This window comes from Bacillus sp. JJ634 (assembly GCF_036962285.1).
In the GTDB taxonomy this organism is placed as follows: domain Bacteria; phylum Bacillota; class Bacilli; order Bacillales; family DSM-1321; genus Peribacillus; species Peribacillus asahii_A.
Genome location: NZ_JBALMU010000109.1, coordinates 1 through 54277, shown reverse-complemented (window position 1 = coordinate 54277; position 54277 = coordinate 1). Strand labels below are relative to the sequence as shown.

Sequence of the window (54277 nt, the reverse complement as noted above, 5' to 3'; positions counted from 1 at the left end):
GGACGTCGCCAAGCAAAATAGAAGAGGAGAAGACCAGCAAACTTGCTGGTCTTTTTTTATGCCGTTATAAAATGAAAATCTTGTTGATAAATTAATGAATTTCATCGATAAAGTGGGATTTTGGATAGATAAATGCTGGTATAAACCAACTTATTTATTTCTATTGAATTGATTCCAAAATTTTTTTCCTGCTAAGAAAACAGCTGAAACTGCCACAAAAAGGAGGAAAAATAGGATGAACCCTAAAATCCCTATAATTGCATCTTGAAACTCCATATGTCCCCTATTTGTTAACGCTTGTTGGATTTCAATGGCGAAGACTAGAACAACCATAAACGTAAACGTATAAAGAAAAGAGAGAATTGTAATACCAAAACGCATTTTAGCTAGGATTCTTGATAATACAAGTACAAAAAGAAAAATCATGATTCCGATTATCCCCATAACCCAAAAATGTAAATCTTTATCTGTCAAGCCGAGATTTAATGTATGATTGACGAATATTTGAATGAAATCATGAAGGTTATTTACAATATCCACTAGCATTTGAATAATTTCTTTCAATTATATTCCCCCTTAATTGTTTGATTATAGCAATTAGTGATATTCATTTGATAATTATAAGCATTTTACATATACTAAATACAATTTGCATATAGGATAAAGTAAAATAGGGACAGGAAAGGATTGTGTTTTATGAGTCAGAAAAGCAAGGAGAAGTTTGAGGTACAAGAGGGCGAAACAATTGATGCCTGTTTGGATCGCATGAAGGCAGCTGGATATTATCCAGTACGGCGTTGTGAGGAGCCGATATTTGAAGAGCAAATAAAGGACGGTAAGGTTCATTATGAGCCAATTAAAAGGAAAATTGTTTTTGAAGCAAAATTAATCCAGTAAAACACGAACATTAATGGAATGGTAATAAAATATTATTCGATATTAGCTTGACATCAAAATGCTGTGACGGTAAGATGATGATAGTTAAATAATATTTATGTATCTCATATAATCAAGGGAATAAGGCCCAAAAGTTTCTACCCAATGACCGTAAATCATTGGACTATGAGTAAAGTAGCTGACCACAGCTGAAACAGCTCAGTCTTTTTGTCTGTTTCAGAATATTGATTGTAATCGGACAGACTGCTTTCTCTTTGGAGAAAGTCTGTCCGTTTTTTATTTTCTAAAGATTTTGGAGGGGAATTTATGAAGCCAGTAGTCGGTGTCATAATGGGAAGTACTTCAGATTGGGAAACGATGAAACACGCATGCGATATATTAGAGCAACTTGAGATTCCTTATGAAAAACAAGTCGTTTCTGCACATCGGACACCGGATTTGCTATTTGAATATGCCGAAGGTGCTAAAGAAAAAGGCTTGAAGGTTATTATTGCAGGTGCAGGTGGAGCAGCTCATCTTCCAGGGATGACAGCAGCGAAGACGATTGTGCCGGTTATTGGTGTGCCTGTTCAATCGAAAGCGCTAAATGGCATGGATTCTTTGTTATCAATTGTTCAGATGCCAGGCGGCGTGCCAGTAGCTACAGTAGCGATCGGAAAGGCTGGAGCGACCAATGCTGGTTTACTTGCGGCTCAGATTCTTGGTACGACGGATGCAACTATTGCTGATAGATTAGAAGGTTTGCGAAACGAATCAAAGGAAAAGGTGTTAGCGAGCAGTGAACAGCTTAAATAATCGAGTAATTTTACCAGGGCAGACAATCGGAATTATTGGCGGCGGGCAACTTGGCAGAATGATGGCGTTGTCGGCTAAAGCATCAGGATTTAAAATTGCTGTGCTTGAACCAGCTGCAGATGGTCCATGTGCTCAAGTCGCTGATATTGAAATAAATGGGGCGTACGATGATATTGCCTCGTTGAAGAAGCTGGCGGATGTTAGTGATGTGATTACGTATGAATTTGAAAATATTAGCTTTGAAGCATTAGATTGGTTGAAGGATCATGCGTATCTTCCACAAGGTTCACAATTGTTGAAGTTAACGCAAGATCGGTTAACGGAAAAGAAAGCTATTGCCGATGCAGGAGCAATGGTGGCTCCTTATCGCGAAGTTCAAACGATATCAGATATTCATCAATATATAGAAGAATTAGGTTATCCAAGTGTATTAAAAACGACACGCGGAGGCTATGACGGAAAAGGACAGCTTGTTATTAGAGAAGAAGCTGATATTCCTCAGGCTGAACCATTATTAAAAAGTGGTGTGTGCGTGCTAGAAGCTTGGATTCCTTTTACGAAAGAGATTTCTGTCATTGTGACGCGAAATGCATTTGGTGATTGTCAACAGTTCCCCGTTGCTGAAAATATTCATGTGGACAATATTCTACATAAAAGTATTGTTCCAGCGCGCATTAGTGAAATGGCTGAGCAACGTGCGATTGAGCAGGCATCTAAGCTTGCTGAAGCATTTGAATTAGTAGGTACGCTAGCAGTGGAAATGTTTTTGACAGAAGATGATAATATTATTATTAATGAATTAGCACCACGACCACATAATTCTGGGCATTATACAATGGAGGCTTGTGAAACGTCGCAGTTTGAACAACATGTTCGTGCGGTTTGCAACTGGCCATTAGGAAATACAGAATTATTAAAGCCGGTAGTGATGGTTAATATTTTAGGTGAACACCTTGAGCCACTCTTGCAAGAAATTCCAACGCGTAAAGATTGGAAAATTCATTTGTACGGTAAAGCGGAAGCTAAGATTAAGCGAAAAATGGGGCATGTGAATATTTTGCGCCCAACGGTTGAGGAAGCTTTGCACGAAAGTAATCAGAGTGGGATATGGAAGTAATTAGTTGAAACGGAGGATGAAATAATGATTGAACGTTATACTCGCCCAGAAATGGGAGCAATTTGGACGGAAGAAAACCGCTTTAAGGCGTGGTTAGAAGTAGAAATTTTGGCGTGTGAAGCTTGGTCTGAACTTGGTGTTATTCCAAAAGAAGATGTGAAACTTCTTCGTGAAAACGCAACATTTGATATTGATCGCATTAATGAAATTGAAAAAGAAACTCGTCATGACGTGGTGGCATTTACACGTGCGGTATCGGAGACAGTTGGAGAAGAGCGTAAATGGGTTCATTATGGCCTAACGTCAACAGATGTTGTCGATACAGCTCTTTCTTATTTAATTAGACAAGCGAACGATATTCTATCGAAAGACTTAAATAATTTTGTTGAAATCTTAAAAAATAAAGCAAAAGAACATAAATATACTGTTATGATGGGACGTACGCACGGTGTGCATGCTGAACCAACTACATTTGGCCTAAAGCTTGGTCTTTGGTATGAAGAAATGAAACGTAATGTAGAACGTTTTGAAGCAGCTAGAAAGACAATTGAGTTCGGGAAAATGTCTGGAGCTGTTGGAACATACGCAAACATTGATCCATTCGTTGAGCAGTATGTATGTGAGAAATTAGGCTTACAAGCAGCACCAATTTCTACACAAACGTTACAACGTGATCGTCATGCGCACTATATGAGCACATTAGCCCTTATTGCAACATCAATTGAAAAATTTGCAACAGAAGTTCGCGGATTACAAAAAAGTGAAACACGTGAAGTAGAAGAGTTCTTCGCAAAAGGTCAAAAAGGATCTTCTGCTATGCCGCATAAACGTAATCCAATCGGTTCTGAAAATATGACAGGTATGGCACGTGTTATTCGTGGATATATGATGACAGCTTACGAAAATGTGTCATTATGGCATGAACGTGACATCTCTCATTCATCTGCAGAGCGCGTTATTTTACCAGATGCAACGATTGCTTTGAACTACATGTTAAATCGTTTTAGCAACATTGTTAAAAACTTAACAGTTTATCCGGAAAATATGAAACGCAATATGGACCGTACACTAGGTCTCATTTTCTCTCAGCGAGTACTACTTGCTTTAATTGATAAAGGACTTGTTCGTGAAGAAGCTTACGATACTGTACAACCAAAAGCGATGCAAGCGTGGGAATTACAAGTTCCGTTCCGCAGCTTAATCGAAAAAGATGATAAAATTACGAGCTTATTGACAAAAGAAGAACTAGATGATTGTTTCGATCCAACATATCATCTGAAAAATGTCGATGTAATTTTTGACCGTTTAGGATTGTAAGAAACAAACAAGCGTTTAATCGAAAATGAATTAAACGCTTGTTATCACGAAAATACTTAATTGTATTATTCCTAATATTCAATATGGAGGACAGACAGATGGAGAAACGAGAATTGCTTTATGAAGGAAAAGCTAAACGAATTTATGCAACGGATAATAATGAGGTTGTATGGGTGGAGTTTAAGGACTCGGCAACAGCTTTTAATGGAGAAAAGAAATCAGAAATCGAAGGTAAAGGGGCTTTAAATAATCAAATTACAAGTTTATTATTTGCGAAGCTAAAGGAAGAAAATATTCCTTCTCACTTTATTGAAAAGATTTCTGAACGAGAACAGCTTGTAAAAAAGGTTGAGATTATTCCGCTTGAAGTAGTCATTCGTAATACAGCTGCTGGTAGTTTTTCTAAACGCTTAGGTGTTGAAGAAGGTACACCATTAAAAAAACCGTTAGTGGAGTTTTATTATAAAGACGATTCACTTGGTGATCCTCTGTTAACTGAAGACCATATTGAAGAGCTAGAGATTGCAAGTCGTGAAGAAATTGCGATTTTAAAAGAAAAAGGACTAGAAGTAGATCGAGTTCTATCCGTATTTTTCGAAGAATTGGGAATAAAATTAATTGACTTTAAATTAGAGTTTGGGAAAACATCAGATGGCGCGATTTTATTGGCGGATGAAATTTCTCCAGATAATTGCCGCTTTTGGGATGCTAAAACAAACGAGAAAATGGATAAAGACGTATTCCGTCGAGATTTAGGAAATTTAACAGACGCATATAAGAAAATTTTAGCTAAGCTGGAGGGTATTCAACATGTATAAGGTTAAAGTATATATCACACTAAGAGAAAGCGTACTAGATCCTCAAGGAGCGGCTGTTCAACAATCGCTTCATACATTAACGTACAATGAAGTAAGCGATGTACGTATCGGGAAATACATCGAGCTAACAATTGATAAAACAGAACGTGATTTAGATCAATTGGTTAAAGAAATGTGTGAAAAGTTATTAGCGAATACGGTTATTGAAGACTATCGTTATGAAGTTGAGGAGGTTGTCGCTCAATGAAGTTTGCCGTAATTGTTTTCCCAGGCTCAAATTGTGATGTTGATATGTTCCATGCAATTAAAGATGCTCTTGGAGAAGAAGTAGAATATGTTTGGCATTCAGCCGACAATCTTGATGAATACGACGGCATTCTTCTACCAGGTGGTTTCTCGTATGGGGATTACTTGCGTTGTGGAGCGATTGCTCGTTTCTCTAACGTCATGGCGGAAGTAGTAAAGGCAGCAGAGGCTGGCAAACCAGTTCTTGGCGTTTGTAACGGATTCCAAATCTTACTTGAGGCAGGATTGCTTCCAGGTGCGATGCGTCGCAATGACGGTTTAAAATTCATTTGCCGTAATGTAGAACTTCAAGTAGCGAACAATGAAACAATGTTTACAACAAGCTACGAGGCGAATGAAACCATTACTGTGCCAATTGCACATGGTGAAGGAAATTACTACTGTGACGAAGCAACACTTGCTGAATTAAAAGAAAATAAACAAATCGTCTTTACGTATGCGGGTACAAACCCGAACGGAAGTCTTGAAGATATTGCAGGTATTACAAATAAACAAGGGAATGTACTTGGCATGATGCCACACCCTGAACGTGCCGTTGATGAGTTGCTTGGCAGCACAGACGGCTTAAAGATTTTTCAATCCATCGTAAAAAACTGGAGGGAAACACATGTTGTTACAGCTTGAACCAAATCCGGAGATGATTAAATCCGAACGCATCTACGCAGAAATGGGACTTTCCGATTCGGAATTTGCCATGGTGGAGAAAATCTTAGGCAGACTGCCAAACTACACGGAAACAGGATTGTTTTCAGTTATGTGGTCAGAGCATTGTTCTTATAAAAACTCCAAGCCTATTTTAAAGAAGTTCCCAATTACAGGGGAAAAAGTGCTTCAAGGACCTGGTGAAGGTGCAGGAATCGTCGATATCGGCGATAACCAAGCAGTTGTTTTCAAAATTGAAAGCCACAACCACCCATCAGCTATTGAACCATATCAAGGAGCTGCAACAGGAGTCGGCGGAATCATTCGTGACGTTTTCTCAATGGGTGCACGTCCAATTGCGATGCTAAACTCATTACGTTTCGGTGAATTAGATAATGATCGTGTAAAGTATTTATTTAAAGAAGTAGTAGCTGGAATTGCAGGCTATGGAAACTGTATCGGAATTCCGACAGTCGGCGGTGAAGTTCAATTTGATCCATCATATGAAGGAAATCCGCTTGTTAATGCAATGTGTGTGGGCTTAATTAACCATGAAGATATTAAAAAAGGTCAAGCACACGGCGTTGGTAATACGGTTATGTATGTAGGAGCGAAAACAGGTCGTGACGGTATTCACGGTGCTACATTTGCTTCTGAAGAACTTTCAGAGGATTCAGATGAGAAGCGTCCAGCGGTTCAAGTTGGGGACCCATTCATGGAGAAACTACTTCTTGAAGCATGTCTTGAATTGATTCAATCAGATGCCTTAGTTGGAATTCAAGATATGGGTGCAGCGGGCTTAACAAGTTCATCTGCTGAAATGGCAAGTAAAGCAGGTTCTGGGATTACGATGAATCTTGATCTTGTTCCACAACGTGAAACAGGCATGACAGCATACGAAATGATGCTTTCTGAATCACAAGAGCGTATGTTAATTGTTGTGAAAAAAGGTCGCGAACAAGAAATCGTCGATCTATTTACGAAATATGATTTAGAAGCGGTATCTGTTGGGGAAGTAACAGATGATAAAAACTTAACGCTATATCACCAAGGCCAAATTGTTGCACAAGTACCAGTTGATGCATTAGCCGAAGATGCGCCAGTTTATCATAAACCATCAAGCGAACCACAACGATTCCGTGACTTCCAAGCGATGGAACCAAAAGTACCAGCTGTTACGGATTATAAAGAAACGTTACTTGCTCTTTTACAACAACCAACGATTGCAAGCAAAGAGTGGGTATATGATCAATATGATTATATGGTTCGTACAAATACGGTTATTGCACCAGGTTCTGACGCAGCAGTTGTACGTGTACGCGGCACAAATAAAGCATTAGCGATGACAACAGATTGTAACTCTCGCTATTTATACTTAGATCCGGAAACAGGTGGGAAAATTGCGGTAGCGGAAGCAGCGCGTAACATTATTTGTTCTGGTGCTGAGCCACTTGCAATTACAGACTGCTTAAACTTTGGTAATCCAGAGAAACCAGAAATTTTCTGGCAATTAGAAAAAGCAGCAGACGGCATGAGCGATGCTTGCCGTACATTAAGCACGCCTGTTATCGGTGGAAACGTTTCATTATATAACGAAACAAATGGTGAAGCTGTGTACCCGACTCCAGTTGTTGGGATGGTTGGTCTTGTGAAAGATGTAAAACATATTACTACACAGTCTTTCAAAAATGAAGGTGACTTCATCTATGTAGTAGGCGAAGCGAAGCCTGAATTTGGAGGAAGTGAGCTTCAAAAATTGACTGAAGGTGAAATTTTCGGTCGCGCACCAGAAATCGATTTAGCTGTAGAACAAGCACGTCAGCAACAAATTTTAGCAGCTATTCAAGCAGGACTAATCAAGTCAGCTCATGATGTTGCTGAAGGTGGTTTGGCTATAGCTCTTTCTGAATCATTATTTGGTGAAAAAGCGCTTGGTGCATCAGTTACTGTGACTGGTGAAGCAGTAACAGCTCTTTTCAGTGAAACACAATCACGTTTCTTAATATCTGTAAGTCCTGAAAACCAAGCTGCATTTGAAGCAGCTGTGAAAGATGCAGTACAAATCGGTACGGTAACAAATGATGCAACATTACGTATTTCTGCAGAAGAAACAACACTAGTAGAAGCGAATGTACAAGAATTACAAACAGCTTGGAAAGGAGCTATCCCATGCTTGCTGAAATAAAAGGCTTAAACGAAGAGTGTGGTGTTGTCGGGATTTGGGGACATCCAGATGCAGCTCAATTAGCTTATTACGGGCTTCATAGCTTGCAGCATCGTGGTCAAGAGGGAGCGGGAATCGTCACAACAGACGGTTCTACGCTTTCGATTTCAAAAGGCGAGGGACTTGTTACAGAGATTTTTACAGCGGAGAAAATGAAAGAACTATCTGGCTCTGGTAAAGCAGCGATTGGTCATGTAAGGTATGCAACGGCAGGCGGCGGCGGCTATCAGAATGTCCAACCGTTCTTATTCCAATCGATTACAGGCGGGTTGGCACTTGCTCATAACGGAAACTTAGTGAATGCAACTCAATTGAAAGCACAGTTAGAGGGTCAAGGCAGTATCTTTCAAACAACTTCCGATACAGAAGTATTGGCACATTTAATTAAGCGCTCAGGTTTTCCTACTTTGAAGGAATCAGTGAAGAATAGCCTAAGTTTAATAAAAGGTGCGTATGCCTTCATTATTTTAACGGAAACAGAAATGATTTTAGCATTGGATCCGCACGGTCTTCGTCCACTTTCACTTGGGAAAATTGGCGATGCGTATATTGCAGCGTCTGAAACATGTGCGCTTGATATTGTCGGAGCTGAATTTGTTCGTGATATTGAGCCTGGAGAGCTTGTTGTGATCAATGATGAAGGAATTACATCAGAGTTTTTCTCCAAGTCTAGTCAACGTGCGATGTGTGCAATGGAGTATGTATATTTCTCTCGTCCTGATAGTAATATTGATGGAATTAATGTTCATACAGCTCGAAAAAATCTTGGTAAACAGTTAGCAAAAGAAGCAAAAATCGAGGCGGATGTTGTGACTGGTGTACCGGATTCAAGTATTTCAGCAGCGATTGGATATGCTGAGGCAACGGGCATTCCATACGAAATGGGCTTAATTAAAAACCGCTATGTCGGTCGAACATTTATTCAACCTTCTCAGTCTCTTCGTGAACAAGGGGTAAAGATGAAACTTTCTCCTGTTCGTGGAGTAGTAGAAGGAAAACGTGTTGTTATGGTTGATGACTCAATTGTACGTGGAACAACAAGTCGTCGTATTGTAAATATGTTGAAGGATGCCGGTGCGAAAGAAGTGCATGTAGTTATTAGTTCACCACCGATTAAGAATCCTTGCTTCTACGGAATTGATACATCGACAACGTCAGAATTGATTGCTAGTTCTAAATCAATCGAAGAAATTCGTGAGCTAATTGGTGCGGATTCTTTAACGTTTTTAAGCGTGGAAGGAATGGTCGAAGCAATTGGTCGTCCATTCGCTGGAGAGACACGTGGTTCTTGTCTTGCCTGTTTCACAGGGAACTATCCAACAGAGGTTTATGATTACGAGCTTGAAACAGTTAAATGCTAACACTTATTAGGTCCCGGTTAGAGGGGCCTAATAAGTGAAGCTTTACTTTAGATAATTTTTAACTAGTACCAACATTTAGCTCTAGGCGCCCTCGGCTTGAGGTCATAAGCTGATAGCCAGGCGTCTTACGCTTTTCTAATAATTAGGAGGTTTCTTGATGGCTAACGCATATAAGCAAGCTGGTGTGGATATCGAAGCTGGCTATGAGGCAGTAAATCGGATGAAAAAACATGTAGCACGCACTATGCGCCCTGAAGTAATGAACGGTCTGGGCGGTTTTGGGGGCATGTTTGATTTATCTTCTTTAGGATTAAAAGAGCCTGTTCTTGTTTCAGGTACGGATGGAGTCGGCACGAAATTATTACTTGCTTTCATGATGGACAAGCACGATACAATCGGAATTGATGCTGTAGCGATGTGTGTCAATGATGTAGTGGTACAAGGCGCTGCTCCTCTTTACTTCCTTGACTATATCGCTTGTGGAAAAGCAGATCCTGCTCGCATTGAAATGATTGTTAAAGGTGTAGCAGAAGGTTGCGAGCAAGCTGGTTGTGCATTAATTGGCGGCGAAACAGCAGAAATGCCAGGTATGTATGAGATTGAAGAGTATGATGTAGCAGGCTTTACAGTAGGTGCTTGTGAAAAATCACGTTTAATAACAGGAGAAAATATTGCAGAGGGCGATGTGTTAATCGGTCTTGCTTCAAGTGGTATTCATAGTAATGGCTATTCTCTTGTACGTAAAGTTCTTCTTGAAGATGCCGGAATGAAGTTACAAGATTTTGTTCCAGAGTTTGGTCGTACATTAGGTGAAGAATTATTAACACCAACAAAAATTTATGTTCGTTCCATCTTATCAACATTGGAAAAATACGAATTAAAAGGACTTGCTCATATTACTGGCGGCGGTTTTATCGAGAATATTCCACGTATGCTTCCAGAAGGAACAGGCGTTGACATTCAACTAGGAAGCTGGACTATTCCAACTGTGTTCAATTACCTTGAAGAAAAAGGGCAATTACAACAACAAGAAATGTTTAATATTTTTAACATGGGAATCGGTATGGTTGCTGTCGTGAAAAAAGAAGAAGCAGAACAAGTACTTGCTCATTTTGAACAATGTGGAGAAACAGCTTCTATTATTGGGACAGTTGTTGCTGGTGAAGGAGTGTCCTTCAGCTGATGAAAAAAATTGCGGTTTTTGCATCAGGGAATGGATCGAACTTTCAATCCGTTATAGATGCCATTAAAGCAGGGAAACTTGCAGCTGAAATTGGTCTCGTTGTCTGTGATAAAGAGGAAGCTTTTGTGCTTGAGCGCGCAAAGGCGGAAAAGGTAGAAGCATTTAGCTTTTCACCGAAAAATTATCCGAGCAAAGAGGCCTTTGAAATGGAAATTTTAGAAAAACTGCGTGAACGGGATATTGACTTTATTGTTCTAGCAGGCTATATGCGTTTAATTGGCCCAACTCTTCTACAGGCATATTCACATCGAATGGTTAATATTCATCCATCTCTTTTGCCCGCTTTTCCAGGTAAGGATGCGATTGGACAAGCATTTCAAGCTCGCGTGAAACTAACCGGAGTGACCATTCATTATGTCGATGAAGGAATGGACACAGGGCCAATCATTGCCCAAAGAGCTGTACCAGTACTTGATGATGACACAAGAGAAACGTTGCAAACACGGATACAAGAAACGGAACATGAGATGTATCCTGCTGTTTTAGCGGAACTATTTCAAAAATAATGCTACATATGGAGGGACAAACACAAATGACAAAGCGTGCTTTAATTAGTGTATCGGATAAAACAGGGGTTGTAGAGTTCGCAAAAGGGTTAAAAGAAGCTGGTTTTGACATTATCTCAACAGGTGGTACAAGTAAAACACTTCAAGAAAACGGAATTGAAGTAATCGGAATTAGTGAAGTAACGGGATTCCCGGAAATTTTAGATGGTCGTGTTAAAACTCTACATCCGAATGTTCACGGAGCAGTATTAGCGAAGCATGGTGATGCCGATCATGCAGCTCAATTAAAAGAGCATAATATTGAGCCTATTCAATTAGTATGTGTAAACTTATATCCTTTCCAAGCAACAATTGCTAAACCAGACGTAACAGTAGAAGATGCGATTGAAAACATCGATATCGGTGGACCGACAATGCTTCGTTCTTCTGCTAAAAACCATGAGTATGTAACAGTTGTTGTAGATTCGGCAGATTACGATACAGTTTTAGCAGAATTAAAAGAGAATGGCGCAGTATCAAAAGCAACGAATCGTCGCTTAGCAGCAAAAGTGTTCCGTCATACAGCAGCATATGATGCAGTTATTTCTGAATACATGACAGAGCTTGCTGGAGAAGAAAATCCGGAATCGTTAACGGTTACTTATGAGTTAAAGCAATCTTTACGTTATGGTGAAAACCCACACCAAAAAGCAGCTTTTTATAAAAAGCCACTTGGTTCTGTTTTCTCTATTGCGGAGGCAAAACAATTGCACGGTAAAGAACTTTCTTATAACAACATTAATGATGCAGATGCTGCATTGCAAATTGTTCAAGAATTCACGGAGCCAGCGGCGGTAGCGGTGAAACATATGAACCCATGTGGTGTAGGAACTGGTGAAACTATTCTTGAAGCATATGAAAAAGCATACGAAGCTGACTCAACTTCTATTTTTGGCGGCATTATCGCGTTAAACCGTGAAGTAGATAAAGCAACAGCTGAAAAACTTCATGAAATCTTCTTAGAAATTATTATTGCGCCAAGCTTCTCTGACGAGGCGATTGAAGTATTAACAAGTAAGAAAAATATTCGTTTGTTAACGGTGGATTTTGAAGCAGCGAAAAAACCAGAACGCAAACTTACTTCTATCGAAGGCGGCGTGCTAGTTCAAGACCGTGATGCGTACAGCTTGAAGGATGCAGATGTGAAAGTTGTCACAAAACGCGAACCAACAGCTGAAGAGTGGAAAGCACTTGAACTTGGTTGGAAAGTTGTAAAACATGTGAAATCAAATGCTATCGTTGTAACAGACAATCAAATGACTCTTGGTGTTGGTGCTGGTCAAATGAACCGTGTTGGTGCAGCAAAAATTGCTTTAGAGCAAGCAGGAGAAAAAGCAAAAGGAAGCGCACTTGCTTCAGATGCATTCTTCCCAATGGATGATACAGTAGAAGCAGCAGCACAAGCTGGTGTAACAGCTATTATCCAAACAGGCGGATCAATCAGAGATGAAGATTCTATTAAAAAAGCAGATGAGTATGGTATTGCGATGGTATTCACAGGAGTTCGTCACTTTAAACATTAATAAATAAGGAGGTTTGTTTATGAATGTATTAGTTATTGGTCGAGGCGGTCGTGAACACGCGATTGCTCGCAAACTTTCTGAAAGTAAGTCTGTAGAAAAAGTGTTTGTTGCACCAGGTAACCCAGGTATGACAGACGTAGCAGAGCTTGTTGCGATTGACGAAACAAATCATGCAGAACTTGTTGCATTTGCAAAAGAGCAAAACATTGAACTAACATTTATTGGTCCTGAGATTCCATTATTAAATGGATTAGCAGATGATTTTACAGAAGCAGGTTTAACTGTATATGGTCCGAACAGCAAAGCAGCGGTCATTGAAGGTAGTAAATCATTTGCCAAAGATTTAATGAAAAAATATGACATTCCAACAGCATTTTACGAAACGTTTACCGATTATGAAAGTGCGAAAGCATATATTGAAAAAGTCGGTGCACCAATCGTAATTAAAGCGGACGGCTTAGCAGCTGGTAAAGGTGTTGTCGTAGCGATGACTCTTGAGGAAGCATTAGAAGCAGTTCATGATATGCTTGTTGATGCAAAATTTGGTGAAGCAAGTGCAAAAGTTGTAGTGGAGGAATTTTTGGACGGTGAAGAATTCTCATTAATGGCTTTTGTAAACGATACAAAAGTGTACCCGATGGTAATCGCTCAAGACCATAAACGTGTGTTTGATGGAGATAAAGGTCCAAACACAGGTGGAATGGGTGCCTATTCTCCTGTGCCGCAAATTTCTGATGAAGTAGTAGCGAAAGCAGTTGAAACGATTCTTCAGCCAACAGTGAATGCGATGGTAGCTGAAGGACGCAGCTTTACAGGTATTTTGTATGCAGGACTTATTCATACGGCAAAAGGTACAAAGGTTATTGAATTCAATGCGCGTTTCGGAGATCCGGAAACACAAGTGGTGCTTCCACGTTTGAAAACGGATTTCGTAGAAGTATTACAAGCTGTATTAGCTGGTGAAGATATTGCGATTGAATGGCATGAGGAAGCGGTCCTTGGGGTTGTTGTTGCAGCAGAAGGCTATCCTGGTGATGTAAAGAAAGGATCAGTTATTACTGGTCTGGACAAAATTAGTGATAACGCCCATGTGTATCATGCTGGAACAGTGAAAAATAGCGATGGCCAATTTGTTTCGAATGGTGGTCGTGTATTGCTTGTAGCAGCAAAAGGTAAGGACTTGCTATCTGCTCAACAAGAAGTATATCAACAAGTTGAGAACATCTCAAAAGATGGCCTATTTTGGCGCAGCGATATCGGATATCGTGCGATTGGTATCAAAGCATAATCCATATAAACAGAAAGACGAGCATCGAATGGTGATGCTCGTCTTTTGCATGATTTAATGTGAGGCTTCATTGTGACGATTCGATTGCTCATCTTTTTCAGTAATATCCTCTGGAAGAAAGTTTTTTATAGCATCTGCTACTTGAGAGTCTTTTGGTTCAGATGAGTCAACGGAGTCTCGTTGCTGCATTAAGTCGACGATTGGACAATAGCGAAGAATCCCTTCCCCAATTTTCATGCCAGCCATCATGGCAACGAATAAATACGATTCTTTCCATGGTTTTTTCACCATTTTAGCGATTGCCCAAGCTAATACTGTAAAACCACAAGTAATACGTAATAAAGAGTTAAGGATACTGATATTCCGTTCAAACTTCATTTTGCCATCTTCCCTTCATAAAAATTTAACAGTAATAGGAGATAAGTTTACTGTGTTTAGCTAAATAAATGTGATACTATAAACATACAATTAATCGGATGTTACCACACTTTGTTTCAGATACTTTATGGGGGGATGTTCATGTTAGAACAACGCTATAGGTGGAAAAATAAACATCTGCGAGAGCATATTGAGGTGCTGGATGGTCAGCGTGCACCACATCTTTTATTAACAAATGCTACGTATTTAAATCAAACGATGCGACAATGGATTACAGCAAACATTTGGATTTACGATGACCGAATTGTCTATGTTGGAAATAACCTTCCTGAGATTACAGATGGTTGCGAAGTGGTAGATTGTACCGGACAAGTTTTAGTATCGGGATATATTGAACCACATGCACATCCATTTCAGTTATATAATCCCCATTCTTTTAGCCACTATACATCATCTTTTGGAACGACAACACTTATCAATGACAACTTGCTATTGCTCCTTCAATTGAATAAAAAGAAAGCGTTTTCTTTTCTGAGGGAACTTCGAAATATCCCAACATCAATGTATTGGTGGATGCGCTTTGACTCCCAAACAGAATTAAATGAGGAGGAGAGCTTTATTTCTCATAGTGCTGTAAAGTCTTGGCTTGAGCATGATGCTGTTCTTCAAGGGGGAGAGTTAACAGGGTGGCCGCGATTGTTAGCGGGGGATGACATGATGCTTCACTGGATTCAAGAAGCAAAACGAATGCGCAAAAAAATTGAAGGGCATTTTCCGGGAGCATCTGAGAAAACATTAGCGAAAATGATGTTGTTCGGGGTAGATAGTGACCATGAGGCGATGACGGGGGAAGAAGTGATGAATCGTCTGCTGCAGGGCTATTCTGTATCTTTAAGATATTCATCGATTCGACCGGATTTACCTAAATTACTACAGGAAATTCATGAATTGGGTATTGATCAATATGATCATCTTTTTTTAACAACAGATGGTTCCCCGCCTTCTTTTTATGAGCAGGGGTGTATGGATGTATTAATTAAACTAGCGATTGAGAATGGCGTTCCTATTATTGATGCTTATAATATGGCTACTATAAATATTGCTCGCTATTATAATATTGATTATTTGCATGGCAATATTGCAACGGGGCGAGTAGCGAATATTAACTTTTTAACGGATGCTATGAACCCAGCACCTGTGTCTGTACTGGCGAAAGGAAAATGGGTGAAACGAGATGGTATTTCTATGGAGCTGGACCGACCAATTAGTTGGCAAGAGTTCAGTTTTGACCGACTTGAATTAGATTGGCAATTAGATCTTGCAGAGGACTTTGAATTTTCGATGCCATTTGGAATTGAAATGATGAATAATGTAATTACGAAGCCTTATTCAATTGCTTGTGATGTTGGAAACGAAGAATTGCCTTTTGATCATGATGAGTGCTTTTTTATGCTGATTGACCGGGAAGGGAAATGGAGAATTAATACAATTCTAAAAGGGTTCGCTAATAGACTATGTGGGTTTGCAGCGTCATACACTAGTACAGGCGACATTATTTTGATTGGGAAACGGAAAAAAGATATGCTTGCTGCTTTTAATCGTATGAAAGAATTAGGTGGTGGTATCGTTATTGCAGAATACGGAGAAATCATTGGTGAGCTGCCTCTTGTATTAAGAGGAGTAATGTCTGATAAATCTGTTCCTGAATTGATTCAAGAGGAAAATTGGATTAAACAATTATTAAGGGAAAGAGGCTATCGGTTTGCAGATCCGATTTATACGCTGCAATTTTTCTCGACGACTCATTTGCCTTATATTCGTGTTACGCAAAGAGGGCTTTATGATGTTATGAATAAAACTGTACTCTTTCCTACTATAATGCGTTAAAATATAAAAGAAACCAGAGGAGTGGGATGATGAAATGTAACATCGTGCTGTGTCTATTGGTTGCAGGGGTATTGATAACGGGTTGTTCGAAAAAGGAAGAAGTTCAGGAGCCGGTTCCAGTAGAAGAGGATGTACCAAGGGAAGAAGCTGAAGCTCCCGAATTCGTTCATACTTACCCATTAACTGGTGTCGGTACAAATGATTCGATCGATCAGCGCGCGGTTGCAGTGATGGTAAATAATCATACGAAAGCTCGTCCACAGTCCGGTCTTACCAAAGCGGATATTGTTTATGAAATGCTGGCGGAAGGCGAAGTTACACGATTATTAGCGGTATATCAAAGCGAAAAACCAGAACAAGTAGGCCCAATTCGTAGTGCACGTGACTATTATATAGAGCTTGCTAAAGGATTAGATTGTATTTATGTTTGTCATGGAAATAGTCCAGATGCTGAGAGTATGCTTAAACAAGGATATATCGATCATTTGAACGGTTTGTATTATGATGGTACGCTATTTAAGCGTTCGAGTGAACGAAAAGCTCCGCATAATTCTTATATTAGTTTTGAAAATATTGAAAAGGGAGCAATGGAAAAGGGGTATAATTTGACTGGTGCTCCAGCCTCTTTCGTTTTTTTAAATAAAGAAGAGATAAAAAGGTTAGAAGGAGATTCCGTGACAAAAGTTAGTATTAACTATGGATTTCCGGCCTATAATACGCAGTTTGAGTATGATGTACAACAAGGAAAATATAAAAGATATTCAAACGGTGAGCAAACAAAGGAGGCAACGACATCTGTTCCTGTACTTGTTGATAATGTCTTGATTATTGAGACAGCACATCGAGTAATAGATAAAGTTGGCCGCCGCGATATTGACCTGCAAAGTGGAGGGAAAGGCTATCTGCTTCAAAAAGGGAAAGTGAAGGAAGTAGAATGGATAAATAAAGACGGAAGAATCGTTCCAGTTTCAAATGGGGTAGATGTTGGCTTGATTCCAGGGAAAACGTGGGTTAACATTATACCGAACCAACCAGGGTTGACCCAAAACGTAACCTTGAATGCTGCTGGAAATTGAGGAGGAAGTATTATGCAAATCGATAAGATAAGAGGAAAGGAAACCGATCAGTTATTCAAAGCGATCCAGTCCTTACGTGATCTTGATGAATGCTATCGATTTTTCGATGATTTATGTACGGTAAATGAAATCCAATCCTTAGCGCAGCGACTTGAGGTAGCTCGTATGCTTGAAGAAGGGAAAACGTATCATAAAATCGAAACAGAAACAGGAGCTAGTACAGCAACGATTTCTCGTGTGAAACGTTGTTTAAATTATGGAAATGATGCGTACTCAATGGCGCTTAGCCGTATTAAAGAGGAACCAACTGAATGATAATAAAAGGACTAGAAAAAGCCGAGGAATCGTTCCCGGCTTTTCTTTGAGTTCTAAAAAATCTTAGTGCTATAATGGTGTAATGGCAGAAGAGAATGGAGGATAACTATGTACGATTTTCGCGAGTGGAAACATGTGTTTAAGCTCGATCCTAATAAAGAAATAACAGATGAAGATCTTGAAAAAGTGTGTGAATCGGGGACAGACGCCATATTAGTTGGTGGGACAGATGGAGTAACGTTAGAAAATGTTCTGCATTTAATGGCTCGTGTTCGCCGCTATACTGTGCCATGTGTGCTGGAGGTTTCGTCTATTGAAACCGTTACACCGGGATTTGATTTATATTTTATTCCGAGTGTACTCAATAGTAAGAATCCGGACTGGATGATGGGGATGCATCAAAAAGCGGTCAAGGAATATGGGTTACTGATGAATTGGGATGAAGTATTTGTTGAAGGGTACTGTATTTTAAACGCAGAGTGCAAAGCTGCACAATTAACTGAGGTGAATACAATGCTTGATGAGGAAGATGTGGCGGCCTATGCGATGGTGGCTGAAAAGATGTTTAACTTGCCGATTTTCTATTTGGAATACAGTGGGAACTATGGAGATGTGTCGGTTGTTCAAGCGGCTAAAGAGAACCTAGAAAATACGGTTCTTTTTTATGGTGGAGGTATTACGTCAGCTCATCAAGCAAGCGAAATGGCTCAATTTGCTGATGTTGTCGTTGTTGGTAATATTGTCTATGACGATTTACAAGCTGCTTTAGAGACAGTTAAGGCTGTTAAATAGCTATAGATGTAGTATAATTTAAGAACAAATGTTCGTTAGGTGGTGCAATGATGCAATTTTTAGTAGAGAAATTATTAAACGGGTTGAATCAACAGCAGCAACAAGCAGTTAAAGCAACAGAAGGTCCTCTATTAATTATGGCAGGGGCAGGAAGCGGAAAGACACGTGTGCTGACTCATCGAATTGCTTATTTAATGGTAGAGAAGCAAGTCGCGCCGTGGAATATTTTAGCCATTACGTTTACAAATAAAGCCGCGCGCGAAATGAAAGAACGAATTCGCAGCATTTTAGGGGGAACGTCTGATGATATTTGGATTTCAACGTTTCACTCGATGTGTGTTCGAATTTTACGCCGGGATATCGATCGCATGGGCTTTAGCCGCAATTTTTCAATATTGGATACAACGGATCAGCAATCTGTGATTAAACAAATTTTAAAAGATCGCAATATGGATCCAAAGAAAAATGATTACCGCTCGATTTTAGGAAGCATCAGTTCGGCGAAAAATGAGCTGGTTACGCCGGAGGAATATGCGAAAACAGCGGCTGATTTTTATACGCAATCTGTATCTGATGTGTATACCGAATATCAAAAACGACTTCGTAAAAATCAAGCCCTCGACTTCGACGATTTAATTATGATGACCATTCAATTATTTCAACGTGTTCCAGAAGTGCTTGAATATTATCAGCGGAAATTTCAATATATTCACGTTGATGAGTATCAGGACACGAATCGCGCACAATACATGCTTGTAAAGCTATTAGCTTCACGTTTTCGTAATCTATGCGTAGTGGGAGATTCGGATCAATCCATCTACCGCTGGCGTGGCGCGGATATCGCGAACATTTTATCTTTTGAAAAAGATTATCCGAATGCAACGATGATTTTCTTGGAACAAAACTATCGTTCAACGAAACGGATTTTGGAAGCTGCCAATAAGGTGATTGAGAATAATCGTAACCGTAAACCAAAAAATCTTTGGACAGAAAATCTGGAAGGCGAGAAAATTTTCTATTATCGTGCAGATAGTGAGCAAGGAGAAGCACAGTTTGTAGCTGGAAAAATTAATGAGCTCACAAGGAATGGAAAAACATTATCTGATATTGCAATTTTATATCGTACCAATGCCCAGTCGCGGGTAATGGAGGAAGTTTTGCTAAAATCGAATCTGAACTATACCATTGTTGGCGGGACAAAATTCTATGATCGTAAAGAGATTAAGGATTTACTGGCCTATTTACGTCTGATTTCAAACCCGGACGATGATATTAGTTTACGCCGTATCATTAATGTGCCGAAGCGCGGGATTGGGGCCACTTCGATGGATAAGGTTGCGGATTATGCGAGGCAGTATGATCTTTCCATCTATCAAGCTCTTGAGTCTGTAGAAATGATTGGTATAAGTGCCAAAGCAACAAAATCGGCACGTGAATTTGCTAATTTAATTAGAAATTATACGAATCAGCAAGAATACTTGTCTGTTACAGAGCTTGTAGAAGAAGTGCTTGATAAAACCGGTTATCGTGATATGCTTCAAACAGAAAATACAATCGAAGCGCAAAGTCGTTTAGAAAATATTGATGAATTTTTGTCAGTAACAAAAGCATTTGAAGATAATAATGAAGACAAGTCGCTTATCGGCTTTTTAACAGACCTAGCGTTAGTAGCAGATATCGATCAACTAGATGAACAAAAAGTTGAAGAACAAGATCAAGTAACGCTTATGACACTTCACTCTGCAAAAGGCCTTGAATTCCCTATTGTTTTTTTACTAGGCCTAGAGGAAGGTGTCTTCCCGCATAGCCGTTCATTGGCAGATGAGCAAGAAATGGAGGAGGAGCGGCGCTTGGCGTATGTTGGTGTCACTCGTGCTGAGGAGCAATTATTTATTACGAATGCTCGAATGCGGACATTATTTGGTCGGACGAATATGAATCCTGTTTCTCGTTTTGTTAGTGAAATTCCAGCAGAGCTATTGGAAGATTTAAAACCAGCTCCTAAAAGTAAAACGTCCTTTAGTTCCACAGCACGAACGTCAGCAACGACACCGCGAAAAGCACCAACTTCATTTGGCCGTGCAGTTTCAGCTCCATCTGCGACAGGAGGCGATGGAATCGATTGGGCAGTCGGTGATAAAGCGTCCCATAAAAAGTGGGGAATTGGCACGGTTGTTAGTGTGAAGGGTGAAGGAGAAGGAAAAGAGCTGGATATTGCCTTTCCAAGTCCAACAGGTATTAAGCGTTTGCTTGCTAAATTTGCTCCAGTTGAAAAAGTATAAGGTGAAGGAACAGTATGTAAATTACGCTGTTACCTTCTTATTAAAGGAAGGACTGAATTTATGGCTGTACCAACTGAAAAGATAGTTCGTGAATTACAAGCTTTATTAAATCAATACAACTATGAATATCATGTCCTCGATAAGCCATCTGTTCCAGATGCAGAATATGATCGACTTTTACGAGAACTGATTGAATATGAAGAAAAATTTCCAGAACTAAAAACATCTGATTCACCAACGCAGCGCGTAGGTGGTGAAGTGTTGAGCATGTTTCAAAAAGTAGAACATACTTCGCCGATGCTTAGTCTTGGGAATGCCTTTAATGAAGGAGACTTACGGGACTTTGATCGAAAAGTGCGACAAGCGGTAGGCGATGATTTCTCTTATGTGTGTGAACTGAAAATTGATGGACTAGCTGTAACACTTCAGTATGAAAATGGTTATTTCGTTAAAGGTGCGACACGTGGAGATGGTACAATAGGAGAGGATATAACCGCTAATTTAAAAACGATTAAGTCCATTCCGTTAAAATTGAACGAGCCCCTTACTATCGAAGTTCGCGGTGAAGCGTTCATGCCAAAAAAATCATTTGAAGCGTTGAATACATTAAAAGAAGAAAATGGGGAAGAGCCTTTTGCTAATCCGAGAAATGCAGCTGCTGGTTCATTGCGACAGCTTGACCCTAAAATTGCAGCGAAGCGAAATTTAGCGATTTTTCTTTATGCCATTGCGGATATAGGAGAAACAGGTGTTCAGTCACATAGTGAAGGATTAGACTTGCTCGATCAACTTGGCTTTAAAACGAATCAGGAACGAAAACGCTGTGAGACGATTGAAGATGTACTGGCTTTTATTGAAGACTGGACCGAAAAACGGCCACATTTAGCGTATGAGATTGATGGAATTGTTATTAAGGTGGATTCTTTGGAGCAGCAAGAGCAATTAGGCTATACAGCGAAAAGTCCACGTTGGGCGATTGCTTATAAATTTCCCGCAGAAGAAGTGGTGACAATTCTTCGTGATATCGAATTATCAATTGGTCGTACCGGCGTGTTAACTCCTACGGCAATTCTTGATCCTGTACGCGTAGCTGGAACAACGGTTCAACGTGCTTCGCTTCATAATGAAGACTTAATTCGTGAAAAGGATATTCGAATAGGTGATTCAGTCGTTGTAAAAAAGGCGGGAGATATTATTCCAGAAGTGGTGAATGTTTTAGTAGATCGTCGAACAGGAGACGAAGTAGAATTTCGTATGCCAACAGAATGTCCAGAATGTGATAGCGAGCTAGTTAGACTTGAAGGGGAAGTGGCATTACGATGCATCAACCCAAAATGTCCGGCTCAAATTCGAGAAGGGCTTATTCACTTTGTTTCACGGACGGCTATGAATATCGATGGTCTTGGAGAAAAAGTCATTAGTCAATTGTTCAAGGAGCAACTTATTCAGGATGTAGCGGATATTTATAAGCTAACGTATGAGCAACTGATTGGCTTAGAAAGAATGGGGGAAAAATCCGTTAATAATTTACTTCAAGCGATTGAAGCATCGAAGGATAATTCACTTGAAAAATTACTGTTTGGTCTTGGAATTCGTCATGTTGGTGCAAAAGCAGCGAAAACACTAGCTCAGCAATTGGGGACACTTCATGCCCTGCGTCAGGCAACTGTTGAAGAACTAACTGCCATTAATGAAATTGGCGAAAAGATGGCAGATTCAATTGTGACTTACTTCGAATTAGACGAAGTTTCTGCATTAATCGATGAATTAGAGGCAGTGGGTGTGAACCTTGCTTATAAAGGGGCTAAACCAGTAGCGGCAGATGAAGTAGATTCTATTTTTGCTGGTAAAACGGTTGTTTTAACGGGGAAACTAGTACAATTAACGAGGAATGAAGCAAAAGAAAAGTTAGAAGCACTAGGCGCAAACGTAGCGGGCAGTGTGAGTAAAAAAACAGATTTAGTGATTGCTGGTGAAGATGCGGGCTCTAAGCTTGCGAAAGCAGAAAGCTTCGGAATTACCGTATGGGATGAGGAGCAACTCATTGAAGAACTAAATAAATAAGAGGTGTACATGATGAAGAAACACTCCATTCTCGGAATGGTTCTTGTTTTGCTGCTTGCTGGGTGTGCCCCAAGTTTTGATAAAGAACAAGAGGTGGTCCAAGATTCAGAAGATAAAAAGGAAACAGCAATCATCCCGAAATATAAAATTTCAGATGAGTACTATCAAACGATTCTACCATTTGAGCCATCGAAAGCCCGCGGTCTTGTCGTCTCCAATTTGAATACTAGATACGACATTGAGGAATTTGAAAATGGTTTAATGCGAATTGCTCAAACTCAATTTGATCCGGATGACTACTTGTTCCAAGAAGGACAACTATTGGACAATAAAACGATTTCTAGGTGGTTAGAACGTAAATATACGAAAGAACAGCTAAAGGAAAAAAGTCGAAAAGAATCCGAGAATCTAGGATTAAATCCGGTTGATCCAGGAACAGGAGATATTGCTAAACGAAATGAAGAAAATCCCATTTATTTAGCACATATTTTAGAGCACAACTATCTGGTCAAATCGGATAACAATAAAGTAAGTCTTGGTGGTGTCGTAATTGGTTTAGCACTGAATTCGGTTCATTATTATCAGAAAGAAGCATATGGTGCTACGTACGAGACGGATATTAGCAGTTCTGAATTAGAAAAGGAAGGGAAGAAAATTGCTGGGCAAGTATTGAAGCGACTACGCTCAATGGACGAGATGAAAGATATTCCGATTACAATTGCTTTATTTGAACAAAAAGAAAAATCATCCGTTGTGCCGGGGAATTTTATTTCCTATACAAATATTAATCATAAATCGAGTGAAATTAGTAAATGGGTCGATTTGGATGAAGAATATTACTTATTTCCTTCTTCAACTGCCGAAAAGAAATATCGTGATGATGTGAATACCTTTACGAATTTTAAAGAAGATGTAGAGCAATATTTCCCTAACTTTAATGGTGTCATTGGACGAGCTTTTTATATAGATAAGCAACTACAAAGTTTAAATATCGACATTCCGATTCAGTTTTATGGAAATTCTGAAGCGATTGGATTTACACAATATGTAGCTGGTTTGATTATGGAGCGATTCCCGAAATATATTTCCATTCAAGTATCAATTACTTCTGTCAACGGACCAGAAGCGTTAATTGTTCGCGAAACGAATCAGGATGAACCAACGGTCCATATTTATGAGTAGGAAAGTGATGAAGCTGATTATAGCTTCATCCTTTTTTCTCGGAAATTTCGCCATGATTCTGTTATTTCCCAGAAAATATTTGTAGATGTTTTGAATTTCGACAACGTTTCCGATGTTGCTTTATTCTGCAATAGTTTGATATGATTTAAAGGATGATTTTAGCGGTTTTACAAAATAAAAAAGTCTAAAAATTTTCAAGATATTTTAGTGTCTAGCGGCTAGCTCGGTATGAAAAAGATGGTGGTCCTTAAAAGCCCAAAGTGCCTGTTGAGTCAATGTCTATTTCCCAACGAGCTGATTCAGTCGTTTGCGCTTTTTTAAAATTAGCGGAGGTGAAGAGAATGTCACGTATTTCTATGGAACAAGTTAAACATGTTGCTCATTTGGCTCGTCTTGCGATTACGGAAGAGGAAGCAAAGCAATTCCAAGATCAACTAGATAAAATGATTTCATTTGCAGAGCAATTAAATGAATTAGATACAGATCAAGTAGTTGCGACTTCTCATGTATTAGATATGAAAAACGTTATGCGAGAAGATGTAGCTAAACCAGGTTTACCAATTGAAGAGGTCGTGAAGAATGCCCCGGATCATGAAGATGGGTATATTCGTGTGCCATCTATTATTGAATAAGGAGGGAATATGATGTCGTTGTTCGAACAAAAGGTTTCAGAGCTTCATCAACGTTTACATAATAAAGAAATTAGCGTCACAGACCTCGTTGACGAATCGTATAAACGAATCGGACAGGTGGAAGGTCAAGTACAAGCATTTTTAACATTAGACGAAGAAAATGCGCGTACACAAGCGAAACAATTGGATGAAAAGTTAGCGAAAGGCGAAACAACAAATCCTTTATTTGGGTTGCCAATTGGTGTGAAAGATAATATCGTTACAAAAAATTTACGTACAACTTGTGCAAGCAAAATTTTGGAGAACTTTGACCCAATTTACGATGCAACCATTGTACAGAAGTTGCAGCAAGTAGAAACGGTTACAATTGGGAAATTAAATATGGATGAATTCGCAATGGGTTCTTCTAATGAAAACTCAGCATTCCAAGCAACAAAGAATCCATGGAATACAGACCATGTACCAGGTGGATCTTCAGGTGGTTCAGCTGCATCTGTAGCTGCAGGAGAAGTATTATTCTCGCTTGGTTCTGATACGGGTGGTTCCATTCGTCAACCGGCTGCCTACTGTGGCGTAGTTGGTTTAAAACCTACATATGGCCGTGTTTCTCGCTTTGGCTTAGTTGCATTTGCGTCATCTCTTGACCAAATTGGTCCGATTACAAGAACAGTAGAAGACAATGCATATTTACTTGAAGCCATCTCTGGACTTGATCCAATGGATTCAACATCAGCGAATGTTGACGTACCAAGTTTTGTGAATGCATTAACAGGTGATGTAAAAGGCTTGAAGATTGCCGTTCCAAAAGAATATCTTGGTGAAGGTGTTGGAGAAGAAGCACGCAATTCTGTATTAGCGGCATTAAAAGTATTAGAAAGCTTAGGTGCAGAGTGGGAGGAAGTATCTCTTCCACATTCTAAATATGCCCTAGCTGCTTACTATTTATTATCTTCGTCTGAAGCTTCGGCAAACCTGGCTCGCTTTGACGGTGTTCGTTACGGTTATCGTACAGATAATGCAGAAAACTTAATTGATATGTACAAGCAAACACGTGCAGAAGGCTTTGGAGCCGAGGTAAAACGTCGTATTATGCTTGGAACATTCTCTTTAAGCTCTGGTTATTACGATGCATATTACAAAAAAGCACAAAAGGTACGTACATTAATTAAAAAAGATTTCGAAGACGTTTTCCAAAAATACGATGTTATTATTGGACCGACTGCGCCAACACCAGCGTTCAAAATTGGTGAGCAGGTAAAGGACCCATTAACGATGTATGCGAACGATATTTTAACGATTCCAGTGAACCTCGCAGGGGTACCAGGCATTTCGATTCCATGTGGTTTCTCTAAAGAGGGATTACCACTAGGCTTACAAATTATCGGTAAGCATTTTGATGAAAGCACAGTTTATCGCACAGCTCATGCATTTGAGCAAGCAACAGATTTTCATAAACAATTTCCTAAACTGTAAGGGGTGAAAAACAATGGAATTTGAAACGGTTATTGGTCTTGAAGTGCACGTAGAATTAAAAACAGATTCAAAAATTTTCTCAAGCAGTCCGAACCACTTCGGTGCCGCTCCAAATAGCAACACAACAGTTATTGACCTTGGATATCCTGGTGTGCTGCCTGTTGTGAACAAAAAAGCGGTTGATTATGCAATGAAAGCGGCAATGGCGTTAAACTGTCAAATTGCGCCGATTACAAAATTCGATCGTAAAAACTACTTTTATCCGGATAATCCGAAAGCGTATCAAATCTCTCAATTCGACCAACCGATTGGTGAACATGGCTGGATTGATATTGAAGTAAATGGAAAAACGAAACGAATTGGTATTACGCGTATTCATATGGAAGAAGATGCGGGTAAACTAACACATACAAACTATGGTGTTTCTCTTTGTGATTACAACCGTCAAGGAACACCGCTTGTTGAAATCGTTTCTGAACCGGATATTTCATCTCCAGAAGAAGCATATGCATATTTGGAAAAATTAAAATCAATCATCCAATATACAGGTGTTTCGGATTGTAAAATGGAAGAAGGTTCTCTTCGCTGCGATGCGAACATTTCATTACGTCCAGTTGGTCAAAAGGAATTCGGTACAAAAGCAGAATTGAAAAACTTGAACTCCTTTAACTTCGTTCGTAAAGGCTTAGAGTACGAAGAAATTCGTCAAGCAGAAGTATTGAGCGAAGGCGGCGTTATTGAGCAAGAAACACGTCGTTTTGATGAAGCGACAGGAAAAACGCTTCTTATGCGTGTTAAAGAAGGTTCTGATGACTATCGTTATTTCCCAGAGCCGGATATGTTAACGATTCATATCGATGAAGAATGGAAAGCACGCATTGCGGCGGAAATTCCAGAGCTTCCAGATGCACGTCAAAAACGTTATGTGGAAGAGCTAGGGTTACCAGCTTACGATGCTGCCGTTTTAACGGTGACGAAAGAAACAGCGGACTTCTTTGAAGCTTCGGTATTAGCAGGTGCAGAAGCAAAACAAGCTTCGAACTGGATTATGGGTGAACTTTCTGCTTACTTAAAGACAGAAAACAAAGAGTTACATGATACAGCATTAACAGCTGAGGCATTAGCTGGAATGATTAAGCTTATTGAAAACGGGACGATTTCTTCTAAAATCGCCAAAACGGTTTTCAAAGAGCTTGTTGAAAATGGCGGAGATGCTGAAACAATCGTTAAAGAAAAAGGTCTTGTTCAAATTTCGGATGAAGGTGCTCTTCTTAAAGCGATTGAAGAAGCGATTGCTAATAGTCCTCAATCTGTTGAAGACTTTAAAGCTGGTAAGAAAAAAGCAGTGGGCTTCCTTGTTGGTCAAGTGATGAAAGCAACACAAGGACAAGCGAATCCACAGCTTGTAAATAAATTATTAGTACAAGAGTTAAACAAACTATAATGCAAAAACCGTATCACTTTTTACAAGTGGTGCGGTTTTTTATAGGTGAGAAAATCTGATTGATTACACATTTAAAATGTGTAGTACTTTCTATTTAAGTAATTGCACTATTAATAGTATGATATGGAGGACGATTAGCAAAATAAAGGATGGAGGTACATAATGGCGAATAAGAAAAATAAAAAGAATCAATCTTCAACATTTACTTTTTGGATTATTGGCTTAGTTGCAGTTATTATTATCGGCTTTATATTTTTAGCACAAGGAAAAGATCAAGAGTCCACTTTTGAAATGGATTATCAAGGACAGCCTTATTTAGGGGAAGAGTCCGCTCCTGTTCAAATTGTTGAGTTTGGTGACTATAAATGCCCAGCTTGTAAAGCTTTTGAAAAGGGCTTTTTTCCTCTAATGAAAGAAGCTTTGATTGATAGCGGAAAGGCTCAATTTTATTTTATGAATTACTCGTTTATTAACGTTGATTCAGAACGTTCGGCTAAATTTGCTGAGGCGGTTTATCAGGAGTTAGGGAACGAGACGTTCTGGAAATTCCATGAGCTATTATTTACTAAACAGCCTGATGACCTTAAATATGAAAAAGTGGACGTCTATACTGATAAATTTTTAGAAGATACATTGAAAGAAATTGTGAGCAAAAGTGATGCTGCTAAAGTAGTGAAGACTTTTAAGGCGAAATCGGCTGAAGAAGCATGGCAGGTGGATATGGACGCTGCAAGTGAATTAGGAGTAACAGGAACTCCGGCGATATTTGTAGATGGTAAAAAGTTTGAAGGAAATACGCTTGAGGATTTAGAAAAGATGGTAGATGAAGCCGCAAAGGAGAAGTAAGCAATGAATAAATCACTGCTGTTTTCTTGGATTATCGCCATTATTGCGACAACGGGAAGTTTGTACTTTAGTGAAGTTCTTCATTATGTACCGTGCACGCTTTGTTGGTATCAAAGAATTTTGATGTATCCGTTAGTGATTTTGTTAGGCAGGGCTTTCTACGATCAAGATCAGAAGGTGTATCGCTATATTCTTCCTCTATCGATTTTAGGTCTACTCGTGTCAGGCTATCACTATAGTCTGCAAAAAGTGCCGTCTCTACAACAATTTGAAATATGTACAAGCGGTGTTCCATGTTCGGGGGAATATATTAATTGGTTAGGGTTTATTACGATTCCTTTTCTAGCTTTTGTCGCTTTCTTGATGATTACGGTTTGTATGATTATACTTGCTCGAAAATCCCGTCATGAGTAGGAGGGAACGATTTAATCAAACGTTTGATTAAATCGTTGGGAAATAGAAATGAAGTAGTGTTTGAAGACGTTATACATGAAAAAAACAGGGAGGTAACGACTTCCTGTTTTTTTATGTGATTCAGTGAAATTAACTTAAATCGTTATCATTCATAATTTCTTCAATAGAGTTTGTAAGATGAATTGCACGTAGCGTGATGTCATCTGCGGCTGTATACTCGATTGAGCCGCTGCCTCCAAGATAAAAATCAATCTTTCTATTTTCTGCAGCGAATTGATCAAGAGTTTGCAGCAGAGAAGGATTTTGTTTGAAAGGAAGCGTCGTTGTAGCAGAGAGCAAAACTTTAGCAGGCTTTAGTTTGCTCACTAATAATTCAATTGAGCCGGGAGCGGGTGAGGCCCCTATTAATATCGTTTTCCAACCTCTTACCATAAATTGAAGCAATAGAATATGCAAAGGTACTTCGTGCTGTTCATATGGGAGACATGCACCTATAATTAAAGGAGCGTCATCTCTACATTGGTAGCTTCGACGAATTTGTACTAAAAAGTCTCGTACAGCAAGACTTGAGATAGCCTCTTGATATTCACTCCATTCTCCTTTCTCCCATTTCCTCCCGACTTCTTTTAAAAAAGGAATAACGATGGATGTTAAAAACATATCCAATCCAACGCGATGATAGGCTTGTTGTAATATAAGATTTAGTTCTAATTCATTACAATGGTTCCCTTTTTCGAGCAGTTGAAAGACATAGTTGTTCAACCCTTTATGGTGTTGGATAGTTTCCTGTTTAAGAAAGATATCATCTTTCGACCCACCTTTCTCTTTTGCCAGGGCAACAGCTTGTTTAATAGGACATCCTTGCTCTGATAGTGCTTTAACTTCTAAAATGATGTTTACATCTTGTTTACTATATATTCTATATCCATTCTCTAATCTCTTCGGTTGAACAAGTTCATATCTCTCTTCCCATTTGCGGATAACTTGCTTAGATAGTCCTGTAAGATCCGCGACTTGTTGTATATAGTACATCCCGCTGATATCAGGTTCGCTCATGTTTTTCATCCTTTCAACAAGGTACTCGAATCCTAAGATTTTATTATCTAATTTAAGGTATAACGAATATTTCCTCAATGTACAATGTTAATGATATAACATTATACAATACTTTGACATTGGAATTAAATGTGGATGTGAGGTTTTTATTAGGGAAAGAGGGAATATGAACTTTTAAGTTAATGGGTTTTAGATACATCCCTCTCTAAAATTCATAAAAAATTAACACTTTGTATAAAGTTTGCGAATAGACTATATACAAACATTTTACCGCGTTGTATTATTTTTGTTAAAAGGATGTGAAGAAATGTTTTTAGCCTGGAATGAAATCAAGAAGAATAAATTAAGATTTACTTTAATTATGGGCGTGTTAATGCTTATTTCTTACTTGGTTTTCTTTTTATCTGGTTTGGCAACAGGGCTTGCTAACCTGAATAGAGAATCAGTAGACAAATGGGACGCAACGGGTATTGTTTTAACGGAAGAATCTGATAAAAGTTTGCTTCAATCATCGCTGACCCTTGATGATGTAGAGAGTATCGAAGCTGAAGAAACGGCAGTAATCAGTCAGATGAATGCGATTGCTAGTAACGGTGATACAAAGAAAAATGTAGCAATCTTTGGTATCCGTGAAGATGAATTTATTATGCCTAATGTGACGGAAGGTAAAGCTTTTTCAAAAAGTAATGAAGTGATTGCTAGTGATGCATTAAAAGAAGAAGGTTTTCAAATAGGGGATGAATTAGATTTATCTTCCACGGAGGAAACGGTCACAATTGTTGGTTTTACAGATGAAGGACGATTTAATGCAGCTCCTGTTCTCTATGGTGAATTATCGACCTTTCATAAAGTAAAATATGGCGAAGCGGCAGAGGTGAATAAAGATCAAATAAATGGGATTGTTGTACGCGCAGATGATGTATCTGCTCTTACGAAAGATGATGAATTAGAAGCGATTGAAATTGAGACGTTTATCGAAAATTTACCGGGTTATACGGAACAAAATTTAACGTTAAACTTTATGATTTACTTTTTATGTATTATTTCCGCCGTTATTGTTGCTATTTTCTTATACGTGTTAACGGTTCAAAAGATTAGTATGTTTGGTGTCATGAAAGCACAAGGGATTTCTAATGGCTATTTATCTCGATCAGTTGTGGCTCAAACTTTCATTTTGGCAGCTATTGGTGTATGTGTAGGTTTTCTATTAACTCTTATTTCGGGTGCCTTTTTGCCAAGTGCAGTGCCTGTGTCTTTTGATATAGTAACCATGATTGTATATGGCATACTATCAATTGTTGTTGCTGTATTAGGCGCTTTATTTTCCGTGCGTACCATTGTGAAAATTGATCCTTTAAAAGCGATAGGAGGGTAAAGAATGACGGCTTTAGAATTAAGTCATGTAACGAAGTCTTTTGGTACAGGGCATACAAAAGTTAATGCACTGAAGGAAACAAACTTTCAGGCTGGCAGAGGAGAGCTTATCGCTATTATCGGTCCATCCGGTTCAGGCAAAAGTACCTTTTTAACGATTGTGGGCGGGTTACTCACTCCTTCTACAGGTGATGTTATTATTAATAACCAAAAGCTTACGTCATTAAATGAGAAGAAGCGCTCAAAGATTCGACTGCAAGAGATTGGCTTTATTTTGCAAGCTTCTAATTTAATTCCTTTTCTGACGGTAGATAAACAGATGAAGTTGCTGGATAAAGTAAAAAAGGGAAACATGACAAAAACTGAATTAGAGCAGCTTTATCATGATCTAGGCATTGAAGGTCTTCGTAATAAATACCCAGCGGATTTATCTGGAGGCCAACGTCAGCGGGTAGCGATAGCGAAAGCGTTGTATAGTAACCCATCAATTATTTTGGCAGATGAACCAACAGCATCGCTTGACTCAGATCGTGCGTACGAAGTGATGGAGCTTTTAAAGAATGAAACAAAGAATAAGAATACAACAACCATTGTTGTCACTCATGATACGCGCTTAATTGGTTATTTTGATAAAGTGTATAAGATGACAGATGGGGTTCTGACATTAGAGGAAAAAGAGTCTGCTAGTTGAATCCAGCAGAATAGTAGAATAGTTAATTGATGTATAAAAGGGGATGTCCTATGGGTTAAACGCTTATGAACATCCTCTTTTTGTTTAGTTAAAATAAGAAACTCAAAGATATCTTGCTTTTTATGGTAGATATTTGGGATAATCATGTCTACTCTGTTATTAAAACTAGAGTTTTAGAATAAATTGCTATATAATTTCTTCTTGAAGTTGATTACTAGAGAATCGGTATAATGGTCCTTGTTTTTTCGAAAAAAAGCTACGTTGCTTTTTTCAAAAAGGAACGTTAACATGTAATTTGTGGAATCTATTTGAAGGATGATGGGAAATGAAAAGAGCAAGATTAATCTATAACCCGACATCAGGACGGGAAGCGATGAAGAAAAGTTTACCTGAAGTGCTAGCAAGACTTGAGGCAGCTGGATATGAAGCTTCCTGTCATATGACGACAGGCGAAGGTGACGCGACACGAGCGGCTGAAATTGCGATTGAGCGGGGTTATGATGTGGTAATTGCAGCGGGTGGTGACGGAACGATTTATGAGGTTGTCAATGGATTAGCCCGAGCGGAGAAACGTCCGAAGCTTGGTATTATTCCGACCGGCACAACGAATGACTTTGCGCGAGCCTTGCATTTACCGAAGTCGATTGAAGGTGCAGCTGATATCATTGCAGATGGACATACGATGCCAATTGATATTGGTAAAATGAATGATAAATACTTCATTAATATTGCTGGCGGAGGTCGTCTAACTGAGCTAACATATGAAGTACCAAGCAAGCTCAAAACGATGCTTGGACAACTTGCTTATTATATAAAAGGAATTGAAATGCTGCCTTCATTTAAAGCGAGTGAAGTAACGATTGAATATGACGGAAAGCTTTTTGAAGGCGAAATTATGCTATTTTTGGTAGCGAATACAAACTCAGTTGGCGGTTTTGAAAAGTTAGCACCTGATGCTTCTTTGAATGATGGCATGTTTACGCTGCTCATTTTGAAAAAAGCTAATCTGGCTGATTTTGTTCGAATCGTTACGCTGGCGATACGCGGTGAGCATGTTCATGATAAAAATGTAATTTATGTTAAGGCTAATCGAATTAAAGTAACAACAAAAGAAAAAATGATGTTGAATCTAGACGGTGAATTTGGCGGAGTGACTCCGGCAGAATTTGTTAATCAATATCGCCATTTTGAAGTGTTTATTCCTCGTAATACGTTAGCAGATGATCCAGAGAATCAATAAAGGGGATGTGCTATGTTAATTAGACAAGCTGTTCAAGCGGATGCTAAAAAGGCTGTCAGGTTATTTCGTGATGCGATTAAAGATATTGCGGAATCATTAACAGGCGAAAAAGAGGAAGAAAGAGTTTTGGCTGTACTAGCTGATTTCTTTACACAAAAAGGAAATAGACTTAGTTATGAGAATTGTACCGTATGTGAAATAGATGGTTCAGTTGCTGGGGTACTGTTAGGCTATGATGGCGGAGATGCAGAGAAATTGGATGAACCATTAGCTGCTCGTTTACGAGTGTTGAAAAACAACCCAACCTTTAAGTTAGAGAAGGAAGCAAAAGAAGGGGATTTCTATATTGACACATTATGTGTGGATTCTGCTTTCCGTGGAAAGGGAATCGGAACGAAACTCCTTCAGGTTGCGGAACAATATGCCAAAGCAAAAGGATACAAGCGTATTTCTTTAGCTGTTGAAGAAGATAATAAAAAGGCACAACAGCTATATACAAAAGTAGGCTATAAGATTGCTGATAGGATTATAATCCATCATCATCAATATCAATATCTGGTAAAAATATTGCAATAAAAAAATACGGTTTGAAACCGTATTTTTTTATTGGTTTTATTTATAGTAATCGATAGATAAATGATAGATAGTAGAATGGACTATTTACAATTGCTGTTCATTTTGTCCATTCATTGCTGCCCAATCTGCATAAGTGCCGCTACCGTTGCAGCCGGGACAGTCATGAATATCAGAAAAATGATACTCCGTCGGCACAAAGGAGCTGTAACCGCGTCCGTAACAATCTGGGCAAAACCCTTTCTCCTCCATTTTAGCGCGATGTTTTTCAATTCGATTTGCGTTCCATGCTGAAATTCCACTAAACAATCCCATTATACTCACCTCTTTTTACCTTATTTTTCTTAAGAAACGATTTTTTTATGCATCATGTACGAGAGTTTTTCTTTCTATATTATTTTTATGAAAAAAGGAACTGTTTGGTGAATAGTGCTAGATGTGATAAAATACTGCTAGTTAAAAGGAAAAGAGAAGGTAAATCATGAAGAAAACTATTCCGGTAAAGAAAAATGAGTACATAGAAGTAACATTTGAAGATTTAACCCATGATGGAGCGGGGGTAGCTAAAGTTGAAGGCTATCCGATTTTTGTTGCTAACGCTTTGCCAGGGGAGCGAGCGGTAATTAAAGTAACGAAAACAAATAATGGCTACGCGTTTGGTCGCCTAACCGAACTTCTTGAGAAAAGTCCAGAGCGCGTCGATCTATCAATGGAAGATCAGAATCGATATGGTGGATGTCAAATTCAGCATTTAAGCTATAAAGGGCAACTTGCATTCAAAGAGAAGCAAGTACGTGAAGTAATGACTAGAATCGGTAAGTTAGAAGATGTGATGGTTCACCCGATTATTGGGATGGAAGAACCTACCCACTATCGTAACAAAGCTCAAGTGCCTGTCGGTGAAAAGGATGGAAAGCTAATCGCCGGTTTCTTTAAGCCGCGCAGTCACGATATTGTGGAAACGAAAGAAAGTATTATTCAGCATCGGGTGATTAATGAGGCCGTACAAGCAGTGAAGGAAATCTTTAGCAATCTCCATATTCCTGCTTATAATGAAAAAACACATAAAGGTGTACTTCGACATATTATGGCTCGCTATGGAAAACAAACAGGTGAATTAATGGTTGTTCTTGTTACAAGAACAGACAGTATCCCATTTGTAGAAACAGTAGTGAAAGAAATAATTGCACGTCTGCCGCATGTGAAGTCTATTGTTCATAATGTAAATTCGAAGAAAACGAATGTTATTTTAGGAGAAAAAATGAATATTCTCTGGGGAAGTGAAGTGATTTATGACTTTATTGGCGATGTAAAGTTTGCAATCTCCGCTAAATCATTTTATCAAGTGAACCCAGACCAAACGAAGGTGCTGTACGAAAAAGCATTAGAATATGCAGGGCTGACAGGCGAAGAAACGGTCATTGATGCATATTGCGGAATCGGCACGATTTCACTGTTTTTAGCTCAAAAAGCGAAAAAAGTGTTCGGTGTTGAAATTGTTCCAGAAGCAATTGAAGATGCACGCCGTAATGCGCAATTGAATGAAATCACAAACGCAGAATTTGCGGTCGGCGCAGCGGAAACGGTGATTACCGATTGGTATAAAGAAGGAAATACGGCCGATGTGTTAGTCGTCGATCCACCGCGTAAAGGCTGTGACGAATCTTTATTAAACACGATTATAGACATGAAACCGAAGAAAGTCGTTTATGTTTCATGTAATCCAGGAACGCTGGCAAGAGACTTACGAATCCTTGAAGATGGTGGTTATAAAACAACGGATTTACAACCAGTAGATATGTTCCCGATGACGACGCATGTTGAAGTAGTATCGCAGATGATTTTAAAATAAGAAGCAGGCTCCCTATAAGGGGAAAACCTGCATCTATTCAAATGTTGGGGCGGCAAATCGGTATTGAATAACCGGTGTGCCGTCTTCTTTTACATCCATTTGCGTGTTAAGCTTATCAAGCTTCTGTTGGACACCCTTTTTTGATTTTTTTGACTTAGCTTCAAGTTCTTTCAAATAGTGTTCTTTATCAATTTCTTGAACAAGCTTTCGGATATCATACAATATCGTCTCTTTGAGAAAGTCCTCTTTCTGATAATGACTTTAAACCTTGCGGACTTCGCTTTATTCTCTTTTTATTGATCACTGCTATTTATCATGCTTCAGATTCGAGCTACAGCAAAATTAATTTTACCAGGCTGAATAAGTATTCGTTTAATTCGTTTCAGAGTCCCACAAATTAAATTGAAAATCCACACTAGAACACATATTCCTCTTATTGTTGCGATTGATTAAAGGTTGATAGAATCTAGTATTATCAATGCCTTTGCTTATCATATCGTTAAAAATGAAGCAGCGATACACACTCGATTGATTATCGCTTTGAGTTTTATTTCGTTATCTGGCATGTCAACACTAAACTAGACAAATTTTTTAAGGTGTTCAAGTTTGAGAGAATACTTGCAGAAATTTTGAATTTTTTGCACCAGAACCGTCCTCCTTTCTAGTTAGAATGGATGCTCTTGGCCTCAAGCGTTAATCATATTATCTTTAAGAAGTTAATATTCTCATAGGAAAAAAGGACTATTTATGTTAGAATGAGAAAAATAGAGATAATTGGAATATTTTTATTAAAATCCATTTGTGTCCATCTTATTCGATAATGATTGTAGGGTATTAATAGGTGACGATGGACATGGGCTTAGGAATTAGTTAAAACCTTATTAGCCCTAAATATTCCTGTGGGGCAAGTATGGATAAAGGTGTGAATAGAAGACAGGAAGGATTGGAATAGGAATCCCATCCATTTTCTTTGAATTTAATGTCTGAATAAAAATCAGAAATAAAGCGCGAAAAAGCCTTTCCTATCAGGGAGTGAATAAAACTGTTTTCGCATTTTAAGAGTCTGTACCTACTTTTCCCCTTCTTAAATTGTTAAGTTATTAAAAAATGTCGAAAATAAATTAAACCGGAATAATTTGTATTATTATAAAATAAATGAAAAATAAATCCGGATTGCTTCTCTAGCTAAAAAACTATTGTGCAATCTAGCCCATATCTTACGTGCATTGCTTTATATAAACAGGAGGAAGAAGTGTTTAATCTAAATAAACATAAAATAATACATATCGTTCTATTAAGTATTACTTTGTTATACCTGACGTATTTTTGCTATTTTGGAATAAAAGTGGCTCAATATCCGTTTTTAGGAATTAAATTAATTCCAAACGAATCCCATTGGATGGTTGAGAGTACCATGACAACGGGGATTGGAGAAGAGTTGGGAGTAAAACCGGGTGATGTGATTGAACTCATCGATGGAGACAAGCAGTTAAATCATTATATTTTAAAAAAATGGCTGATCTTAGAGCAGGTTTCTTCTTTTTCTGTTGAACGTTCAGGAGAGATCATTCATTTTAGGGTTCCTATAAGTGGAAAACACAATATCATTTCTTATTTCATCATGACCTTTTTTTCTTTGCATTTTTTATCTCTAGGTATCGTTACTTATTATAAAAAGCATTATGTTCACTATAGCAAGTATTTTTTATTATTTAACCTGGGAATGAGCTTTGCTCTTTTGTCAGCAGTTCCATCTGCTTTTGGTTTTTTGTCCAGCCGTATTATTTTTTGTTTAAGTCTCATCTGGTTTTCTTATTATTTAGTGAAATTTATATTGTTTTTTCCTGTGAGTATCACTGAGGCAAAAGTAGCGAGAATAACTTCAACTGTATCTTTTGTAATGGCAATTGGCTTCACAGTGTTTGTGTTCTGTCATCTTATCTTTGAACTACCATATATACTAATAGCTTTCTTAATAAAAGGAATTATGCTTCCAGTTGTTTTTTCACTTGTTGCCATGCCCTTTTTATTAGCACTAATCTCTTTGAGGAAAATTAATATCAAGGAACGTTATCAGGTCAAGCTTTTGCTTTTTTGTTCTTTGTTAGGCTATTTGCCTACGATTATTTTTTACATGGTTCCAATGATTTGGAATATTGAGGAAGTCAGCTTTGTCAGTACGACCTTTTTTTTATTTTTAATTCCGGTCATTTGTTCTTATATATTGTTAAAAAAAGGTGATTTGAATTTTTTTATGATAGTTCCCAATTTTATTATTAGAATCCTTTATTCAATAGTGGTTATTATAACTTTTTTATTATTGTATAGTTTTCAGAAAAAAACTGGAAATACAGCATTAGTTCTGTTGTTCTCCCTCTTCTTTTTTTGGGGGGCTCAGATGACATATTCTCATATTATTGGATGGAATACAGCAAGAAATTACAGACGGAAAGAAAATCAGCAGACTATTGTGGGAGTTCTTACAAAGTATAAGCAAAATAACTATACCAGGGAAATGCTAGAATTTATCATAAATGAGCTAAGTAGAATGGTTGATGCTAAAGGTTCTATCATTGTATTGCTAAATCATTTTCATACTGAATGTATCTATTCTAATGAATTAGATGATGATATTACGACTGGTATTAAAGTAAATCGTCAGAGAAAATTATCAATTCAGCCAGAACTGCAAAATCAAATCTCAGATCAAGTGCCAATTATTTGTAATAGGAAAGTAATTGGACACCTTTTAATTATTGGAATGAAAGAAAAAGGCAAGTTGGATCGAATGTTATTAGAAAAATATGTATTCCAAATTTCGAATTTTCTTTCCTATATGAAAGAATTAGAGGATATCAGAATTGAGTATATAAAACGATTAAATAAAACAGATGAACTAAGTTTCAGCAAAGAAATGAATGATGATTATTATTTTATAGAAAAATTGGAGGAGGAGAAGGAGAAAATTTCCCACTATCTCCATGATTCTATTATTCAAAGCCTTATTTTTGTATTACGTGACTTAAAGGAATTACGTGAAGATAAAAATCAGAATAATAAAAAAAGAGTAAATTATATGTTGGAGAATTTAGAAAATGCTCTATTCGATTTAAGGAACCTATGCTTTGACCTTTATCCATCTCTCGTTGAAGATATAGGCTTTAAAAAAGCCGTTGATTATTTAATTCGAGAAGTGCAGCGGAGTTCCGATTTAATTGTCACGTCCGAATATGAGACCTTTGTTGAAAATGAATTGCCACTGCCACTAAAGTTAGCTTCATTTCGAATGGTCAAAGAACTAGTGAACAATGTTCTGAAACATGCAAAAGCATCCAAACTGGCTTTGAACTTCATCATGGAAGGGGATGTATTCATTATAGAAGTCGAGGATGACGGCGAAGGAATCGAGCTGACGGACCTCCATAAGAACTTAACTAAAAACCGAAGATTTGGACTTGTTTCGATCAAAAGGAAGGTTAACTATTTACGAGGAACCTTTGATATCTATCGTAACCGTTGGAGCGGGACAACCTTTGTGATTACAATTCCTAATTCAAAAAAGGATGGGGATGTTTATGAAAGAACGAATTAAAATTATCTTGGTGGATGACCATCAGGTTGTATTAAAAGGATTATTATCATGGTTAAGGGAGGATGAGGAAATAGAAGTCGTCGGCTCTTTTAGTAATGCTTTTGAAGCTTTAGAATCCTTACCGGATTTAATGCCTCATATTGTGATCTCAGATGTAAGGATGCCGAATATGAACGGGTTGGAATTAACCAGAAAAATTGTTCATCAATATGAAGGGGAAATTAAAGTCGTTTTAGTGTCAGGGTTTTATAGTGAAGAGTATCATATGAATGCATTAGAACAAGGTGTTAGTGCCTTTATCCCGAAGGATGCTTCCTATCAAACGATTATTAATGCAATTAAACAAAGTTATTTAGGAAATACTATCATTCCAGCTCGATTACAAAGAATGCCCAAAGGGATGAGATTAACAGATAAAGAGAAAGAAGTCTTAAGACTGGTTGCAACCGGTATAAAGAATGATGAAATTTCCTCCGTTTTAAAGGTGAGTAAAAGAACCGTAGAGCATCATATTACAAATATTTTTGAAAAACTGGATGTAGACTGCAGAGTCAGTGCTGTTCTGAAGGGAATAAAACTGGGGATCATTGAAAATGTCTAATATGCAGGATTCAACATATTTTTTTGCGGGAAACCGCAAAAAAATATGTGAAACCCTCCGATGTGGTGTCGGAGGGTTTTTTTTATACTTACAATGCAAAATAAATTAAAAAGGGTTGAGTTTATATGAATCAGACAATGTACGTTAATATTGACGAAATTCTCGGAGATCATTGCAAGCGATTTTTTAGTTTTGGCTACAAACATGTTAAACATCGATTAGCCGATATTAAAGTTAACCCATCTGTTCAGAGTGCTTCAGCTGTTGCGTCTATTTTCTATCCGGCAGATTGGTCGACCAAGGATGAAGATACAGAGTTAAAACCACATCTAAGTACGTTAGACGGATTAATTATTTCCATCCATTTAAACACTCTTTTTATTGATTCTCTTTACAACTTAAATGAATTCCAAAAAAGTCATATTTGGATTCGTAAGGTTCGTATGAAATCAGGAGCTACTGCTCTATTAGACCTTGAGAATATCCGAATAACAACCAAATTAATTAAAACAGAAATAACAACAGATTCATTATGTGGCCACCTTACCACGTTTAAAACTCAAATTGGAAACATGAGCATTGAGATGGTTTTGGATCATTATATTAATGAATTTAGTTTCGATGCAAAAAGCTTCAAAGATATCGGGGCTGCCTTTGAAAAAGTCAATACAAGCTATTACGGATCTTATTATCGAGAATGTAACCGTGATCTAATGGACTTGCAGCTGGATACTGAAAATAAACAGATTTCAGCATGGATTAAAATTAATTATCCTGATCAGACGGACATATCCAATGGGATATCCTCAATCTATTATCCATTTTACACACCAATCGATACTTTTGTTTGTGCATCCCAGCAAATACAGGCTCTCTTTTATCTAATGGATAATATTGATCGGGATAAATCCAATAATTTGTGGATGAGACAAGTAGATTATGAGAGTAAACAGCCAATTTACAGACCTAGTGGTTTTAAACAAACTGTTTCATTGGTTCGAACGAAAGTTCTAGGAAAAGAGAACGGTCAGTGGAGAGTCGGAGAATTTGAATGTAAATTGGATGCCTTCCCGGATCTATTTAAATTAAACGTCAATATTGCTCATGAGCTGCCGAAAGAAGTCAAGCTGGGGGAATCATCATGAATAATAGCGATTTGAAGATAGCGATTTCAGGTACCTATTCGACTGGAAAATCAACAACGACGGAAGCTTTGGCCTTATTAACAGGGATCCCGAGAACTTATGCGAGAACCATGAGGGAGCTGCTGCCTGTTTATATTCCAGGAAAAATCCTGGAACAGTGTACCCCATTTGAGCTGTTTCAGCTTGGATTAAGAAGGTTTAATGAAAGGGCAGTAAATGAAGCGAAAGAACCTAGAGGCTATTTCACAGATGGATCTTCGATTCATGAATATGTATACGGTTTGGCCAGGCTGCAAACAGGCATGAATCCAAATGCCTCCAAGTTCAAGCAAACCGCCAGTAGAATCATCATGCTGCCGTATAAACGGGTTATGGAAGGGATTCAAGATAGTTTCGGTCAAATTGTAAAAAGTCATGCTAAAGAAAACTATGATTACTTTATCCATTTACCAGTGGAATTTCCTTTGACAGCAGATGGTCACAGGCCATTTAATGAATCCTTTCGAAATCTTTGTGATCAGCTGCTGCTGGAAACGATTGAAGAACTCGGCATCCCTTATTATGTGGTGAAAGGAAGTATTGAGGAACGACTTATGCAAATCGTCGATATCTTCCATTTTAAGACGGTCATGAGCGTTGAAGATGCGATTGAAGAAGCAAAAATAAAAGTGAAAATAGCTACAAAAGAGAAGGAAAAACCGATGCCCGTAGCTTAGTAGGAATAGGAGTTGTAGAAATGAATAATTTCGGTGAGAAATGGACTTCGTTTTTGTATAAATTTAGATGGATGATTATTTTGTTTTTCGTCGCTATTGTCTTTGTTGGCGGCTTAGTAGGCGGGAAGCTTCCTGCCCTGCTTAGCGGCGGTGGATGGGAGGTCGTTGGGGGTGAATCTCAAACGGCTAAACAACTGACATCTGAAGGATTTGTCGGAAGGGGAAATGCCAGCCTCACGCTGATCGTTCAAGATGTAGACCATAAAGTGGGTTCGGAAGAATATAGTAATAAATTAGAAGAATTAGTAGATTACATCAAAGATCAGGAAGAAATTGAGACGGTCTATTCCTGGTTAGATGCCCCTAAAGAAGTTAGGGAAAATATGCAAGGAAATGATGATTATACCTCTATGGGATTTGTTGGGTTAAATATTGACGAAGGGAAAGCCATCAATATTTTACCGAAAATCCAAGATCGAATTGTGAAGAAAGCAGAAGAAATTGGTATCATTGCTTATTTAGTGGGAGTCCCTGCATTCTGGGGAGATGTGGCGGTATTCAGCCAAGAAGGATTAGCACAGGCAGAAATGCTTGTATTACCATTAATATTTATTGTGCTGTTGGTTATCTTTAGAAGTTTAGCTTCTACCGTAACAGCCTTGCTTGTAACGATTATTTCAATCGCTTCTAGTATGGGAATTATTTATTTTACTGCACAAGAATTTGAGTTATCTGTATTTGTTAATAATGCGGTCATGATGCTGGGGCTCGGTGTTGGGATCGACTACTCCTTAATTATGATCCATCGGTTTAAGCTTGAGTTGTTGAAGCAACCGAATAAGAAAGCGGCTGTTGTTCAAACCATGAGGACTGCTGGTCATACCGTACTATTTTCCGGTATCACCATCATGGCTGCGATGTCAGCTCTGTTTATAGTTGAATTATCAGCCATTCGATCCATTGCATTTGGTGCCGTTCTGGTTGTATTTATGGCTGTATTAACCAGTGTGACATTGCTTCCTGTTGTTTTGCTATTATTAGGTGAAAGAATTAATGCATTTAAGGTACCTTTCATTCCGCAGCCAAAAGAGGAAGTGAGTTCAGGATGGTATAAGTGGGCACATGCAGTAATGAAAAGACCAGTTATATCTATGTTCCTTGTCGTAGGCGTCCTGCTTGTATTAGCACTCCCTGCTAAGGATCTGGATACCTTTACACCGGATGCACGAATTTTGCCAAGTGAATCCCCAGTAAGACAAGGGATTAATATAATTGAAGATTCATTTGGGGTAGGAGCAACCAATCCGATATCTGTCGTGATTCATGACAAAGACGGCGACATTACATCAACAGAAAACTTAGAATATATTTCTGGCTTGACGCAGGAAATTAACAAACTGGATAATCTAACCAATGTATTTTCTTTGTTTACTGTTTTCCAAAATCAAAAACCGGAAGATATCATGCAAATCCTCTCTCAGGATTTAGAGCAGTTGCCTAAAGTGAATCAGCTTGTGATCAATCGCTTTGTCAACGATGCGAAAGATACGGCTGTTATCGATGTGGATGCAAGTGTATATGCGGCAAGTGATGACAGCCTTGCAGTTGTGAATAAGATTAAAGATGAAATTGTTAAAAATTCGAATGCTCCTGAAGGCGTAGAAGTTTATGTCGGCGGACAAACTTTAGAGGGGAACGAAGCCAATACAGTCATTGAAAATAGTTTAATTCCAGTTTTAATTACGATGCTCATTATTGTCTATATCATCTTGTTTATTACGTTTAGAAGCGTGTTCCTTCCATTAAAGGCGATTCTAATGAACTTACTTTCTGTAGGCGCTACTTATGGAGTACTGGTTTTTGTTATTGCACAAGGGAATGGCGCTGAGTTACTCAATATTGAGGCTAATGGTTACATTCAAAACTTTGTACCTGTTCTATTGTTAGCTTTATTATTTGGATTAAGTACTGACTATGAAGTATTTGTCCTCAATCGAGTGAAGGAAGAGTATACACAAGGTAAAAATAACACCGAAAGCGTTGCAGTCGGCTTGAGTGCGACCGGCCCGCTTATTTCAGGCGCGGCATTGTTAATGATCTCTGTATTTGGAGGTTTTGCCTTATCTGGAATCCTGCCAATTCAAACGCTTGGATTTGGGATGGCTGTCGCGATATTCATCGATGCAACGATTGTGAGATTTATCCTGGTCCCTGCAACGATGAAGCTATTAGGAGATTTAAACTGGTGGTTTCCATTTAGGGAAAATTCCGTCAAACGGAAATCGGAAAAAGAGGAAGTTATTTAAAACTTCTAATACCAATTCAAGCTGATAATAATAGGCTGTCCCGACAGCCTATTATTTGCCTTACAATAAGGAATAGAGTGGGGGGCCAATTTTGAAAGAGAAACAGTTTTTTGCTGTGGAGAAAGTTTCATTTAAGGATCTGCTAAAATGGAGAATCAAAAGGTTCCTAAAAAAGAAGGATCTTTCATTTCGTGTCCCGCACATCGATAGAGTAAAAACAGATTTTATTGGGAATAATCGTCAGATACCGGCGGCAACGTGGATTGGACATTCTACATTTCTAATACAAATGTCTGGATTAAATATCCTAACAGATCCTGTTTGGGCTTCAAGGTTAGGTTTTGAAAAAAGATTAACAAAACCTGGAGTGCCTATTGAGTCAGTTCCTGAAATTGATATCGTTCTCATTTCACATAATCATTATGATCATCTTGATTTTCGAACACTATATAAGTTAAAAGGCAATCCGCTATTTTTGATTCCTAAAGGGTTAAAATTAACTTTTTTAAAGAAAGGTTTCAATAACACGAAGGAATTTTCTTGGTGGGATTTTATGTTTCACAAAGGATTAAAAATTTCATTTATCCCATCGCTTCATTGGTCAAGAAGAACAATGAATGATTTAAATCATTCATTGTGGGGCGGGTGGATGTTAGAAGGAGAAAAGACAAATATTTATTTTGTCGGTGATTCGGGATATCATAATAATTTTAAACTAATTGGAAGTAAATTTAAGGTGGATTGTGTCTTAATGCCAATTGGTGCCTATGAACCCGAATGGTTTATGCAAAAACAGCATCTAACACCTGAAGAAGCTGTACAGGGTTACCAAGATTTAAATGCTCATCTATTTATTCCTATGCATTACGATGCTTTTCGCCTTGCAGATGATACACCCAAAGAGGCTTTGGACAGATTACTGAAAAAGTGGAAGGACAAAGAGTTAGATCAGGAGAATTTAAAAATCCTAAAGTTAGGGGAAACGCTAGTTTTCTAGGTGAGATATGGTTCCTATTCTTACCTTTGAAATAGTCTGTTATCAATTTAATAATAGTATTCAAAGTGTATGGAAGTAAGAATGAAATCCAATCAGTTTTCTTCCGTCTAAAATATAATAAAAGGAAAATTATAATTGAACTAGAGATGCATGTTAATGAAATGGTCTGAAGTACGTCAGCATTTTCCAGAGCGTTGTGTCTTAGTAGAAGCATTAAAATCAGAAAAAAAGGTAAAGAAAGAGTCATTGAGGAAATGTCCGTAATTGATGACTTTGAGAATGACAATGTAGCATGGAAAGCATACAAAAAACTACATTCGGAAAATCAAAGGCAATCGGTCGTTCCGTCGCTTTTCGCTACGAGGCTTGGCGAAAGTCCAAACGGAGTTTGGCATCGTGGCCATGGCCCACAATCTCCTGAAAGTGGCCGGCCTACACCAGCTACTTTCAGGAAAAAACAGTGGAAAACAAAAAACAAGTAGAGAAAAACAATTCGTTTTTCTCTACTTGTTTTATTTTAGGGACTTATTAGACAGCCCCTTTTATGTGAGTTCATGAAAGCTTAACTAATATTATTTATATTACAAATAGTAAAAAAACTATTTGTGAAAATCCTTTTTTTAGTATAATAGATTAGTGCAAACGCTTTCTGTTGTGCTTGCAACATGCAGATTAGGCATTGACTAATAAAGCAAAGGAGAACGTTATGAAAAACAGTGTAGAAGAGTCACAATTACATAGAGGATTAGAACAAAGACATATTACCTTAATGTCACTGGGTGCAGCGATTGGTGTAGGTCTTTTTCTTGGATCTGCCGATGCCATTAAGCTTGCAGGTCCCAGTATTCTACTAGCTTATGCTTTAGGCGGTCTAGTCATTTATATTATTATGCGAGCGCTCGGGGAAATGGCGATTAAAAATCCGGTGGCTGGCTCATTTAGCCGCTATGCTAGAGATTACATAGGACCGCTTGCTGGATTTATTACTGGGTGGAATTATTGGTTCTTATGGATTGTTACGTGTATGGCGGAAATCACAGCTGCCGGAATCTATATGCAGTTCTGGTTCCCTGGTACACCGCAATGGGCTTGGGCCTTGGGGGCATTAATCATTATGGCATCCGTGAATTTCTTAGCAGTTAAAGCCTATGGTGAATTAGAGTTTTGGTTTGCGTTGATAAAAATCGTTACCATTATATTTATGATTATTTTAGGACTAGGAATCATTCTTTTTGGAATTGGAAATGGCGGAGTGGCCATTGGTTTTGGCAACTTATTTGAACATGGCGGTTTCTTCCCGAATGGATTTAGCGGCTTATTGATGTCCTTTCAAATGGTTATGTTCGCTTATTTGGGAGTTGAAATGCTTGGGATAACTGCGGGAGAAGTTAAAGATCCGAAAAAAGCGTTATCACGTGCAATTGATACGGTATTCTGGCGTATTTTGATTTTTTACGTTCTTTCACTGACGGTGATCATGTCGATTTATCCTTGGGACGAGATAAGTCCTAAACAAAGCCCATTTGTTATGACATTTGAACAGATTGGGATTAAAGAGGCCGCTGGAATCATTAATTTTGTTGTTTTGACTGCTGCCCTTTCTTCTTGTAATAGCGGGATCTTTAGTACAGCAAGAATGTTATTTAATCTAGCTCAGCAAAATGAAGCACCTAAAAGCTTTGGCCGCACAACTAAAAGAGGCATACCAGGAATTGCGATTATCGCATCCGCAGTTGCTTTATTGATAGGTGTTTATTTGAATTATATTGTGTCGGAAAAGGTATTCGTTTGGGTAACGAGTATTGCTACATTCGGAGCTATTTGGACATGGGCAACGATTTTGATCTCTCACCTTCGTTATAGAGGAAAGATGACAAAAGAAGAAAAGAAGCGGTTGGAGTACAAAATGCCGTGGTTCCCATTCAGTTCATATTTTGCCCTTGCCTTTTTAGCCCTTGTCGTCGTTCTGCTGGCGTTTTCTAAAAATACAATAATTGCCCTGATTGTTGGACCAATTTGGATTATCTTGCTTGTAGCATGCTATTATGGATTTAGGTTGAATAAAAAAGTATCAAAATGAAAAAAGCGTATAGAAGCTAGTGATTGTCATTAGTTTTCTATACGTTTTTTGTTGTTTTTATTTTATACATAAAGGTTGCTGGATGAGCGAAAATAGAATAACTCGTTTTATTTTAATGGGGAGCATTCTATACAGTTGAAGGAAATAATAGCAACGAGTGGCTTTTTATACAAGCAAATTAGTCAGTCTATATGGATAGGTATATGAACTATATATTTAATTATATCGATAAAATAATTTATCAATTTGAATTTTCATTATTGTACGAATAAAGTGAAAAAATCGTTGTGTTTGTAAGTTGTTAAATTACAGTGATATAATATTACGCGTGATTTTATAAGTAAATATAGGAAGTGAGTAAGTTGTCAAATAATTCGAAAGAGAGTAAATTTGTACCTTATGTACCCGCATCGAAATCTCTTCCAGAATTAACGGTTACGGCTATTGTTCTTGGGATTATTCTTGCGATTGTATTTGGTGCAGCGAATGCCTACTTAGGTTTGCTTATTGGTTTAACTGTATCTGCTTCGATTCCCGCAGCAGTTATTTCGATGGCGATTTTAAGAGGGATTTTTCGTAGAAAATCAATTTTAGAAAATAATATCGTACAAACGATGACAACTGCTGGGGAAGCAGTTGCTGCCGGTGCTGTATTTACTATTCCAGCACTATTCTTGTGGGATATGGAGATTACGCAAGGGTTTATTATTTTCATTGTATTAACCGGAGGGTTTTTAGGCGTCTTTATGATGGTGCCTCTTCGTCAGCTTTTAATTGTAAGAGAGCATGAAACATTACCTTATCCTGAAGGGACAGCGTGTGCTGAAGTATTGAAATCAGGTGAAAAGGGTGGAACGAGTGCTAAATTAATTGGGATCGGTTTAGTAATCGGCGGGGTTATTAAAGCGCTTGGCGATGGATTTAAGCTGTTTAAAACAGAAGTGGAAACAGGGATTACGAATTTTAAAAATGCGGTAGTGGGACTCGATGCCTTTCCGGCTCTTTTAGGAGTAGGCTATATTATTGGTCCTCGTGTTGCGGGACAAATGCTTGCTGGCGGATTGCTTGCTTGGATTGTTATTATACCGATGATTAGTTTCTTTGGAGGTAGTAGTGCAACCGCTATTTTCCCTTCTGATGTACCAATTGGTGAATTAGATGCATGGGGTATTTGGGATTCCTATATTCGCTATATCGGGGCCGGAGCTGTAGCAACGGGTGGATTAATTACGCTTGTTAAAACGTTACCGATTCTATTTAGTTCTTTGTTTGCTACTGCGAAAAGTTTACAAGCTAATAAAGGGAAATTGACAGCAGGTCCTCTTCGTACGGAACAAGATATGCCAGCAAAATATGTTTGGTTAGGAACAATTATTGTCATTTTAGTTATTGCTTTTAGCCCTCTAACAGATGTAGGGATTATTGGGGCAGTTGCCATTGCTATTTTTGGATTTTTATTTGTAACGGTTGCTTCTCGAGTTGTTGGGGTTGTCGGGAGTTCATCTTCTCCTGTATCTGGAATGACCATCGCTACTTTATTAATTGTTGCTGTTACGTATAAAGCAACTGGTTTTACGGGGACAAGCGGTATGATCGCTGCCATTACAGTTGCGGCTATCATCTGTACAGCACTTGCGGTAGCGGGGGATATCTCACAAGATTTAAAGACAGGTTATATTGTAGGTGGAACGCCATGGAAACAACAAATCGCTATGATAATTGGAGTTTTGGCTTCTGCTTCTGTTATTGGGTTTATTTTAATTCTCATGGATAGAGCCTACACAATGGGTTCTGCAGCACTTCCTGCACCGAAGGCAGCCCTTATGAAAATCTTGGCTGAAGGTGTTCTTGGTGGAGACTTACCATGGACGTTAATCTTTATTGGTGCAGCTATTGCGATTACATTAGAATTTTGCGGGTTAAATTCATTAGTTGTAGCAGTCGGTATCTACTTGCCAGTTCATACGAGTGCGCCGATTATGATTGGTGGATTTGTCCGTTACTTTGTTGAGCGTCGTGCGAAAACAGAAGAAGTACGTAAAGAACGTGTAGATAGAGGAACATTATTTGCTTCCGGTTTAATTGCTGGGGAATCGTTAATTGGTGTTCTGATTGCAATTTTAATTGCGTTCGGTCTTCAAATGCCGGATGCCGTTGTGATTGCAAGTGATTTATTCCCATTCTTGCTATTCCTTGTGCTCGCCGGAGTACTTTGGTATATATCGAATAAAGGGAAAAAACGAAATGTTTCATAAGCGCCAATCTGAAAAGAGGAACCTGTTAACAATGGTTCCTCTTTTAAAAGAAAGCGTTAGCCTAGAACGAGATAATGTTAAAGGGAGTTATTTAATCATTCAGCGGACAAATGCTTTGGAACGATTTTCTATTCGTTTCTTCAAACAGCCTGCTGTTCGTCGAATTAAGCTTGATCAATTCGGGGCTTTTGTTATTCAGCAAATCGAACAACGTAAAAATGTCCATGACATCTCTGAAGCGACGATTGCTCATTTTGGAGAAGCGGCTGAACCAGCCCTACCACGCCTAGCTAAATTTCTAGAAATCCTTGAAATGCAAAATTGGATTATATGGGAGTCACAGTGACTTTTGGTGTTGTGGATAAGTTGTGGATAAATTAAAGAGGATATACATTCAAACCCTTGTAAAGAGTACTTTCTGCAAGGGTATTTTTTATTTGAAGAATAGAAGAAGGGAGTATTCACAAACTAATAATGTGTTTACAGTGACAAAAAATAAATAATATAGTAATATATAAAAACCGACTTAACACATAAGTTTAAAATATATTTTAAGAATGAAGGGAAATTATTGATATGACAGGGTTTGTTTTATTAAATGTTGCTATAATGCTAATATTGATTCTTGTTCTATTTGTTATGCAAAGAAAACATATTTCGTTTACAAAAAGGGTGTTTACAGGTCTAGGAATTGGGGTTATTTACGGATTTATTCTTCAATATTTCACTGAACCTGATTCAGAAGCGATGCTTACGACCGTTGATTGGTTCAATCTTGTCGGTAGCGGTTATGTGAAGTTTTTACAAATGATTGTTATGCCGCTTGTATTTATTTCGATTTTATCGGCGTTTACAAAATTAAAACTGACTAACAATATTGGAAAGATTAGTTCGTTGATTCTTGCAATTTTAATTGGAACAACAGCGGTTGCAGCTGCTGTAGGAATTACAGCTACTTTTGCTTTTGATTTAGAAGCTGTTCAAATTGAACAAGGTGAAGCAGAAAATGTACGAGGCGTAGAGCTTGAAGAGAAATATGGTACGACTGTGGAAGGGAAAACGATGCCACAGCAAATTCTTGAACTCATTCCGGCGAATCCATTTTTGGATTTAACAGGAGCTCGTCCAACATCGACTATTTCAGTTGTGATTTTCGCTGCCTTCCTAGGCTTTGCTTACCTTGGTGTGAGAAGAAAACAACCGGAACAAGCGGAGTTATTTGCTAAAATTGTCGAGGCATTTTATTCGATTATTATGAGAGTTGTGACATTAATTTTACGATTGACGCCATACGGAATTTTAGCGATTATGACTAAAACGGTGGCAACAAGTGATCTTGATGCAATCGTTAAACTAGGTGAATTCGTTGTTGCTTCTTATGTGGCTTTACTTGTGATGTTCCTCATCCACTTGATTTTACTAGCTATCGGTGGGTTAAGCCCGGTAAAGTACTTAAAGAAAGCTTTCCCAGTCCTTGTGTTTGCTTTTACTTCTAGATCAAGTGCAGGAGCACTGCCAATGAACATTAAAACGCAGAAACAAATGGGTGTTTCAGACGGGATTGCGAACTTCTCAGGATCATTTGGCTTGTCTATTGGACAAAATGGCTGTGCGGGTATTTATCCAGCGATGCTTGCTATTATGGTTGCTCCGACTGTTGGAATCAATCCGTTCACACCATCGTTTATTGCGACCGTCATTGTAGTCGTTGCCATTAGTTCATTTGGTGTTGCAGGCGTTGGTGGAGGGGCAACTTTTGCAGCTCTTCTCGTACTATCAGCATTGAACTTACCTGTTGCTTTAGCTGGCTTATTAATTTCGGTTGAACCGCTAATTGATATGGGACGCACTGCTTTGAATGTCAGCGGAAGTATGACATCAGGTGTACTGACTAGTCGCATAACTGGTGATTTAGATAAGGAAAAATATAATTCTGAAGCGGAAGTATTAGAAGCAGATATTTAAACTGGAGAGACTGTCTCAAAATAGATCATTTTGAGCAGTCTCTTGTTTTTTACAAAAAATAAAAAAAATGGTCCTTTTTTGATATAATTTAGTCACCTTAGGCGAGATGTCTCTTAAGGAAAGGAGCCGTTCTTTTATGATTATTCAGTATAATATTGACCACTTACCTTACCAATAGATGTTGAATATATGATACCCCTAAATCAACTATCGCATATTGTCCACAATACTATTAAACAGATGGATTTCTCTGTTTTTACTCCTCATTACTCAGAAGGTAGAAGGGGGGATTTTTATTGTCAAAATTAAGCTAAATTCCAAACGAGATAAGAATAAAAAAGAGGATGCTGTTGAACATGCATAAAGTATCACTTCAAACCAAAATTCTTGGGTTAGTATTATCATTAAGCTTATTTCTGATTCTCCTATTAACGACTTTCTTTACTTACATGGAAGGAAGGCAAATAGCAGAAGATAAAGGCCGCTTAGCTTTAGAGCTATCGAAAACTATTTCTTTTATGCCGACTATCATCGAGGCCATTAAATCAAAGAATCCATCCGAGAAGATCCAACCTATTGTAGAAAAAATCCGTCATGAAACGGGTGCCGAATTTATCGTCGTAGGAAATACGGATGGAATACGTTATTCCCATCCGCTAGCATCAGAAATAGGAAAACATATGATAGGTGGAGATAATGAACGAGCTATTCAAAAAGGTGAGTATTATATTTCAGAAGCAAGAGGCTCCCTTGGACTTTCGATGCGTGGAAAATCACCAATCTTTAATCAGAATGGCGAGATAATCGGGATTGTTTCAGTCGGATTTTTAGTAGAAGATGTTCGTGAACAAATCTTTGAAGATGTGTCTAAAGAAATTGTTGTATCAGGTATAGCACTTCTTTTATCTATAATCGGCAGCTATATGCTTGCCAGAAGTATACGTAAAGATACATTAGGATTAGAACCAATGGAAATTGCTAACTTATATAAAGAAAAAAATGCTGTACTCCATTCTGTGAAAGAGGGAATCTTAGCCATTGATCGAAATGGAGTGATTACATCTATGAACCAACCAGCCAAAAAGCTGTTAGATATAAAAGGGTCTGTCCGCGATTTGAAAGTGGATGGTTTTTTTCCTTCGACTTATTTGTACGAAGTGTTGAAATCAGCAGAGCCGCAAATCGATAAAGAAATGACGTGGAAGCATAAAACGGTTATTGTCAATTGCACTCCAATTTTTGATGGTGAACATGTAAGTGGTGTAGTTGCTTCGTTTCGTGATAAAACAGAAATAGAGCAAATGGTTAATACATTATCAGAAGTTAAAGTATATTCAGAGGATTTAAGGGCGCAGACACATGAGTTTACGAATAAATTATATGTGCTATCCGGATTAATACAATTAGGGGAATATGAAGAGGCTATAGATATGATACAGAGTGAGACGTCTGAACTTCAATCCTTAAACCGAATCGTATTTGAACAGATAAAAGATACAAAGGTTCAGGCCATTTTATTAGGGAAGTTGGGTAAAGCATCGGAAAAGAAAGTCACTTTTGAAATCGATGAGCAAAGTTATTTAGAGGCATTGCCACCCCATATCACATTGTCTGAGCTTACTTTAATTCTTAGTAACATCATAGATAATGCTTTTGAAGCGGTTTATGGCAGTAAGGAACCGGCTGTAACGTTTTTTGCTACTGATATCGGAGAGGATATTATCTTTGAAATTAGTGACAATGGAAAGGGAATAGGGGTAGAAGATATCTCGCTCCTTTTTGAGAGGGGATTTACTTCGAAAACAGGTAAATTTCCAAGGGGCTATGGGCTTTCAAACGTTGACCATGCAGTAAAAGAGTTAGGTGGTATTATCGAGGTTCAAAGTGAGAAAGAAAACACCGTATTCACAGTTTATCTTCCTAAGAACAGAGAGGTGAAGAAAAATGACTAAAATAAGAGCGGCTATTGCAGAAGACGATTTTCGTGTGGCAGATATACATGAGAAGTTTCTTGATAGATTTGAAGAAATAGAAGTGGTTGGTAAAGCCTTAAATGCAGAACAGACTATTGAAATTTTGAAGCAAAAGAAACCGGATCTACTTCTTCTTGACGTATATATGCCAGACCAACTTGGTTCTGATTTACTTCCGATTATTCGGCAAAAGTACAAGCATGTCGATATTATTATGATTACGGCGGCAACCGATAAAGAAATACTTGAAAAGGCACTTCGTTATGGTGTGGAGTATTACTTGATAAAACCAGTAAAAATAGAGCATTTTCGGCAAATTATTGAAGAATATCTTAATAAATACCATCTTATGCAAACTGACCAAGAAATTAATCAGGAATTTATTGATCGTATTTTTAAAAAAGGCACGCCTCCAAACGCAGTAAATAAGGAGACTTCTTTACCAAAGGGAGTCGATGATATTACTTTATCGAAAGTAAGAATAGTACTTGAGAAAAGCTCTATTGGATTATCAGCAGAACAAGTGAGCAGACAGATTGGTGCTTCAAGAACGACAGCAAGGCGCTATTTGGAATATTTGATTTCTGTGCAGGAATGTAAAGCAGAAGTCGTATACGGTGTAGTAGGCAGACCTGAACGTAGATATTATAAGATTTGAGAATGGCTAAGTAGTCCTTTATGAAGGACTGCTGGCTGTTCTTTTTTATGAAATGAGCTCAAAAACAATAGTAAATACTTCCTTATGACTGTACTGTTAAAGTTTTCCGTGAACATAATGAACAAAATTAACGTAATAATTTTAATAAACAGTAAATTGCAAACGCTTACAAACGGAGTCTCATAGATTACAATTTATTTAATTTAGTAGATAAGGAGTGATCAAAATGCTCGCTTTATTAGGGTACTTAATGATTTTAGTATTTATGATTTTAATTATGACAGGGCGTCTTTCGGCTATGATTGCTTTAATTGTCGTACCAATTGTCTTTGCTCTTATAGG

At 38.2% G+C, this 54277-nt stretch carries 49 protein-coding genes and 1 riboswitch; of the genes, 44 read left to right on the top strand and 5 right to left on the bottom strand.

Translation table 11 applies throughout. The annotated features are described in order from the left end of the window. Positions 1 to 150: 150 nt before the first annotated feature. Positions 151 to 564, bottom strand: a complete 414-nt coding sequence (locus V7068_RS15955) for a hypothetical protein (protein WP_499713636.1) — start codon at positions 562 to 564, stop codon at positions 151 to 153. A 132-nt stretch (positions 565 to 696) separates the two neighbouring features. Here V7068_RS15955 and V7068_RS15950 point away from each other — a divergent pair, with 132 nt between their 5' ends. The 13 genes from V7068_RS15950 (at position 697) to purD (ending at position 14076) form a co-directional block, all read left to right on the top strand. Next, positions 697 to 897: an NETI motif-containing protein gene (locus tag V7068_RS15950; RefSeq protein ID WP_127758843.1), complete on the top strand. Its 201-nt coding sequence runs from the start codon at positions 697 to 699 to the stop codon at positions 895 to 897. 84 nt (positions 898 to 981) lie between these two features. Next, positions 982 to 1083, top strand: a riboswitch (purine riboswitch). A gap of 120 nt (positions 1084 to 1203) precedes the next feature. Further along, positions 1204 to 1692: a 5-(carboxyamino)imidazole ribonucleotide mutase gene (gene purE / locus V7068_RS15945; protein WP_127758844.1), complete on the top strand. Its 489-nt coding sequence runs from the start codon at positions 1204 to 1206 to the stop codon at positions 1690 to 1692. Beyond that, positions 1676 to 2809, top strand: a complete 1134-nt coding sequence (gene purK / locus V7068_RS15940; protein ID WP_499713635.1) for a 5-(carboxyamino)imidazole ribonucleotide synthase — start codon at positions 1676 to 1678, stop codon at positions 2807 to 2809. Before purE ends, purK begins: the two co-directional genes overlap by 17 nt. A gap of 24 nt (positions 2810 to 2833) precedes the next feature. Beyond that, on the top strand, positions 2834 to 4126 hold the full coding sequence (purB, locus tag V7068_RS15935; protein WP_375350890.1) for an adenylosuccinate lyase: 1293 nt from the start codon (positions 2834 to 2836) through the stop codon (positions 4124 to 4126). A 98-nt stretch (positions 4127 to 4224) separates the two neighbouring features. Then, on the top strand, positions 4225 to 4944 hold the full coding sequence (gene purC, locus V7068_RS15930) for a phosphoribosylaminoimidazolesuccinocarboxamide synthase (RefSeq protein WP_375350889.1): 720 nt from the start codon (positions 4225 to 4227) through the stop codon (positions 4942 to 4944). After that, positions 4937 to 5191 (top strand): phosphoribosylformylglycinamidine synthase subunit PurS, encoded by a 255-nt coding sequence (gene purS, locus V7068_RS15925; protein ID WP_119118621.1) that lies wholly within the window; start codon positions 4937 to 4939, stop codon positions 5189 to 5191. The genes purC and purS overlap by 8 nt, the downstream gene beginning before the upstream one ends. Continuing rightward, a complete protein-coding gene (gene purQ, locus V7068_RS15920; RefSeq protein ID WP_119118622.1) occupies positions 5188 to 5874 on the top strand; it encodes a phosphoribosylformylglycinamidine synthase subunit PurQ in 687 nt (228 codons plus the stop codon). The genes purS and purQ overlap by 4 nt, the downstream gene beginning before the upstream one ends. Beyond that, entirely contained in the window at positions 5858 to 8077 is a 2220-nt protein-coding gene (gene purL / locus V7068_RS15915; protein ID WP_499713634.1) for a phosphoribosylformylglycinamidine synthase subunit PurL, read from the top strand. The genes purQ and purL overlap by 17 nt, the downstream gene beginning before the upstream one ends. Further along, complete coding sequence (gene purF, locus V7068_RS15910) at positions 8062 to 9477, top strand: amidophosphoribosyltransferase (RefSeq protein WP_499713633.1); 1416 nt, start codon at positions 8062 to 8064, stop codon at positions 9475 to 9477. Before purL ends, purF begins: the two co-directional genes overlap by 16 nt. Before the next feature lie 157 nt (positions 9478 to 9634). Then, entirely contained in the window at positions 9635 to 10660 is a 1026-nt protein-coding gene (gene purM, locus V7068_RS15905; protein ID WP_375350885.1) for a phosphoribosylformylglycinamidine cyclo-ligase, read from the top strand. Beyond that, positions 10660 to 11226 carry a phosphoribosylglycinamide formyltransferase gene (purN, locus tag V7068_RS15900; RefSeq protein ID WP_488988492.1) on the top strand — a complete coding sequence of 189 codons (567 nt, stop codon included), beginning with the start codon at positions 10660 to 10662 and terminating at the stop codon, positions 11224 to 11226. Before purM ends, purN begins: the two co-directional genes overlap by 1 nt. A 26-nt stretch (positions 11227 to 11252) precedes the next feature. Then, positions 11253 to 12788: a bifunctional phosphoribosylaminoimidazolecarboxamide formyltransferase/IMP cyclohydrolase gene (gene purH / locus V7068_RS15895; RefSeq protein WP_499713632.1), complete on the top strand. Its 1536-nt coding sequence runs from the start codon at positions 11253 to 11255 to the stop codon at positions 12786 to 12788. A 19-nt stretch (positions 12789 to 12807) separates the two neighbouring features. Then, positions 12808 to 14076: a phosphoribosylamine--glycine ligase gene (gene purD, locus V7068_RS15890; protein WP_499713631.1), complete on the top strand. Its 1269-nt coding sequence runs from the start codon at positions 12808 to 12810 to the stop codon at positions 14074 to 14076. Positions 14077 to 14130: 54 nt separating this feature from the next. Here purD and V7068_RS15885 read toward each other — a convergent pair whose 3' ends face one another. Beyond that, positions 14131 to 14454, bottom strand: a complete 324-nt coding sequence (locus tag V7068_RS15885) for a YgaP family membrane protein (protein WP_499713630.1) — start codon at positions 14452 to 14454, stop codon at positions 14131 to 14133. Between the two features lie 141 nt (positions 14455 to 14595). On the opposite strand from V7068_RS15885, the gene V7068_RS15880 reads away from it, so the two are divergent. From V7068_RS15880 to V7068_RS15825, 12 genes are all read left to right on the top strand, one after another. Continuing rightward, the gene (locus V7068_RS15880) at positions 14596 to 16341 is read left to right on the top strand and encodes an adenine deaminase C-terminal domain-containing protein (protein WP_499713629.1); all 1746 of its coding nucleotides are present in this window, start codon (positions 14596 to 14598) and stop codon (positions 16339 to 16341) included. Between the two features lie 26 nt (positions 16342 to 16367). Next, positions 16368 to 17417 carry a DUF3048 domain-containing protein gene (locus V7068_RS15875; RefSeq protein WP_499713628.1) on the top strand — a complete coding sequence of 350 codons (1050 nt, stop codon included), beginning with the start codon at positions 16368 to 16370 and terminating at the stop codon, positions 17415 to 17417. A gap of 12 nt (positions 17418 to 17429) precedes the next feature. Further along, positions 17430 to 17732, top strand: a complete 303-nt coding sequence (locus tag V7068_RS15870) for a YerC/YecD family TrpR-related protein (RefSeq protein ID WP_402925840.1) — start codon at positions 17430 to 17432, stop codon at positions 17730 to 17732. A 108-nt stretch (positions 17733 to 17840) separates the two neighbouring features. Then, positions 17841 to 18524, top strand: coding sequence for a heptaprenylglyceryl phosphate synthase (gene pcrB / locus V7068_RS15865; protein ID WP_499713627.1), 684 nt, complete (start codon positions 17841 to 17843; stop codon positions 18522 to 18524). 50 nt (positions 18525 to 18574) lie between these two features. Further along, the gene (gene pcrA, locus V7068_RS15860) at positions 18575 to 20806 is read left to right on the top strand and encodes a DNA helicase PcrA (RefSeq protein ID WP_499713626.1); all 2232 of its coding nucleotides are present in this window, start codon (positions 18575 to 18577) and stop codon (positions 20804 to 20806) included. Positions 20807 to 20866: 60 nt separating this feature from the next. Next, positions 20867 to 22870, top strand: a complete 2004-nt coding sequence (gene ligA / locus V7068_RS15855) for an NAD-dependent DNA ligase LigA (protein WP_499713625.1) — start codon at positions 20867 to 20869, stop codon at positions 22868 to 22870. A 12-nt stretch (positions 22871 to 22882) separates the two neighbouring features. Continuing rightward, positions 22883 to 24052, top strand: coding sequence for a CamS family sex pheromone protein (locus tag V7068_RS15850; RefSeq protein ID WP_499713638.1), 1170 nt, complete (start codon positions 22883 to 22885; stop codon positions 24050 to 24052). A 341-nt stretch (positions 24053 to 24393) separates the two neighbouring features. Then, complete coding sequence (gene gatC, locus V7068_RS15845) at positions 24394 to 24684, top strand: Asp-tRNA(Asn)/Glu-tRNA(Gln) amidotransferase subunit GatC (protein ID WP_127758859.1); 291 nt, start codon at positions 24394 to 24396, stop codon at positions 24682 to 24684. A gap of 12 nt (positions 24685 to 24696) precedes the next feature. After that, positions 24697 to 26157 (top strand): Asp-tRNA(Asn)/Glu-tRNA(Gln) amidotransferase subunit GatA, encoded by a 1461-nt coding sequence (gene gatA / locus V7068_RS15840; RefSeq protein WP_499713624.1) that lies wholly within the window; start codon positions 24697 to 24699, stop codon positions 26155 to 26157. 13 nt (positions 26158 to 26170) lie between these two features. Continuing rightward, positions 26171 to 27601 (top strand): Asp-tRNA(Asn)/Glu-tRNA(Gln) amidotransferase subunit GatB, encoded by a 1431-nt coding sequence (gene gatB / locus V7068_RS15835; protein ID WP_127758860.1) that lies wholly within the window; start codon positions 26171 to 26173, stop codon positions 27599 to 27601. Between the two features lie 162 nt (positions 27602 to 27763). Further along, the gene (locus V7068_RS15830; protein WP_127758861.1) at positions 27764 to 28447 is read left to right on the top strand and encodes a DsbA family protein; all 684 of its coding nucleotides are present in this window, start codon (positions 27764 to 27766) and stop codon (positions 28445 to 28447) included. A gap of 3 nt (positions 28448 to 28450) precedes the next feature. Then, positions 28451 to 28861: a disulfide oxidoreductase gene (locus V7068_RS15825; RefSeq protein WP_252292780.1), complete on the top strand. Its 411-nt coding sequence runs from the start codon at positions 28451 to 28453 to the stop codon at positions 28859 to 28861. A gap of 129 nt (positions 28862 to 28990) precedes the next feature. Here the strand turns inward: V7068_RS15825 and V7068_RS15820 are convergent, their stop codons facing one another. Further along, positions 28991 to 29917: a MerR family transcriptional regulator gene (locus tag V7068_RS15820; RefSeq protein WP_499713623.1), complete on the bottom strand. Its 927-nt coding sequence runs from the start codon at positions 29915 to 29917 to the stop codon at positions 28991 to 28993. Between the two features lie 307 nt (positions 29918 to 30224). Here V7068_RS15820 and V7068_RS15815 point away from each other — a divergent pair, with 307 nt between their 5' ends. From V7068_RS15815 to V7068_RS15800, 4 genes are all read left to right on the top strand, one after another. Continuing rightward, a complete protein-coding gene (locus V7068_RS15815) occupies positions 30225 to 31292 on the top strand; it encodes an ABC transporter permease (RefSeq protein WP_499713622.1) in 1068 nt (355 codons plus the stop codon). 3 nt (positions 31293 to 31295) lie between these two features. Continuing rightward, a complete protein-coding gene (locus tag V7068_RS15810; protein ID WP_499713621.1) occupies positions 31296 to 31982 on the top strand; it encodes an ABC transporter ATP-binding protein in 687 nt (228 codons plus the stop codon). Between the two features lie 325 nt (positions 31983 to 32307). Then, a complete protein-coding gene (locus tag V7068_RS15805; protein ID WP_375350868.1) occupies positions 32308 to 33222 on the top strand; it encodes a diacylglycerol kinase in 915 nt (304 codons plus the stop codon). A gap of 12 nt (positions 33223 to 33234) precedes the next feature. Continuing rightward, a complete protein-coding gene (locus V7068_RS15800; protein WP_499713620.1) occupies positions 33235 to 33798 on the top strand; it encodes a GNAT family N-acetyltransferase in 564 nt (187 codons plus the stop codon). A gap of 84 nt (positions 33799 to 33882) precedes the next feature. On the opposite strand, the gene V7068_RS15795 is transcribed toward V7068_RS15800, so the two are convergent. Then, positions 33883 to 34110, bottom strand: a complete 228-nt coding sequence (locus V7068_RS15795) for a methionine aminopeptidase (protein WP_375350865.1) — start codon at positions 34108 to 34110, stop codon at positions 33883 to 33885. A 166-nt stretch (positions 34111 to 34276) separates the two neighbouring features. Between V7068_RS15795 and rlmD the strand changes: the two genes are divergently transcribed. Then, the gene (gene rlmD, locus V7068_RS15790) at positions 34277 to 35647 is read left to right on the top strand and encodes a 23S rRNA (uracil(1939)-C(5))-methyltransferase RlmD (protein ID WP_499713619.1); all 1371 of its coding nucleotides are present in this window, start codon (positions 34277 to 34279) and stop codon (positions 35645 to 35647) included. 33 nt (positions 35648 to 35680) lie between these two features. Here rlmD and V7068_RS15785 read toward each other — a convergent pair whose 3' ends face one another. Then, positions 35681 to 35869, bottom strand: coding sequence for a hypothetical protein (locus tag V7068_RS15785; protein WP_499713618.1), 189 nt, complete (start codon positions 35867 to 35869; stop codon positions 35681 to 35683). Between the two features lie 1030 nt (positions 35870 to 36899). Between V7068_RS15785 and V7068_RS15780 the strand changes: the two genes are divergently transcribed. From V7068_RS15780 to V7068_RS15715, 14 genes are all read left to right on the top strand, one after another. Next, the gene (locus V7068_RS15780; RefSeq protein WP_499713617.1) at positions 36900 to 39239 is read left to right on the top strand and encodes a sensor histidine kinase; all 2340 of its coding nucleotides are present in this window, start codon (positions 36900 to 36902) and stop codon (positions 39237 to 39239) included. Next, on the top strand, positions 39223 to 39840 hold the full coding sequence (locus V7068_RS15775) for a response regulator transcription factor (RefSeq protein WP_499713616.1): 618 nt from the start codon (positions 39223 to 39225) through the stop codon (positions 39838 to 39840). The genes V7068_RS15780 and V7068_RS15775 overlap by 17 nt, the downstream gene beginning before the upstream one ends. 125 nt (positions 39841 to 39965) lie before the next feature. Beyond that, on the top strand, positions 39966 to 40985 hold the full coding sequence (locus tag V7068_RS15770) for an AvrD family protein (RefSeq protein WP_499713615.1): 1020 nt from the start codon (positions 39966 to 39968) through the stop codon (positions 40983 to 40985). Beyond that, complete coding sequence (locus V7068_RS15765) at positions 40982 to 41701, top strand: ATP/GTP-binding protein (RefSeq protein WP_499713614.1); 720 nt, start codon at positions 40982 to 40984, stop codon at positions 41699 to 41701. The genes V7068_RS15770 and V7068_RS15765 overlap by 4 nt, the downstream gene beginning before the upstream one ends. A gap of 20 nt (positions 41702 to 41721) precedes the next feature. Then, a complete protein-coding gene (locus V7068_RS15760) occupies positions 41722 to 44007 on the top strand; it encodes an MMPL family transporter (protein WP_499713613.1) in 2286 nt (761 codons plus the stop codon). Positions 44008 to 44098: 91 nt separating this feature from the next. Beyond that, a complete protein-coding gene (locus tag V7068_RS15755) occupies positions 44099 to 45004 on the top strand; it encodes an MBL fold metallo-hydrolase (RefSeq protein WP_499713611.1) in 906 nt (301 codons plus the stop codon). A 366-nt stretch (positions 45005 to 45370) separates the two neighbouring features. After that, the gene (locus V7068_RS15750) at positions 45371 to 45562 is read left to right on the top strand and encodes a hypothetical protein (RefSeq protein WP_499713609.1); all 192 of its coding nucleotides are present in this window, start codon (positions 45371 to 45373) and stop codon (positions 45560 to 45562) included. Positions 45563 to 45710: 148 nt separating this feature from the next. Continuing rightward, entirely contained in the window at positions 45711 to 47084 is a 1374-nt protein-coding gene (locus tag V7068_RS15745) for an amino acid permease (RefSeq protein WP_499713607.1), read from the top strand. A gap of 362 nt (positions 47085 to 47446) precedes the next feature. Then, the gene (locus V7068_RS15740; RefSeq protein WP_499713605.1) at positions 47447 to 49339 is read left to right on the top strand and encodes an OPT family oligopeptide transporter; all 1893 of its coding nucleotides are present in this window, start codon (positions 47447 to 47449) and stop codon (positions 49337 to 49339) included. Then, on the top strand, positions 49329 to 49685 hold the full coding sequence (locus V7068_RS15735) for a PqqD family protein (RefSeq protein ID WP_499713603.1): 357 nt from the start codon (positions 49329 to 49331) through the stop codon (positions 49683 to 49685). The genes V7068_RS15740 and V7068_RS15735 overlap by 11 nt, the downstream gene beginning before the upstream one ends. 230 nt (positions 49686 to 49915) lie before the next feature. Next, entirely contained in the window at positions 49916 to 51304 is a 1389-nt protein-coding gene (locus tag V7068_RS15730; protein WP_499713602.1) for an L-cystine transporter, read from the top strand. Positions 51305 to 51660: 356 nt separating this feature from the next. Beyond that, positions 51661 to 53256 carry an ATP-binding protein gene (locus tag V7068_RS15725; protein ID WP_499713600.1) on the top strand — a complete coding sequence of 532 codons (1596 nt, stop codon included), beginning with the start codon at positions 51661 to 51663 and terminating at the stop codon, positions 53254 to 53256. Then, positions 53249 to 53935 carry a response regulator gene (locus V7068_RS15720; RefSeq protein WP_499713598.1) on the top strand — a complete coding sequence of 229 codons (687 nt, stop codon included), beginning with the start codon at positions 53249 to 53251 and terminating at the stop codon, positions 53933 to 53935. Before V7068_RS15725 ends, V7068_RS15720 begins: the two co-directional genes overlap by 8 nt. Before the next feature lie 226 nt (positions 53936 to 54161). Continuing rightward, the coding region (locus tag V7068_RS15715; protein WP_499713637.1) for a hypothetical protein at positions 54162 to 54277 on the top strand (116 nt) is incomplete at its 3' end.

Excerpts from the sequence above, each read along its gene's own strand:
- V7068_RS15950 (WP_127758843.1), top strand. The coding sequence starts at position 697 with ATGAGTCAGAAAAGCAAGGAGAAGTTTGAGGTACAAGAGGGCGAAACA.
- purE (WP_127758844.1), top strand. The coding sequence starts at position 1,204 with ATGAAGCCAGTAGTCGGTGTCATAATGGGAAGTACTTCAGATTGGGAA.
- purB (WP_375350890.1), top strand. The coding sequence starts at position 2,834 with ATGATTGAACGTTATACTCGCCCAGAAATGGGAGCAATTTGGACGGAA.
- purC (WP_375350889.1), top strand. The coding sequence starts at position 4,225 with ATGGAGAAACGAGAATTGCTTTATGAAGGAAAAGCTAAACGAATTTAT.
- purS (WP_119118621.1), top strand. The coding sequence starts at position 4,937 with ATGTATAAGGTTAAAGTATATATCACACTAAGAGAAAGCGTACTAGAT.
- purQ (WP_119118622.1), top strand. The coding sequence starts at position 5,188 with ATGAAGTTTGCCGTAATTGTTTTCCCAGGCTCAAATTGTGATGTTGAT.
- purL (WP_499713634.1), top strand. The coding sequence starts at position 5,858 with ATGTTGTTACAGCTTGAACCAAATCCGGAGATGATTAAATCCGAACGC.
- purF (WP_499713633.1), top strand. The coding sequence starts at position 8,062 with ATGCTTGCTGAAATAAAAGGCTTAAACGAAGAGTGTGGTGTTGTCGGG.
- purM (WP_375350885.1), top strand. The coding sequence starts at position 9,635 with ATGGCTAACGCATATAAGCAAGCTGGTGTGGATATCGAAGCTGGCTAT.
- purN (WP_488988492.1), top strand. The coding sequence starts at position 10,660 with ATGAAAAAAATTGCGGTTTTTGCATCAGGGAATGGATCGAACTTTCAA.
- purH (WP_499713632.1), top strand. The coding sequence starts at position 11,253 with ATGACAAAGCGTGCTTTAATTAGTGTATCGGATAAAACAGGGGTTGTA.
- purD (WP_499713631.1), top strand. The coding sequence starts at position 12,808 with ATGAATGTATTAGTTATTGGTCGAGGCGGTCGTGAACACGCGATTGCT.
- V7068_RS15885 (WP_499713630.1), bottom strand. The coding sequence starts at position 14,454 with ATGAAGTTTGAACGGAATATCAGTATCCTTAACTCTTTATTACGTATT.
- V7068_RS15880 (WP_499713629.1), top strand. The coding sequence starts at position 14,596 with ATGTTAGAACAACGCTATAGGTGGAAAAATAAACATCTGCGAGAGCAT.
- V7068_RS15875 (WP_499713628.1), top strand. The coding sequence starts at position 16,368 with ATGATGAAATGTAACATCGTGCTGTGTCTATTGGTTGCAGGGGTATTG.
- V7068_RS15870 (WP_402925840.1), top strand. The coding sequence starts at position 17,430 with ATGCAAATCGATAAGATAAGAGGAAAGGAAACCGATCAGTTATTCAAA.
- pcrB (WP_499713627.1), top strand. The coding sequence starts at position 17,841 with ATGTACGATTTTCGCGAGTGGAAACATGTGTTTAAGCTCGATCCTAAT.
- pcrA (WP_499713626.1), top strand. The coding sequence starts at position 18,575 with ATGCAATTTTTAGTAGAGAAATTATTAAACGGGTTGAATCAACAGCAG.
- ligA (WP_499713625.1), top strand. The coding sequence starts at position 20,867 with ATGGCTGTACCAACTGAAAAGATAGTTCGTGAATTACAAGCTTTATTA.
- V7068_RS15850 (WP_499713638.1), top strand. The coding sequence starts at position 22,883 with ATGAAGAAACACTCCATTCTCGGAATGGTTCTTGTTTTGCTGCTTGCT.
- gatC (WP_127758859.1), top strand. The coding sequence starts at position 24,394 with ATGTCACGTATTTCTATGGAACAAGTTAAACATGTTGCTCATTTGGCT.
- gatA (WP_499713624.1), top strand. The coding sequence starts at position 24,697 with ATGTCGTTGTTCGAACAAAAGGTTTCAGAGCTTCATCAACGTTTACAT.
- gatB (WP_127758860.1), top strand. The coding sequence starts at position 26,171 with ATGGAATTTGAAACGGTTATTGGTCTTGAAGTGCACGTAGAATTAAAA.
- V7068_RS15830 (WP_127758861.1), top strand. The coding sequence starts at position 27,764 with ATGGCGAATAAGAAAAATAAAAAGAATCAATCTTCAACATTTACTTTT.
- V7068_RS15825 (WP_252292780.1), top strand. The coding sequence starts at position 28,451 with ATGAATAAATCACTGCTGTTTTCTTGGATTATCGCCATTATTGCGACA.
- V7068_RS15820 (WP_499713623.1), bottom strand. The coding sequence starts at position 29,917 with ATGAGCGAACCTGATATCAGCGGGATGTACTATATACAACAAGTCGCG.
- V7068_RS15815 (WP_499713622.1), top strand. The coding sequence starts at position 30,225 with ATGTTTTTAGCCTGGAATGAAATCAAGAAGAATAAATTAAGATTTACT.
- V7068_RS15810 (WP_499713621.1), top strand. The coding sequence starts at position 31,296 with ATGACGGCTTTAGAATTAAGTCATGTAACGAAGTCTTTTGGTACAGGG.
- V7068_RS15805 (WP_375350868.1), top strand. The coding sequence starts at position 32,308 with ATGAAAAGAGCAAGATTAATCTATAACCCGACATCAGGACGGGAAGCG.
- V7068_RS15800 (WP_499713620.1), top strand. The coding sequence starts at position 33,235 with ATGTTAATTAGACAAGCTGTTCAAGCGGATGCTAAAAAGGCTGTCAGG.
- V7068_RS15795 (WP_375350865.1), bottom strand. The coding sequence starts at position 34,110 with ATGGGATTGTTTAGTGGAATTTCAGCATGGAACGCAAATCGAATTGAA.
- rlmD (WP_499713619.1), top strand. The coding sequence starts at position 34,277 with ATGAAGAAAACTATTCCGGTAAAGAAAAATGAGTACATAGAAGTAACA.
- V7068_RS15775 (WP_499713616.1), top strand. The coding sequence starts at position 39,223 with ATGAAAGAACGAATTAAAATTATCTTGGTGGATGACCATCAGGTTGTA.
- V7068_RS15770 (WP_499713615.1), top strand. The coding sequence starts at position 39,966 with ATGAATCAGACAATGTACGTTAATATTGACGAAATTCTCGGAGATCAT.
- V7068_RS15765 (WP_499713614.1), top strand. The coding sequence starts at position 40,982 with ATGAATAATAGCGATTTGAAGATAGCGATTTCAGGTACCTATTCGACT.
- V7068_RS15760 (WP_499713613.1), top strand. The coding sequence starts at position 41,722 with ATGAATAATTTCGGTGAGAAATGGACTTCGTTTTTGTATAAATTTAGA.
- V7068_RS15745 (WP_499713607.1), top strand. The coding sequence starts at position 45,711 with ATGAAAAACAGTGTAGAAGAGTCACAATTACATAGAGGATTAGAACAA.
- V7068_RS15735 (WP_499713603.1), top strand. The coding sequence starts at position 49,329 with ATGTTTCATAAGCGCCAATCTGAAAAGAGGAACCTGTTAACAATGGTT.
- V7068_RS15730 (WP_499713602.1), top strand. The coding sequence starts at position 49,916 with ATGACAGGGTTTGTTTTATTAAATGTTGCTATAATGCTAATATTGATT.
- V7068_RS15725 (WP_499713600.1), top strand. The coding sequence starts at position 51,661 with ATGCATAAAGTATCACTTCAAACCAAAATTCTTGGGTTAGTATTATCA.
- V7068_RS15720 (WP_499713598.1), top strand. The coding sequence starts at position 53,249 with ATGACTAAAATAAGAGCGGCTATTGCAGAAGACGATTTTCGTGTGGCA.